The sequence below is a fragment of the Paraburkholderia strydomiana genome, assembly GCF_046030495.1.
GTDB lineage: Bacteria > Pseudomonadota > Gammaproteobacteria > Burkholderiales > Burkholderiaceae > Paraburkholderia > Paraburkholderia strydomiana_A.
In genome coordinates this window covers 342161-399831 of the sequence record NZ_JAQQCJ010000001.1, presented here as the reverse complement: position 1 = coordinate 399831, position 57671 = coordinate 342161, and the positions used below count along the sequence as shown (strand labels likewise).

Annotated in this window: 50 protein-coding genes, 1 tRNA gene and 1 pseudogene (1 of these 52 cut by a window edge); 24 read left to right on the top strand and 28 right to left on the bottom strand. The window is 59.2% G+C overall.

All coding sequences use genetic code 11. The features are described from left to right. The first annotated feature begins 105 nt into the window (after nucleotides 1–105). From dnaA to gyrB, 3 genes are all read left to right on the top strand, one after another. The gene (gene dnaA, locus PQQ53_RS01830) at nucleotides 106–1683 is read left to right on the top strand and encodes a chromosomal replication initiator protein DnaA (RefSeq protein ID WP_408139806.1); all 1578 of its coding nucleotides are present in this window, start codon (nucleotides 106–108) and stop codon (nucleotides 1681–1683) included. 220 nt (nucleotides 1684–1903) lie between these two features. Further along, entirely contained in the window at nucleotides 1904–3007 is a 1104-nt protein-coding gene (dnaN, locus tag PQQ53_RS01825; RefSeq protein WP_408139804.1) for a DNA polymerase III subunit beta, read from the top strand. 113 nt (nucleotides 3008–3120) lie between these two features. Continuing rightward, entirely contained in the window at nucleotides 3121–5592 is a 2472-nt protein-coding gene (gene gyrB, locus PQQ53_RS01820; protein ID WP_408139802.1) for a DNA topoisomerase (ATP-hydrolyzing) subunit B, read from the top strand. A gap of 536 nt (nucleotides 5593–6128) precedes the next feature. Here gyrB and PQQ53_RS01815 read toward each other — a convergent pair. Both PQQ53_RS01815 and PQQ53_RS01810 read right to left on the bottom strand, forming a co-directional pair. Then, nucleotides 6129–6512, bottom strand: coding sequence for a helix-turn-helix domain-containing protein (locus PQQ53_RS01815; protein ID WP_408323175.1), 384 nt, complete (start codon nucleotides 6510–6512; stop codon nucleotides 6129–6131). 490 nt (nucleotides 6513–7002) lie between these two features. Then, the gene (locus PQQ53_RS01810) at nucleotides 7003–7869 is read right to left on the bottom strand and encodes an AraC family transcriptional regulator (RefSeq protein WP_408323276.1); all 867 of its coding nucleotides are present in this window, start codon (nucleotides 7867–7869) and stop codon (nucleotides 7003–7005) included. A 270-nt stretch (nucleotides 7870–8139) separates the two neighbouring features. Between PQQ53_RS01810 and eat the strand changes: the two genes are divergently transcribed. From eat to eutC, 3 genes are read left to right on the top strand one after another with little or no spacing between them, the layout of a single operon-like run. Then, complete coding sequence (eat, locus tag PQQ53_RS01805; protein ID WP_408139798.1) at nucleotides 8140–9543, top strand: ethanolamine permease; 1404 nt, start codon at nucleotides 8140–8142, stop codon at nucleotides 9541–9543. A 48-nt stretch (nucleotides 9544–9591) separates the two neighbouring features. After that, nucleotides 9592–10986 (top strand): ethanolamine ammonia-lyase subunit EutB, encoded by a 1395-nt coding sequence (locus tag PQQ53_RS01800; protein ID WP_408155988.1) that lies wholly within the window; start codon nucleotides 9592–9594, stop codon nucleotides 10984–10986. Further along, a complete protein-coding gene (gene eutC, locus PQQ53_RS01795; RefSeq protein WP_408323174.1) occupies nucleotides 10983–11780 on the top strand; it encodes an ethanolamine ammonia-lyase subunit EutC in 798 nt (265 codons plus the stop codon). Before PQQ53_RS01800 ends, eutC begins: the two co-directional genes overlap by 4 nt. Before the next feature lie 30 nt (nucleotides 11781–11810). Here eutC and PQQ53_RS01790 read toward each other — a convergent pair whose 3' ends face one another. Then, complete coding sequence (locus PQQ53_RS01790) at nucleotides 11811–12206, bottom strand: DUF779 domain-containing protein (protein ID WP_408139792.1); 396 nt, start codon at nucleotides 12204–12206, stop codon at nucleotides 11811–11813. Between the two features lie 65 nt (nucleotides 12207–12271). Next, complete coding sequence (gene adh / locus PQQ53_RS01785; protein ID WP_408323173.1) at nucleotides 12272–13792, bottom strand: aldehyde dehydrogenase; 1521 nt, start codon at nucleotides 13790–13792, stop codon at nucleotides 12272–12274. A gap of 305 nt (nucleotides 13793–14097) precedes the next feature. On the opposite strand from adh, the gene PQQ53_RS01780 reads away from it, so the two are divergent. Beyond that, a complete protein-coding gene (locus tag PQQ53_RS01780; RefSeq protein WP_408323172.1) occupies nucleotides 14098–15144 on the top strand; it encodes a helix-turn-helix domain-containing protein in 1047 nt (348 codons plus the stop codon). A gap of 74 nt (nucleotides 15145–15218) precedes the next feature. Here PQQ53_RS01780 and PQQ53_RS01775 read toward each other — a convergent pair whose 3' ends face one another. Beyond that, nucleotides 15219–17333: a heavy metal translocating P-type ATPase gene (locus tag PQQ53_RS01775; RefSeq protein WP_408323171.1), complete on the bottom strand. Its 2115-nt coding sequence runs from the start codon at nucleotides 17331–17333 to the stop codon at nucleotides 15219–15221. 81 nt (nucleotides 17334–17414) lie between these two features. On the opposite strand from PQQ53_RS01775, the gene PQQ53_RS01770 reads away from it, so the two are divergent. The 7 genes from PQQ53_RS01770 to PQQ53_RS01740 all read left to right on the top strand — a co-directional run bounded on the left by PQQ53_RS01770 (nucleotide 17415) and on the right by PQQ53_RS01740 (nucleotide 23296). Continuing rightward, nucleotides 17415–17744, top strand: coding sequence for a hypothetical protein (locus tag PQQ53_RS01770; RefSeq protein ID WP_408323170.1), 330 nt, complete (start codon nucleotides 17415–17417; stop codon nucleotides 17742–17744). Continuing rightward, the gene (cadR, locus tag PQQ53_RS01765; RefSeq protein WP_042327268.1) at nucleotides 17741–18172 is read left to right on the top strand and encodes a Cd(II)/Pb(II)-responsive transcriptional regulator; all 432 of its coding nucleotides are present in this window, start codon (nucleotides 17741–17743) and stop codon (nucleotides 18170–18172) included. The genes PQQ53_RS01770 and cadR overlap by 4 nt, the downstream gene beginning before the upstream one ends. Nucleotides 18173–18275: 103 nt before the next feature. Then, nucleotides 18276–18476 (top strand): hypothetical protein, encoded by a 201-nt coding sequence (locus tag PQQ53_RS01760; RefSeq protein ID WP_121316200.1) that lies wholly within the window; start codon nucleotides 18276–18278, stop codon nucleotides 18474–18476. A 28-nt stretch (nucleotides 18477–18504) separates the two neighbouring features. Beyond that, complete coding sequence (gene dbpA / locus PQQ53_RS01755; RefSeq protein ID WP_408139783.1) at nucleotides 18505–19908, top strand: ATP-dependent RNA helicase DbpA; 1404 nt, start codon at nucleotides 18505–18507, stop codon at nucleotides 19906–19908. Between the two features lie 317 nt (nucleotides 19909–20225). Continuing rightward, nucleotides 20226–21380 carry a pyridoxal phosphate-dependent aminotransferase gene (locus PQQ53_RS01750; protein WP_408139781.1) on the top strand — a complete coding sequence of 385 codons (1155 nt, stop codon included), beginning with the start codon at nucleotides 20226–20228 and terminating at the stop codon, nucleotides 21378–21380. Nucleotides 21381–21518: 138 nt separating this feature from the next. Next, nucleotides 21519–22313 carry an ABC transporter substrate-binding protein gene (locus tag PQQ53_RS01745; protein WP_408139779.1) on the top strand — a complete coding sequence of 265 codons (795 nt, stop codon included), beginning with the start codon at nucleotides 21519–21521 and terminating at the stop codon, nucleotides 22311–22313. A 137-nt stretch (nucleotides 22314–22450) separates the two neighbouring features. Further along, nucleotides 22451–23296, top strand: coding sequence for an AraC family transcriptional regulator (locus PQQ53_RS01740; RefSeq protein WP_408323169.1), 846 nt, complete (start codon nucleotides 22451–22453; stop codon nucleotides 23294–23296). 59 nt (nucleotides 23297–23355) lie between these two features. On the opposite strand, the gene PQQ53_RS01735 is transcribed toward PQQ53_RS01740, so the two are convergent. After that, entirely contained in the window at nucleotides 23356–23943 is a 588-nt protein-coding gene (locus tag PQQ53_RS01735; protein ID WP_408323168.1) for a LysE family translocator, read from the bottom strand. A 372-nt stretch (nucleotides 23944–24315) separates the two neighbouring features. On the opposite strand from PQQ53_RS01735, the gene PQQ53_RS01730 reads away from it, so the two are divergent. The 3 genes from PQQ53_RS01730 to PQQ53_RS01720 all read left to right on the top strand — a co-directional run bounded on the left by PQQ53_RS01730 (nucleotide 24316) and on the right by PQQ53_RS01720 (nucleotide 28357). Beyond that, a complete protein-coding gene (locus PQQ53_RS01730) occupies nucleotides 24316–25662 on the top strand; it encodes a tyrosine-type recombinase/integrase (RefSeq protein ID WP_408323167.1) in 1347 nt (448 codons plus the stop codon). 102 nt (nucleotides 25663–25764) lie between these two features. Further along, on the top strand, nucleotides 25765–26529 hold the full coding sequence (locus tag PQQ53_RS01725; protein ID WP_408323166.1) for a hypothetical protein: 765 nt from the start codon (nucleotides 25765–25767) through the stop codon (nucleotides 26527–26529). A 100-nt stretch (nucleotides 26530–26629) separates the two neighbouring features. Then, on the top strand, nucleotides 26630–28357 hold the full coding sequence (locus PQQ53_RS01720) for a YfjI family protein (protein ID WP_408323165.1): 1728 nt from the start codon (nucleotides 26630–26632) through the stop codon (nucleotides 28355–28357). 217 nt (nucleotides 28358–28574) lie between these two features. Here the strand turns inward: PQQ53_RS01720 and PQQ53_RS01715 are convergent, their stop codons facing one another. Next, nucleotides 28575–29225 carry a hypothetical protein gene (locus PQQ53_RS01715; RefSeq protein ID WP_408323164.1) on the bottom strand — a complete coding sequence of 217 codons (651 nt, stop codon included), beginning with the start codon at nucleotides 29223–29225 and terminating at the stop codon, nucleotides 28575–28577. Nucleotides 29226–29691: 466 nt separating this feature from the next. Here PQQ53_RS01715 and PQQ53_RS01710 point away from each other — a divergent pair, with 466 nt between their 5' ends. Beyond that, nucleotides 29692–29952: a DUF2158 domain-containing protein gene (locus PQQ53_RS01710; protein ID WP_408323163.1), complete on the top strand. Its 261-nt coding sequence runs from the start codon at nucleotides 29692–29694 to the stop codon at nucleotides 29950–29952. A 13-nt stretch (nucleotides 29953–29965) separates the two neighbouring features. Next, a complete protein-coding gene (locus PQQ53_RS01705) occupies nucleotides 29966–30385 on the top strand; it encodes a hypothetical protein (protein ID WP_408323162.1) in 420 nt (139 codons plus the stop codon). A 431-nt stretch (nucleotides 30386–30816) separates the two neighbouring features. Here PQQ53_RS01705 and PQQ53_RS01700 read toward each other — a convergent pair whose 3' ends face one another. The 8 genes from PQQ53_RS01700 to PQQ53_RS01665 all read right to left on the bottom strand — a co-directional run bounded on the left by PQQ53_RS01700 (nucleotide 30817) and on the right by PQQ53_RS01665 (nucleotide 39539). After that, entirely contained in the window at nucleotides 30817–31950 is a 1134-nt protein-coding gene (locus PQQ53_RS01700; protein WP_408323161.1) for a nucleotidyltransferase family protein, read from the bottom strand. Beyond that, on the bottom strand, nucleotides 31950–32588 hold the full coding sequence (locus tag PQQ53_RS01695) for a Cap15 family cyclic dinucleotide receptor domain-containing protein (protein ID WP_408323160.1): 639 nt from the start codon (nucleotides 32586–32588) through the stop codon (nucleotides 31950–31952). The genes PQQ53_RS01700 and PQQ53_RS01695 overlap by 1 nt, the downstream gene beginning before the upstream one ends. A gap of 410 nt (nucleotides 32589–32998) precedes the next feature. Then, nucleotides 32999–35197, bottom strand: coding sequence for a S8 family peptidase (locus tag PQQ53_RS01690; protein WP_408323159.1), 2199 nt, complete (start codon nucleotides 35195–35197; stop codon nucleotides 32999–33001). Nucleotides 35198–35200: 3 nt separating this feature from the next. Further along, a complete protein-coding gene (locus PQQ53_RS01685; RefSeq protein WP_408323158.1) occupies nucleotides 35201–36277 on the bottom strand; it encodes an AAA family ATPase in 1077 nt (358 codons plus the stop codon). 416 nt (nucleotides 36278–36693) lie between these two features. Then, on the bottom strand, nucleotides 36694–36861 hold the full coding sequence (locus tag PQQ53_RS01680) for a hypothetical protein (RefSeq protein WP_408323157.1): 168 nt from the start codon (nucleotides 36859–36861) through the stop codon (nucleotides 36694–36696). Nucleotides 36862–36882: 21 nt separating this feature from the next. Continuing rightward, on the bottom strand, nucleotides 36883–37695 hold the full coding sequence (locus tag PQQ53_RS01675) for an HlyD family secretion protein (RefSeq protein WP_408323156.1): 813 nt from the start codon (nucleotides 37693–37695) through the stop codon (nucleotides 36883–36885). A 160-nt stretch (nucleotides 37696–37855) separates the two neighbouring features. Continuing rightward, the gene (locus PQQ53_RS01670; protein WP_408323155.1) at nucleotides 37856–39211 is read right to left on the bottom strand and encodes a hypothetical protein; all 1356 of its coding nucleotides are present in this window, start codon (nucleotides 39209–39211) and stop codon (nucleotides 37856–37858) included. Between the two features lie 49 nt (nucleotides 39212–39260). Then, nucleotides 39261–39539, bottom strand: coding sequence for a GntR family transcriptional regulator (locus tag PQQ53_RS01665; RefSeq protein WP_408323154.1), 279 nt, complete (start codon nucleotides 39537–39539; stop codon nucleotides 39261–39263). A gap of 191 nt (nucleotides 39540–39730) precedes the next feature. Here PQQ53_RS01665 and PQQ53_RS01660 point away from each other — a divergent pair, with 191 nt between their 5' ends. Then, nucleotides 39731–40072, top strand: a complete 342-nt coding sequence (locus PQQ53_RS01660) for a helix-turn-helix domain-containing protein (protein WP_408323275.1) — start codon at nucleotides 39731–39733, stop codon at nucleotides 40070–40072. On the opposite strand, the gene PQQ53_RS01655 is transcribed toward PQQ53_RS01660, so the two are convergent. The 8 genes from PQQ53_RS01655 to PQQ53_RS01620 all read right to left on the bottom strand — a co-directional run bounded on the left by PQQ53_RS01655 (nucleotide 40050) and on the right by PQQ53_RS01620 (nucleotide 45863). After that, nucleotides 40050–40688, bottom strand: coding sequence for a hypothetical protein (locus PQQ53_RS01655; RefSeq protein WP_408323153.1), 639 nt, complete (start codon nucleotides 40686–40688; stop codon nucleotides 40050–40052). The genes PQQ53_RS01660 and PQQ53_RS01655 overlap by 23 nt on opposite strands. Beyond that, entirely contained in the window at nucleotides 40688–40981 is a 294-nt protein-coding gene (locus PQQ53_RS01650; RefSeq protein WP_408323152.1) for a hypothetical protein, read from the bottom strand. The genes PQQ53_RS01655 and PQQ53_RS01650 overlap by 1 nt, the downstream gene beginning before the upstream one ends. Beyond that, a complete protein-coding gene (locus PQQ53_RS01645; protein WP_408323151.1) occupies nucleotides 40978–41361 on the bottom strand; it encodes a hypothetical protein in 384 nt (127 codons plus the stop codon). Before PQQ53_RS01645 ends, PQQ53_RS01650 begins: the two co-directional genes overlap by 4 nt. A gap of 96 nt (nucleotides 41362–41457) precedes the next feature. After that, the gene (locus PQQ53_RS01640; RefSeq protein WP_408323150.1) at nucleotides 41458–42297 is read right to left on the bottom strand and encodes a hypothetical protein; all 840 of its coding nucleotides are present in this window, start codon (nucleotides 42295–42297) and stop codon (nucleotides 41458–41460) included. Between the two features lie 104 nt (nucleotides 42298–42401). Further along, nucleotides 42402–43316 (bottom strand): recombination directionality factor, encoded by a 915-nt coding sequence (locus PQQ53_RS01635; protein ID WP_408323149.1) that lies wholly within the window; start codon nucleotides 43314–43316, stop codon nucleotides 42402–42404. A 53-nt stretch (nucleotides 43317–43369) separates the two neighbouring features. After that, on the bottom strand, nucleotides 43370–44368 hold the full coding sequence (locus tag PQQ53_RS01630) for a YqaJ viral recombinase family nuclease (protein ID WP_408323148.1): 999 nt from the start codon (nucleotides 44366–44368) through the stop codon (nucleotides 43370–43372). A gap of 72 nt (nucleotides 44369–44440) precedes the next feature. Further along, nucleotides 44441–45406, bottom strand: a complete 966-nt coding sequence (locus tag PQQ53_RS01625) for a DUF932 domain-containing protein (protein WP_408323147.1) — start codon at nucleotides 45404–45406, stop codon at nucleotides 44441–44443. Nucleotides 45407–45521: 115 nt separating this feature from the next. Then, entirely contained in the window at nucleotides 45522–45863 is a 342-nt protein-coding gene (locus PQQ53_RS01620) for a hypothetical protein (protein WP_408323146.1), read from the bottom strand. 98 nt (nucleotides 45864–45961) lie between these two features. On the opposite strand from PQQ53_RS01620, the pseudogene PQQ53_RS01615 reads away from it, so the two are divergent. After that, nucleotides 45962–46210: pseudogene (locus tag PQQ53_RS01615) on the top strand (phage portal protein); the annotation flags it as partial. Between the two features lie 43 nt (nucleotides 46211–46253). Here PQQ53_RS01615 and PQQ53_RS01610 read toward each other — a convergent pair. From PQQ53_RS01610 to PQQ53_RS01595, 4 genes are all read right to left on the bottom strand, one after another. Then, nucleotides 46254–49943, bottom strand: coding sequence for a type IIG restriction enzyme/methyltransferase (locus tag PQQ53_RS01610; RefSeq protein ID WP_408323145.1), 3690 nt, complete (start codon nucleotides 49941–49943; stop codon nucleotides 46254–46256). Between the two features lie 533 nt (nucleotides 49944–50476). Continuing rightward, entirely contained in the window at nucleotides 50477–51712 is a 1236-nt protein-coding gene (locus PQQ53_RS01605; RefSeq protein ID WP_408323144.1) for a hypothetical protein, read from the bottom strand. 35 nt (nucleotides 51713–51747) lie between these two features. Then, nucleotides 51748–52278, bottom strand: a complete 531-nt coding sequence (locus PQQ53_RS01600; RefSeq protein WP_408323143.1) for an ImmA/IrrE family metallo-endopeptidase — start codon at nucleotides 52276–52278, stop codon at nucleotides 51748–51750. A gap of 709 nt (nucleotides 52279–52987) precedes the next feature. Then, nucleotides 52988–53063 (bottom strand) — tRNA-Lys (locus tag PQQ53_RS01595). A 205-nt stretch (nucleotides 53064–53268) separates the two neighbouring features. Between PQQ53_RS01595 and PQQ53_RS01590 the strand changes: the two genes are divergently transcribed. Further along, nucleotides 53269–53673, top strand: coding sequence for a PaaI family thioesterase (locus tag PQQ53_RS01590; protein WP_408139774.1), 405 nt, complete (start codon nucleotides 53269–53271; stop codon nucleotides 53671–53673). Nucleotides 53674–53715: 42 nt separating this feature from the next. Beyond that, nucleotides 53716–54591 (top strand): patatin-like phospholipase family protein, encoded by an 876-nt coding sequence (locus PQQ53_RS01585; protein WP_408323142.1) that lies wholly within the window; start codon nucleotides 53716–53718, stop codon nucleotides 54589–54591. Between the two features lie 96 nt (nucleotides 54592–54687). Here the strand turns inward: PQQ53_RS01585 and PQQ53_RS01580 are convergent, their stop codons facing one another. Next, nucleotides 54688–55701: a D-2-hydroxyacid dehydrogenase family protein gene (locus tag PQQ53_RS01580; protein WP_408139771.1), complete on the bottom strand. Its 1014-nt coding sequence runs from the start codon at nucleotides 55699–55701 to the stop codon at nucleotides 54688–54690. Between the two features lie 378 nt (nucleotides 55702–56079). Between PQQ53_RS01580 and PQQ53_RS01575 the strand changes: the two genes are divergently transcribed. Beyond that, nucleotides 56080–57671 carry the 5' portion of a phosphoenolpyruvate carboxykinase (GTP) gene (locus PQQ53_RS01575; RefSeq protein ID WP_408323141.1) on the top strand. The gene runs 265 nt beyond the window's last position, so only the first 1592 of its 1857 coding nucleotides appear in the window; it begins with the start codon at nucleotides 56080–56082; the stop codon falls past the right edge of the window.

Below are 57671 nucleotides of genomic sequence, written 5' to 3'. Positions count from 1 at the left end.
GGCACAAGCGCCTGGAGCCGTTACGCCTGGCTGCTCAGGGCCTTGTTGCGCGCGCGCGACAAGGGCAGCGGCGACCGCCGTGCACACCATAACGACAGCAACTCGATGAACGATTTCTGGCAACACTGTTCCGCATTGCTGGAGCGTGAGCTTACGCCCCAGCAGTACGTGACGTGGATCAAACCGTTGGCCCCGGTCGCCTTCGACGCCGCTGCGAACACGCTTAGCATCGCCGCGCCGAACCGCTTCAAGCTCGACTGGGTCAAGAGCCAGTTCTCCGGCCGCATCGCGGATATGGCCCGCGATTTCTGGCAAGCCCCGGTCGACGTGCAATTCGTGCTGGATCCGAAAGCCGGCATGCGCGCCCTCGCGCCAGCGCCTGCGCCTACTCGACCGGCTTCGTCCGCGCCGATGGGCGGCGGCCATTCCGGCGGCGGCGCCGCAGTGGATGCGGCGGTCGGCGCCGTGCAGGCGGCGCAAATGGCCCGCGCCAACCATGCGATGGCCACACAAAACGCCAACGCCCGCGCGGCTGCCGAAGACGCCGCCGACCTCGATCTGCCGAGTCTCGACGCAAACGAAGCCGCTGCCGCACGCCGCACCTGGCGTCCGGGCCAGAGCGCTGGTTCGAGCAGCAGCGGCGAAAACGACTCGATGTACGAGCGCTCGAAGCTGAACCCGGTTCTGACCTTCGACAACTTCGTGACCGGCAAGGCCAACCAACTGGCGCGCGCCGCGGCGATTCAGGTTGCGGACAACCCCGGCATCTCGTACAACCCGCTGTTCCTGTATGGCGGCGTGGGTCTGGGCAAGACCCACCTGATCCACGCAATCGGCAACCAGCTTCTGATGGACAAGGCCGGCGCGCGGATTCGCTACATCCACGCGGAACAGTACGTGTCCGACGTGGTGAAGGCGTACCAGCGCAAGGCGTTCGACGATTTCAAGCGCTACTACCACTCGCTCGACCTGCTGCTGATCGACGATATTCAGTTCTTTTCCGGCAAGTCGCGCACGCAGGAAGAATTCTTCTACGCGTTCGAGGCGCTGGTCGCGAACAAGGCGCAGGTGATCATCACCAGCGACACGTATCCGAAGGAAATTTCGGGGATCGACGACCGCCTGATCTCGCGCTTCGACTCGGGCCTCACGGTCGCGATCGAGCCGCCCGAGCTGGAAATGCGCGTCGCGATTCTGATGCGCAAGGCGCAGTCGGAGTTCGTCAGCCTGAACGAGGACGTCGCGTTCTTCGTCGCCAAGCACTTGCGCTCGAACGTCCGCGAGCTCGAAGGCGCGCTGCGCAAGATCCTCGCGTACTCGAAGTTCCACGGCCGCGAAATCACGATCGAACTGACCAAAGAAGCGCTGAAAGACCTGCTGACGGTGCAGAACCGGCAGATTTCGGTGGAGAACATCCAGAAGACCGTGGCTGATTTCTACAGCATCAAGGTCGCTGACATGTATTCGAAAAAACGACCGGCGAACATCGCGCGGCCGCGGCAGATCGCGATGTACCTGGCGAAGGAGCTGACCCAGAAGAGCCTGCCGGAAATCGGCGAGTTGTTCGGCGGACGCGACCACACGACCGTGCTGCACGCGGTGCGCAAAATTGCCGACGAACGCAGCAAGGACGCCCAGCTGAACCACGAGCTGCACGTGCTGGAGCAAACGCTTAAGGGCTAAGCGGGCCGGACGGAAAAATCGACCTGTTTATTTCCAAACTCGCCCCCATTTTAGTGAGGCGGTTCCATTTTCAGGCACAATACAGGTTTAACCGCCCGGCGGCCGCGGGCGGATTTCACGCCGTGACGGGCGCTGCGTGGCGCCGGCGGGGAGCCACGGCTGCATGCTGCAAAGCTTACCTGGCAAGGCGCGCAGGCCGTTATATCAACGAAGGAACTCTATGCAACTGGTCAAGACCGAACGCGATAACCTCCTCAGGCCGCTGCAAACTGTGAGCGGCATCGTCGAACGCCGCCATACGTTGCCGATCCTCGCCAATTTGCTGATTACCAAGAACGGCCCTGATGTGTCGTTCCTGTCGACCGACCTCGAATTGCAGATCACCACGCGTGCCGATTTCGGCGTGGGCGGCGATTCGGTGGCGACCACGGTGGCAGCACGAAAGCTCCTCGACATTCTGCGCGCGATGCCCGACGGGCAAGTCACGCTCACTTTGAACGACAAGCGCCTGACCGTGCAATCCGGCAAGAGCCGCTTTGCGCTGCAAACGCTCGCCGCGGACGAATTCCCGACGGTCGCGCAAGCTAAAGACTACGGCGCGAACCTCGTGGTTCCCCAGAAGACGTTCCGCCAGTTGCTAGGCATGGTCCATTTTTCGATGGCCCAGCAGGACATCCGCTACTACCTGAACGGCATGCTGCTGGTGGTGGACGGCGACCAGCTGATGGCGGTCGCCACCGATGGCCACCGTCTGGCGTTCTCGTCGATGAAGATCGAAGGTTCGTTCACGCGCCAGGAAGTGATCATTCCGCGCAAGACGATTCTGGAACTGCAGCGTCTGCTGGAAGACATCGACGACACGCTGAAGATCGACATCGCGCAAACGCAGGTGAAGTTCACGTTTGGCCAGGTCGAACTGGTGTCGAAGCTGGTGGAAGGCAAGTTCCCCGACTTCCAGCGTGTGATCCCGAAGTCGCATAAGAACCAATTCCTGATTGGCCGCGAAGAGCTGCAACGTTCGCTGCAACGCGCGGCAATCTTGACGTCGGACAAATTCAAGGGCGTGCGCTGCATCATCGAGCCGGGCCAGTTGAAGATCATGTCCACCAACGCCGATCAGGAAGAGGCGCAGGAAGAACTGGAAATCGCGTACGACGGCGACAGCGTCGATATCGGGTTCAACGTCACGTATCTGCTCGACGTGCTCGCGAACCTGAAGGTCGACATGTTGCAAGTGAGCCTGGGCGACGCCAGCTCCAGCGCGTTGATCACGATTCCCGAGAACGACGAATTCAAATACGTGGTGATGCCGATGCGCATCTGACGCGTCCAACACCTAGAACACACCAAGGGGCGCAGCGCCCCTTTGGCGTTTTTATGGCGTTTTGAAAAGTCCCGAGCAGCAACCTTGCAGTAACGCAGAACCGGAAAAAATCCATGACTGAAACGAACAATACGCAACCCGACAACAGCTACGGCGCCTCGTCCATTCAGATCCTCGAAGGTCTGGAGGCTGTGCGCAAGCGGCCGGGGATGTACATCGGGGATACATCGGATGGCACCGGTTTGCACCACCTCGTGTTCGAGGTGCTCGACAACTCGATCGACGAGGCGTTGGCCGGGCACTGCAACGACATCCAGGTGATCATTCACGCGGACAACTCCATCTCGATCACCGACAACGGCCGCGGCGTGCCGACCGGTCTGAAGATGGACGACAAGCACGACCCGAAGCGTAGCGCCGCCGAAATCGTGATGACCGAACTGCACGCCGGCGGCAAGTTCGACCAGAACAGCTACAAGGTGTCTGGCGGTCTGCACGGCGTGGGCGTGTCGTGCGTGAACGCGCTCTCCGCGTGGCTGCGCCTGACCGTGCGCCGCGATGGCAAGAAGCACTTCATGGAATTCCACCGTGGCGTGCCGCAGAACCGCTTGATCGAAGAGATCGACGGCGTTGCCGTGTCGCCGATTCCGGTGGTAGGCGATACCGAGAACCGAGGTACTGAAGTGCACTTCATGGCCGACGAGACGATCTTCGGCAATGTCGAATATCACTACGACATTCTGGCCAAGCGGATTCGCGAACTGTCGTTCCTGAATAACGGCGTGCGCATTCGCCTGACGGATCAGCGCAGCGGCAAGGAAGAAGATTTCGCGTTCGTCGGCGGCGTGAAGGGTTTTGTCGAGTACATCAACAAGAACAAGGCCGTACTGCACCCGAACATTTTCCACATCAGTGGCGAGAAGGACGGCGTCGGCGTGGAAGTGGCGATGCAGTGGAACGACAGCTACAACGAAAACGTGCTGTGCTTCACGAACAACATTCCGCAGCGCGACGGCGGCACGCACCTGACCGGGTTGCGTGCGGCGATGACGCGCGTGTTGAACAAGTACATCAACGATCACGAAGTCGCGAAGAAGGCCAAGGTCGAAACCTCCGGCGACGACATGCGTGAAGGGCTCTCGTGCGTGCTTTCCGTGAAGGTGCCGGAGCCGAAGTTCAGCGCGCAGACGAAGGACAAGCTGGTGTCGTCGGAAGTGCGCGCGCCGGTGGAAGACGTGGTCGCGAAGGCGCTTGAGGAATTCCTGCTGGAAACGCCGAACGACGCGAAGATCATTTGCGGCAAGATCGTCGATGCGGCGCGCGCGCGCGATGCGGCTCGCAAGGCGCGCGAAATGACGCGTCGTAAGGGCGTGCTCGACGGCGTCGGTTTGCCAGGGAAGCTCGCGGATTGTCAGGAGAAGGATCCGGCGAAGTCCGAGATTTATATCGTCGAGGGCGACTCGGCAGGCGGCTCGGCGAAGCAGGGGCGTGACCGGAAGTTTCAGGCGATCTTGCCGCTGCGCGGCAAGGTGCTCAATGTGGAGAAGGCGCGCTATGACAAGCTGCTTTCTTCGGAGCAGATCGTGACGCTGATTACCGCGTTGGGTTGCGGGATTGGCAAGGACGATTACAACCTCGATAAGCTGCGTTATCACCGCATCATCATCATGACCGATGCTGACGTCGACGGTGCGCACATTCGGACACTGTTGCTGACGTTCTTCTATCGTCAGATGCCGGACATGATCGAGCGTGGGTATATCTACATCGCGCAACCGCCGCTTTTCAAGATCAAGGCGGGTAAGGACGAGCGGTATCTGAAGGATGAGGCCGAGGTCAATGCTCACATTCTGAAGCTCGCGCTGCAAGGGTCGGAGCTGGTGGCTTCGGAAGGCGCTACGCCTATTACCGGCGATGCATTGGGTGAATTGGCTCGGGCTTATCTGCTTGCTCAGGCCGTGGTGAATCGTTTGAGCCGGTTGTATGACGCCGGTGCGCTTGAGGCTGTGATGGATGGGGTGGTGGTCGACCTCACCAGTGAAGCGGCGGCCGAGGCTTCGGCCAAGGCACTCGAGGCCAAGCTGCGCGACGATGCACTGAAGCCCGAGGTGACGGTCACCACGATGTATGACCCGGTGCGTGAACTGCGCTCGCTGCGCGTCGCTCGTACTCACCACGGTAATCAGAAGATTTCCGTGTTCGATGAAGAGTTTCAGTTGACCGCGGATTATCAGCAGTTGATCAATACCGCCAATACGTTCAAGGGGTTGATTGGCGTTGGCGCGGTGATCAAGCGTGGTGAGCGGAGTATGGCGGTTAGCGACTTCAAGAGCGCGATGAAGTGGTTGCTGGCTGATGCTGAACGTAACGTTTCCAAGCAGCGCTATAAGGGTCTCGGTGAGATGAATCCTGAGCAGCTTTGGGAGACGACGATGGATCCGACCGTGCGTCGTTTGCTTCGTGTGCAGATTGAGGATGCTATTGCGGCTGATGGTATTTTCACGACGCTCATGGGGGATGATGTGGAGCCGCGGCGGGCTTTCATCGAGTCGAATGCGTTGAGGGCGGGGAATATTGATGTTTGAGGGGAATCTTCTCGCCTAGGGCGTCGGAGCAATTGCGACTGGCGCCATAGTTGCGGCTAGTACGACCCAATTAATACGACGTAGTCCGAGAACCCCGCAGCCATCAGGCTCGCGGGGTTTTTTATTGTCCGAGTAGTCCGAATCGAACCAGCGACATCCAGCGTATTCACGGATATCCACGGCCGGGACACGTGAGATCTTCTGAGAGATCGAATTACGGACCCTGAGCGGGCCCGGTAGCCACGCTGCAGACATCTATAAGGGACCGCACGAGCGGTCCTCTAGTTTTCAAACAGACGCGAACTGTATCAACTGCTCTTAGGTGTCCGGCGCTGCCGTATCTCTTTCGGCGCCATTTGCCTGCCAGCAATGGTGTAGTTGCTATCCGTCCTAATCGCGATTTGGCCTAACCTGTAATCAACCCGAAAGAGCACGGGTTGACCGGGCTGGAAGCTGCTCCAGTACAAAGAAATACTCTCGCTTTTTTCCCCGCATGCGCGACGCGGTTTAAGATTGGCATTAGCCATAGTCAACTCCTAGCGGTCTTCCTCGCGCGAATTGCGCACTGCCGTTCCATTGACTCCAACACGTGTCATAACGCCCTCTACCTGATTCTTAAGAATCAACGCATCGAGCAACTCACGCACGATCAGACGCTGCTGCTCTGTCATACGCGAGACTGTCTCAAATTGATATCGCAACGTTTCATCAGGCCCACGATCGTCCTGATCGAAGGCCAGTGCATCAGCACTAACGCCAAGCGCAATCGCCAGCCTGCGAATCACATCGATCGAAGGTTGCGAGACCCCACCCTCATAACGTCGAACCTGTAGCACTGTCAGGCCAACGGCATCGGACAGGGCTATGTGAGTGAGGCCGCGCGCCTTGCGCAACGCGGCCAAGCGCTCGCGAAATTCCATGTTTAAAACTTAGGAAAGCAAAGCATTGCAGTATCACCATGGGTATCGCAAAGATATCGATTTTGGCGCTCTTTGATCACGCGCTGTCAAAGGGCGACTTGAACCCGTCGGGCAACAATCTGAACAGTCTGAGAACGAGGACCTCCCACCAACGCCCCCAAACTTATCCACATCCCCCTCTGGACAACTTTTGTAAAAACCCCCTGGCACCTTGTGGGCGAAACTTTGATAAGCCTGCAGGTTAACCAGGCCGCACAAAAGTTTTCCCTGGCTTCGCCTTCCTGTCCGCCCTTATTCCGCAGGCTTATGGTTTACGCAGCCCTTTGATCCGTAAACGAAGTTTCAAGTTATCCACAGCCAGGTGCGATGCTTGTTAACTATTACTACGTATACATATACAAAGACTATAAAAACCAGAGAGGCAGGCAGGTAGCACGCTGCGTATACATGCATAAGCACGCACAAACGCTTTCCCCCACGCCGTAAACCCTCAAACCAACGGTAAACAGATTTCGGTAAGCAACTCCGCAGGCGCAGTCTCCTTCGGGCTATTCAAATACTCCTCGAACACCGGCGCATCCGCCGCTTCACGCCCCGACTGCACAAGCCACGTCCCATACAACCACTCATACGCCGCCCGCATATCGCTATACGGACCCTTATGCCGCAACACCGCGTATTCCCCGCCTTTAACATGCGCAACTGAAACCGGCGGACTCACCGTCACCGCCACTTGCAGCGGATGCGGCAACAACACCCCAGCCTTCGAGCGCAACGCGTTTTCATCGACCACCCCGGGATCATCGAAGTAAATCCCGATCATGCGCATCTCCGCCGCCAGCAAATTATGTTGAGCGAGCCACCCGAACAAAGCATCGAACGCTTTGCCGATCTGCATATACGGCCCCACATGATCCACCGACAAAACCTCAAGCGGCTCCACAGAACGAATCACCACTTCGCGCATTGTCATTTGACCGTCTCCTGAAAGCGCCGGACGAAACCGGCAATGCGTGCCTTGCTTGCGATACTGTGCTGGCGGCACGCCCAACACCGCACGAAACGTGCGCGAAAAAGACTGCAAACTGCTGTAGCCCGAGCGCTCGGCGATCTCCGCAATCGGCATCGAACCGTTCGCGAGATACCCCGCCGCGCGATGCAATCGCAAGCGGCGCACCGTTGTCGCGACCGTCTCGCCATACATCGCCTGATAAATCCGATGCCAGTGATACGGCGACAGACACGCAATGTCCGCCAAACGCCCGATATCGAGTGGTTCATCGAGATGGTCGTAAATATGGTCGAGCACGCGCGCGAGCCGCGTTTCGTATCGAACCCGATTGCCTGATTCATTCATGAATGACCCGGCCGACAAAAAGCACCACAAATGGAAAAACAAAAGTATCACGCCCCCGTTTACCAAATCCTGCGAACTTCACACGAGGCAGGTAAACACAGTTAAGCGCCCGCTAACACGCAAACGCGCCCACAACTTTGCCGAATTTCGATAACACCCTCGAATAATGGCTCCCTACCATCGGCTGAAGCCTGTCGGCCCACGCACCGCAAAGCCTTGCGGCGTCGAGCAAACCGCGTCAACCCGCAAACGCGAACTCAGGAGCATCCGATGAAGCCAGCGTCCAATCATCAGTCGATCGGTCAGGCCATGCATCACGAGCTGAAGCAGACGCTCGGCACATGGCAGCTATGGGGCATTGCCGTCGGCCTCGTCATTTCCGGCGAATATTTCGGCTGGAGCTACGGCTGGGCGAGCGCCGGCACGCTCGGCTTCGTCATCACGGCGATTTTCGTCGCCGCGATGTATACGACCTTCATCTTCAGTTTCACCGAACTCACGACCTCGATTCCGCACGCGGGCGGCCCCTTCGCCTACGCGCGCCAGGCGTTCGGTCCGACCGGTGGCTATCTTGCGGGCGCCGCAACGCTCGTTGAATTCGTATTCGCGCCACCGGCCATCGCTCTAGCCATCGGCGCTTACCTGCATGTGCAGTTTCCCGGCCTCGAACCGAAACACGCTGCAATGGGCGCATATCTCGTGTTCATGGCGTTGAACATCGTCGGCGTGCAAATCGCCGCGGCCTTCGAGTTGTGCGTGACACTGCTTGCAATCTTCGAACTGCTGGTCTTCATGGGCGTCGTGTCGCCGGGTTTCCGCTGGTCGAACTTCACGACGGGCGGCTGGGCCGGCGCGAACACCTTCAGCATGGGCTCGTTTCACGGCATGTTCGCGGCGATTCCGTTCGCGATCTGGTTTTTCCTCGCGATCGAAGGCGTCGCGATGGCGGCCGAAGAAGCGAAAAACCCTAAGCGTTCGATTCCGATCGCCTACGTCACCGGCATTCTGACGCTGGTCGTGCTCGCGATCGGCGTGATGGTGTTTGCCGGCGCGGCCGGTGACTGGACCAAACTGTCGAACATCAACGACCCGCTGCCGCAAGCGATGAAATTCATCGTCGGCGAACACAGCGGCTGGATGCATATGCTGGTGTGGCTTGGCCTGTTCGGTCTGGTCGCGTCGTTTCACGGCATCATCCTCGGCTACTCGCGGCAGATCTTCGCGCTGGCTCGCGCGGGCTATCTGCCGGACTGGCTTTCGAAGGTGCATCCGCGCTTCAAGACACCCCATCGCGCGATTCTCGCGGGCGGCGTGGTCGGCATCGCCGCGATCTACAGCGACGAGCTGATCCAGTTCGGCGGCCAGACGCTGACGGCAAACATCGTGACGATGTCGGTGTTTGGGGCTATCGTGATGTATATCATCAGCATGCTGGCGTTGTTCAAGCTGCGCCGCAGCGCGCCGAACATGGAGCGTCCGTTTCGTGCGCCGCTGTTTCCGTTCTTTCCGGCATTTGCGTTGGTGGCGGCGGTGATCTGTCTGGCGACGATGGTCTACTTCAATTTTCTGGTGGCGATCGTGTTCGCGATCTTCCTCGCGCTGGGCTACGTTTACTTCCTGTTGACGCGCCATCAACGCGAGGCGGCGCCCGCGGACGCCTTGCTCGAAGAATGACGTGACGAATCGAGCCGCTGCGCGATCAGCGGCGATGGAGTCGTAAACATGAGCTACACCGAGTCGATCGGCAGCCGCACGTATCGCTTCGCCGATCTGAAAACGTTGATGGCGAAGGCCAGCCCGCAGCGTTCCGGCGATCAACTCGCAGGCGTTGCGGCGGCGAGCGAAGAAGAACGCGTCGCTGCCAAAATGGCGCTCGCGCAGGTGCCGTTGCGCACCTTCCTTAACGAAGCGCTGGTCCCGTACGAAAGCGACGAGGTCACGCGTCTCGTGATCGACGATCACTCGCCGCAAGCGTTCGCCGAGATCGCGCATCTGACGGTCGGCGATTTCCGCGACTGGCTGCTGAGCAGCACGACCGATGCGGACACGCTCACGCGTATCGCCGCCGGCCTCACGCCGGAGATGGTTGCCGCGGTCTCGAAGCTGATGCGCAACCAGGATCTGATCCTGGCGGCGCGCAAACGTCCGGTGATTACGCGCTTTCGCAACACGGTTGGCTTACCGGGCCACATGTCGGTGCGTCTGCAGCCGAATCATCCGACCGACGACGTCAAAGGCATCGCCGCCTCGATGCTCGATGGCCTGATGTACGGTTGCGGTGACGCGATGATCGGCATCAACCCGGCGAGCGACAATCTCGCCGCGATCACGAAGCTGTTGCTGATGATCGACGAGTTCCGGCAGCGCTATCAGGTGCCCACGCAATCGTGCGTGCTGACGCACGTCACCAACACGATTGCCGCGATAGAAAAAGGCGCGCCGGTCGATCTGGTGTTTCAATCGATCGCGGGCACGGAGAAAGCGAACGCGGGCTTCGGCATTTCGCTCGCGCTGCTGCGGGAAGCGTATGAAGCGGGGCTGTCGCTGCAACGGGGCACGGTCGGCAACAATCTGATGTACTTCGAAACCGGGCAGGGCAGCGCGTTGTCGGCTGACGCGCATTTCGGCGTCGATCAACAGACCTGCGAAGTGCGCGCGTATGCGGTGGCGCGCAAGTTCAATCCGTTCCTCGTGAACACCGTGGTGGGCTTCATCGGACCGGAGTATCTGTACGACGGCAAGCAGATCACGCGCGCCGGTCTCGAAGACCACTTCTGCGGCAAGCTGCTCGGCGTGCCGATGGGTTGTGACATCTGCTACACGAACCACGCCGAAGCCGATCAGGACGACATGGACAACCTGCTGACGCTGCTCGGCGTTGCGGGCATCAATTTCATCATGGGCATTCCGGGCGCGGACGATGTGATGCTCAACTATCAGAGCACGTCGTTCCACGACGCGCTGTATGTGCGCGACGTGCTCGGTTTGCGCCGCGCGCCGGAATTCGAGGAGTGGCTGGAGTCGATGCAGATCACCGACGCACGCGGTGCGTTGTTGAGCGCATCGCCGCAACAACCGCTGCTCGAAGGCGCGCGCGACTGGATGGGTATCGCATGAGCGACTTCCTCGAAAAGAACCCGTGGAACGCGCTGCGCGAGTTTACCAACGCGCGCATCGCATTGGGTCGCGCGGGCAGCAGTTTGCCGACTGCGCCGTTGCTCGCGTTCAACCTGTCGCATGCGCAGGCGCGCGACGCGGTGCATCATCCGCTCGATGCCGATGTGTTGCACGAGCAGTTGCGCACGCAAGGCTTCACGACGTTGGATGCGCATAGCGCGGCGCCCGATCGTGAGCATTATTTGCGGCGTCCTGATCTGGGAAGGCGGTTATCGGAGGAGAGTCGCGCGATGCTCGCGCAGATGCAGGCCGCGCCGAGCGATGTGGTGTTCGTGATCGGCGACGGGCTTTCCGCGTTCGCCGCATCGAAGCAATCAGTCCCGCTGCTCCAAGCCGTTTGCCCGAGGCTCTCGGATTGGTCGATCGGCCCGGTGGTGGTGGCACGGCAGGCACGCGTCGCGCTCGGCGACGAGATCGGCGAGTTGCTCAACGCGAAGATCGTGGTGATGCTGATCGGCGAGCGGCCCGGTTTGAGTTCGCCCGACAGTCTCGGCATCTACCTGACGTATGCGCCGAAAGTAGGGTGCAGCGACGCGCAACGCAACTGCATTTCGAACGTGCGCCCGGAAGGACTCGATTACCCGCTGGCCGCGCACAAGTTGCATTACCTGCTGACGCACGCCCGTCGCCTGGGACTCACCGGCGTCGGCCTGAAAGACGATAGTGATGCGCTGCTGCCAAGCAGCCCAGCAACACCCGCTATCGGCGATAATTCAAACAAGGCCGCGACGTAATCCACGGCGTAAGCGACCCAACATCCGCCATCACGCATCCGCCCGTTCCACCGGATGGATTTCCAGCCACGCGTTCTCGTCGTCTTCGAAAAGCCGTGAGCGCGTGAGAAACCGCATGCCGCTCGGGCGCTCCAAAGAAAACATCCCGCCATTGCCGGGCACAACGTCGATGATTAATTGCGTGTGCTGCCAGTATTCGAATTGCGATTCGCTCATGTAGAACGGCACGTCGGCGATCGTTCCGAGTTTCACATCGGACCCGCCGACCATGAACTCGTGGCGCGGAAACATCATCGGCGCGCTGCCGTCGCAGCATCCGCCGGATTGGTGGAACAGCACCTCCCCATGTTCGGCACGCAGCTTGTCGATCAACTCGACAGCGGCAGGCGTCGCGATCACGCGGGCGACTTCTTTTTCATCGGCCATCACATGCCCTCGCTGAAAAAGAGCGAGCCGCGCAACGTGGCCCGCCCTGGTCGGACCGCTAACGCTTAGAAGAACCCGAGCGGCTTCTCGCTATAGCTCACGAGCAGGTTCTTGGTCTGCTGGTAGTGGTCGAGCATCATCTTGTGATTCTCGCGGCCGATACCCGATTGCTTGTAGCCGCCGAACGCCGCATGCGCCGGATACGCGTGATAGCAATTGGTCCACACGCGGCCCGCCTGGATTTGCCGGCCGAAGCGATAGGCGCGGGTGCCGTCGCGTGTCCAGACGCCGGCGCCCAGACCGTAGAGCGTATCGTTGGCGATTTCCAGCGCTTCCTCTTCGGTCTTGAAGGTCGTGACCGACACCACCGGTCCGAAGATTTCCTCCTGGAAGATGCGCATCTTGTTGTGGCCGCGGAACACGGTCGGCTTCATGTAATAGCCCTTGCTCAGTTCACCGCCGAGTGTGTTGCGCTCACCGCCGATCAGACATTCGGCGCCTTCCTGTTTGCCGAGATCGACATACGAGAGGATCTTTTCGAGCTGCTCCTGCGAGGCTTGCGCGCCGATCATCGTCTTGCTGTCGAGCGGATGCCCTTGTGCAATCGCGGCGACGCGCTTCAACGCCCGTTCCATGAAGCGGTCGTAAATCTTTTCATCGATTAGCACGCGCGACGGACACGTACACACTTCGCCCTGATTCAGCGCGAACATCGTGAAGCCTTCGAGCGCTTTGTCGAAGTAGCTGTCGTCCGCGTTCATCACGTCGGCGAAGAAGATGTTCGGGCTCTTGCCGCCCAGTTCGAGCGTCACCGGAATGATGTTCTGGCTCGCGTACTGCATGATCAGACGGCCAGTCGTGGTCTCGCCGGTAAACGCGATCTTCGCGATGCGCTTGTTCGACGCGAGCGGCTTGCCGGCTTCGAGACCAAAGCCGTTCACCACGTTCAGCACCCCTGCGGGCAGCAGGTCATGGATCAGTTCGACCAGCACGAGGATCGAAGCAGGCGTTTGCTCGGCGGGCTTCAGCACCACGCAGTTGCCGGCGGCCAGCGCGGGCGCGAGCTTCCACACCGCCATCAGGATCGGGAAATTCCACGGGATGATCTGACCGACCACGCCGAGCGGTTCATGAAAGTGATAAGCGACGGTGTCGTCGTCGATCTCGGAGATCGAGCCTTCCTGCGCGCGCACCGCGCCGGCGAAATAGCGGAAGTGATCGATCGCGAGCGGAATGTCGGCAGCCATGGTTTCGCGCAGCGGCTTGCCGTTGTCGATCGTCTCGGCGACCGCGAGGCGTTGCAGATTCGCTTCCATCCGGTCGGCGATGCGGTTCAGGATGTTCGCGCGATCCGCCGTGGAGGTTTTACCCCATGCGACTTTCGCACGATGTGCGGCGTCGAGCGCGAGTTCGATATCGGCTTCGCGTGAACGCGGGATTGACGTGAAGGGCTCGCCGGTGATCGGCGACACGTTGTCGAAGTACTCGCCGCCCACGGGCTTCACCCATTCCCCGCCGATAAAATTCGCATACTGCTTCTTGTACGGGAATTCGGTGGTCAGAAATTGCATCTCCGCATGATTCATCTGTGTACTCCTCACATGTTTGAATGGGCTATATTCGGCGCGATATATCGCTCGGCCGTGACAGCCTAGAGCCAGAAGTGTGCCAATGCACCGCGCCGGTGATCCGTGCACGCGCAGCAAGCATCGGCGCACGGCATCGGGCGCGGCGCTGTTCAGGCCAGGGCGCTAGAGCGTTTCGTTTCTGACCAGTGTGTGCTGCGCTGTTCATGAATTGAACATGGGGCGCGGGCGAGAGCGCGATAAGTGTGTTCGGCATGGGACTTGCCTTGCTATTCTCTTCACCCTTCCGTTTGCGCAGGTCCGGTATGACGACCGATACCCGAGACGACAGCCTCACCAGTCCGACGCTCGCGCCGCAGCCGAGCTTCCGCGTGCAGACGCGCGTCGCTCACGATGCCGACGAACAGGCGGGCAATCTGCACGGCTGGAACCAGACCTACGACCAGTTGACCGCGGGCTGCTTCGTCGGCGAACTGACGGAGTTGTGCGTCGACCACATGCAGGTGTTCGTCGAGACGACGAGCCACACGTTGCGGCAAACCTGCGAGGTGCAGAAGGACGCGTACTGGTTCGGCATTCCGACTTGCCCGGCGGGTTCGGGCCGCATCGACGCGCAGGTGATCACGGGCGACGCGCTCGCGTTTCGCCCCGGCGGCGTGGAATTCGAACTGCTGACCTCGGCGGGCTACGAGATTTTTGGCGTGGTGGTGAAGGGCGACGTGCTGCGCCGCTATGCGGCGGACGTGGAGCGCGTCGGTCTCGCCGATCATGTGCCGCACACCGAAGTCGTGCCGATCGGCGTGGCGCGCAAGGCGCGCTTGTGTGCATCGCTGCGTCAATTGCTCGACGACGGCGCGGCGAGCGGCGCACCGCTGTCTGCGTTCGCGCGCAACAATCTGCAGGCGTCGGTGCTGGCGTCGCTGTTCGACGTCGGCGCGTGGCCGGCTGCGGAACCGGTTGCGATGCCGGCGCGTCCGCGTCGGCAGTCGATCGTGTCGGAAGCGCGCGAGTACGTGCTGGCTCATCGCGAGCGCGCGGTGAGCGTGCCGGAGTTGTGCGAGCGGTTGCATGTGAGCCGGCGCACGCTGCAGTACTGCTTTCAGGACGTGCTCGGCATGGCGCCCGCCACCTATCTGCGCGCGATTCGCCTGAATGGCGCGCGGCGCGATCTGTCGAATGCATCGCGCGAATCGCGTTCGGTGCAGGATGTTGCGGCGGCGTGGGGCTTCTGGCATCTGAGCCAGTTCGCGACCGATTACCGGAAGCTATTCGGCATGCGCCCGTCGGAGACGTTGAAGGCGGCGGTGAGCGTTCGTCACGGCATGGCGGAAGCAGGGTTGCTCACTCACTAGGCGAGCGGGCGGCGGACATGTAATGATCCCGCGGCCCTGGCCCCGGCAACACGCGCCTCGCATCCGCACGTAACTCACTTGCGCAACAGACGCAGCCCGTTGCCCACCACCAGCAAACTTGCACCGACATCGGCGAACACCGCCATCCACATCGTGCCGAGGCCCATCAACGTCAGCACGAGAAACACGCTCTTGATGCCGAGTGCCAACGCGATGTTCTGCACCAGCACCGCATGCGTCGCCTTCGACAGGCGGATGAACTGCGGAATCTTGCGCAGGTCGTCGTCCATCAGCGCGACGTCGGCGGTTTCGATCGCGGTGTCGGTGCCCATCGCGCCCATTGCGAAGCCGATGTCGGCGCGTGCCAGCGCGGGCGCATCGTTGATGCCGTCACCGACCATGCCGACCGTTGCCCCGTCAGCCGACCATTGAGCGACCGCGTTCAACTTGTCTTGCGGCAACTGGTCGCCGCGCGCTTCGTCGATACCGACCTGCTGAGCGATCGCAGAGGCGGTGTGCCGGTTGTCGCCGGTGAGCATCGCCGTGGCGACGCCGAGCCGCCGCAATTCGGCGACGGCGGCGCGGCTCGTCTCCTTCACCGTATCCGCGACGGCGTAGAGCGCGAGCACGCGCTGCGCGTCCACCAGCATCACGACGGTTTTGCCTTCGCCTTCGAGCGTGTCGAGGCGCGCTTCGAGCGACGCCGAACAGCGGCCGAGTTCTTCGACCAGCCGATGATTGCCGAGCCAATACGGCGCGCCGTCGATAACGCCGCGCACGCCGCGACCCGCCAGCGCTTCGAATGCATCGACCGTGAGGTGTTCGATGCCGCCGGTTTGCGCCGCCGCCGCCGCGATCGCGATCGATACCGGATGGTCGGAGCGCCCGGCGAGACTCGCCGCGAGCGCCCGGTAGCGTAGGGCGTCTGCAATGCTGTCAGCGCCGTGTAGCTGTTCGAACTCGGTCTGCGCCGGTTTGCCATGCGTGATCGTGCCGGTCTTGTCGAGCGCGAGCCGGGTGAGCTTGCGGCCCTGTTCGAGGTAGGCGCCGCCTTTGATCAGGATGCCCTTGCGCGCGGCGGCTGCGAGCCCGCTGACGATGGTCACCGGCGTCGAGATCACGAGCGCGCACGGACAGGCGATCACCAGCATCACCAACGCCTTGTAGACCCACTCGTGCCACGCTGCGCCGAACAGCAGCGGCGGCACGACCGCGACGGCGAGCGCGATCGCGAACACGATCGGCGTATACACCCGCGCGAACTGGTCGACGAAACGTTGGGTCGGCGCTTTGGTGCCTTGCGCTTCCTCCACCGCGTGGATGATCCGCGCGAGCGTCGTGTTGCTGGACGCGGCCGTGACGCGATAGTCGAGTGAGCCCGCCTGGTTGATCGTGCCGGCAAACACGGCGTCGCCGGTGGTTTTGTCGACGGGCAGGCTCTCGCCCGTGATCGGCGCCTGATCCACGCTGGAACGGCCCGCGACGACCTCGCCGTCGAGCGCGATCCGCTCGCCCGGCTTCACGCGCACCACCGCGCCGAGCGGGATCGCTTCGAGCCTCGTGAGTTGCCAGCCGCCGTTGGGCTGCCGCACGCTCGCCTGCTCCGGCGTGAGTTGCATCAAGCCCTGGATCGCATGGCGGGCGCGATCGAGCGACTTCGCCTCGATCAATTCGGCGATCGTGAAGAGCACCATCACCATCGCGGCTTCCGGCCACTGGCCGAGGATCAGCGCGCCGCTCACCGCAATGCTCATCAACGCGTTGATGTTCAGGTTGCCGTTGCGGATCGCGAGCCAGCCCTTGCGGTACGTTGTGAGGCCGCAGGAGACGATCGCGAGGAGCGCCAGAGCCGCAGCCAGCCAGGCCGGTGCGCCGAGCCAGCCAGCGGCCTCTGAGCCCGCCGCAGCCGCCCCGGCGAGCGCGAGCGGCCACCACGGCCTGGGCGGCGTGGGGGAAACGCCGGAGGGCGCTGTGTCGGGGGCGGCGTCGGCGAGTTCGGGCGTGAAGTCGAGCGAGCGGAGCACAGCGAGGATCGCATCGAGCGCATGCGGCGCGTGGACGACCGTCAGCACACGCTGCATCAGGTTGAAGTCCATGCTGCGCACGTCGGCCATGCGGCTGAATTTCTTGCGGATCAGCGCTTCCTCGGTCGGGCAATCCATTTGCATGATGCGGATCGCGGTGCGCATGTCGTCGCCGATGGCTTCGGATCGCGGCAGCGGGATGGCGGCGGAGACCGCGGTTGCGGGTGTGCAGCAGGCGGCGGCAGCGTGGGTGTGATGGGCGCGCCGATCCGCATGCACGTGGCCGTGATCGTGGCAATGGCCGTCGCCGTGCTCATGCCCATGCTCATGCCCATGCCCATGCTCATGCTCATGCTCATGCTCATGCTCATGCCCGCAGCCCCCGTCCTGCCCGTGCGTGTCCCCATGCTCATGAGCATGCCCCTCAAGCCCATGAGCACAGGCTTTTCCCTCTTCATGACGGTCTGCTTCGGATTCGCTGACGTGACGCATTGGTGGCTTCCTGGTTCGATTTGTGGTCTAGTAAACACCTTGAAGCCACTACAAGGTCAAGGCCGCTATCCGGAGGGTCCATGAAAATCGGCGAATTGGCGAAAATCGCCCATTGCACGACCGAAACCATCCGTTTCTATGAGAAAGAGGGCCTGTTGCCCGAAGCGGATCGCACCGAGGCCAATTACCGCAGTTACACGGCGAAGCACGTCGAGCGCTTGCGCTTTATCCGCAATTGCCGCGCGCTCGACATGACCCACGACGAAATCCGCGCGTTGCTGCTGTTGACCGACGCACCGGCAAACGGCTGCGGCGGCATCAATACGCTGATCGACGAGCACATCGCGCACGTCGACACGCGCATCGACGAGCTGAAGCAACTGAAACTGCAATTGACCACGTTGCGCGAGCAATGCCACGGCGAACAGGCCGTGGAAGACTGCGGCATCGTGCACGGCCTGAGCGAAATGGATGTGAGCGCGCCGCGTGCGCGCCATACGCATCTGGGCTGAAGCGTTCCGGCCGCGTCGCGTGATAGAGCGCGGCGACCCCTTCATGGCCGGGCCGTTCGTGCGGCCCGCCCAATAAACCACCGAATCCAGTTGGAGAATCAACGTGTTTACCTGTAGAAATCAGTCCTGCGACGCGCAGTGGGAACTGTCGGACGTCGTCATCAAGAACGAAGGGCAGGGGCTGCTGTTCCGTTGCCCGATGTGCGGCGCGCGCAATTACGTCGAGCGTTTCGACGGCGAAGACGGCTCGGTGCTGTACGAACAGATCGAAGGCCGTCCCGCTCCTGGCCCCATGGCCGACTAGTCTCCAGCCAATAGCGAACCCTCCCCCTATGAACAGTCCCACCACCGCCGGCGCGCCGTTCAGCGAACTGCCGCTGCCGGACGCGACCCTCGCGAACCTGACGCAGCTGGGCTACGTCGAGATGACGCCGATTCAGGCCGCGAGCCTGCCGATCGCGCTCGCCGGCCACGATCTGATCGCCCAGGCGAAAACGGGCAGCGGCAAGACCGCGGCGTTTTCGCTGGCGCTGCTCGCGCGCCTCGACGTGCGCAACTTCGCCGTGCAGGCGATGGTGCTTTGTCCGACGCGCGAACTCGCCGATCAGGTCACGCAGGAAATCCGCCGCCTCGCGCGCGCGGAAGAAAACATCAAGGTGCTGACGCTGTGCGGCGGCACGCCGATGCGTCCGCAAACGGCCAGCCTCGAACACGGCGCGCACATCGTGGTCGGCACGCCGGGCCGCATCATGGATCACCTCGAACGCGGCAGCCTGCCGTTGCAGGCGCTGAACACGCTGGTGCTCGACGAAGCCGACCGCATGCTCGACATGGGTTTCTTCGACGACATCGCGACCGTCGTGAAGCAATGCCCGAAAGAGCGGCAAACGCTGCTGTTCTCGGCGACATACCCCGAGGGCATCGTCAAGCTGAGCCAGCAGTTTCTGCGCAATCCGAAGGAAGTGAAGCTCGCCGAGCGGCACGACAACACCAAGATTCGCCAGCGCTTCTATGAAGTGACCGAAGACGGGCGGCTGCATGCCGTCGGTCTCCTGCTGAATCACTATCGGCCGGTCAGCACGCTCGCGTTCTGTAATACCAAGCAGCAGTGCCGCGATCTGCTCGACGTGCTGCGCGCGCAAGGTTTTCATGCGCTCGCGCTGCACGGTGAACTCGATCAGCGCGAACGCGATCAGGTGTTGATCCAGTTCGCGAACCGCAGCTGCTCGGTGCTGGTCGCCACCGACGTCGCCGCGCGCGGCCTCGACATCGCGCAGCTCGAAGCGGTGATCAACGTCGACGTGACGCCGGACCCGGAAGTGCACGTGCACCGTATCGGCCGCACGGGCCGCGCCGATCAGGAAGGCTGGGCACTGAGTCTCGCGAGCATGAACGAGATGGGCCGTGTCGGCAGTCTCGAACAGGCGCAAAAGCGCGAAGTCGAATGGCACAAGCTGTCCGAACTCACGGCGGCGAGCAATGAGCGACTGTTGCCGCCGATGGAAACGCTGCAGATTCTCGGCGGCCGCAAGGAAAAGATCCGCCCCGGCGACGTGCTCGGCGCGCTGACCGGCGAGGCGGGTTTCGCCGGCTCGCAGATCGGCAAGATCAACGTGACCGAAATGTCGACCTACGTGGCGGTGGAGCGCAGCATCGCGCGCGACGCGCTGCGCAAGCTCAGCGCCGGCAAGGTGAAGGGCAAGAAGGTCAAGGTCCGCCTGATGGACGACGCCTGATAGCGCCCGCTCTCAGGGCAAGACAAGGGACGGCGGCATTCGCGGCCGGCTCCCTTCGCGCATCACATTACGTCATACCTGCGCTTTATCCCGGGTGCTTTCCACGGCCCGGTTTCCTCCCCCAAGGCTTTGATCCGATTGGCTTCACCGGGCGCGGTGCGCTTTCGCGCGCGTCATGACGTAAACGCATGCCGCGCATGACAAAGTTTCGATTGTGACGGTTCTTTGGCTGATGCCTAATCACCAGACCGGAAAGACCGCCGCACTGTCGGTGCGTCCTTGAATCCGCGGCTGGATGAAGAAAGGGAGAAAGCCTTATGCAGAGCGCCATGCAAGCCCGCTCGAAACTGCCTGACGTAGGCACGACGATTTTTACCGTGATCGGCCAGCTGGCCGCTCAATACGATGCGCTGAACCTGTCGCAAGGCGCACCGAATTTCGCGCCGGACGCGAAACTGGTCGACGGTGTGGCGCAAGCAATGCGCGCCGGCCACAACCAGTACGCGCCGATGGCCGGCATTGCCGCGTTGCGCGAAGCGCTCGCCGACAAGGTCGAAACGCTGTATGGCGTGCGCTACGACCCAGTCAGCGAAGTGACCGTGATCGCGAGCGCGAGCGAAGGGCTGTATTCGACGATCAGCGCACTGGTGCATCCCGGCGACGAAGTGATCTACTTCGAGCCGTCGTTCGACAGCTACGGTCCGATCGTCCGGCTGCAAGGCGCGACGCCGGTGGCGATCAAACTCTCGTTGAGCGACTTCCGGGTGGACTGGGACGAGGTCGCCGCCGCGATCACGCCGAAGACCCGCATGATCATCATCAACACGCCGCACAACCCGACCGCGACCGTGTTCAGCGAGACCGACGTCGCGCGGTTGAAGGCGCTCACGCGCAACACCGATATCGTGATTCTCGCCGACGAGGTCTACGAACACGTGGTGTTCGACGGCGCGAAGCATCAGAGCATGGCGTGCGATGCCGAGCTCGCGGAGCGCAGCGTGATCGTCTCGTCGTTCGGCAAGTCGTATCACGTCACCGGCTGGCGCGTCGGATATTGCCTCGCACCCGCCGCGCTGATGGACGAGATTCGCAAGGTCCATCAATTTATGGTCTTTTCCGCCGATACCCCCATGCAGTACGCGTTCGCCGATGCGTTGGCCAATCGCGAAAGTTATCTCGGCCTGTCCGCGTTCTATCAGAAGAAGCGCGATCTGCTCGCGCACGCGCTGCACGAGTCGCGCTTCGAATTGTTGCCGAGCGAAGGCAGCTTCTTCATGCTCGCGCGTTTTCGCGGCTTCTCCGATGAAAGCGACAGCGATTTCGTGCTGCGCCTGATTCGCGATGCGCGCGTCGCCACGATTCCGTTGTCCGCGTTTTACACTGACGGCACGGATTCCGGTTTGATCCGGCTCAGCTTCTCGAAGGACGACGCGACGCTGCTCGAAGGCGCGCGGCGTTTGTGCGAGATCTGAGCACGCTGACGAATGTGGCCGCGTGCGCTGGCTGGTTTTTTGAACGCAGTATGATCATCGCGCCTCGTTGCGCCGCCGTGCATCGGCATGCCGCGGCGCGGGCGATACGATGAAATCGAAAGAAGAAAGGGATTCGCTATGAAGTTGCTCAAGCCTCTATTGGTGCTGGCCTGCGCGTTCGCGTCGCTCGCGGCATCGTCCGCCGCGAGTGCCGCCGACACTGCGACGCTGCGTTTCGGCGTCGAAGCACAGTATCCGCCGTTCGAATCGAAAGGCCCGAACGGTGAGTTGCAGGGGCTCGATATCGACGTGGGCAATGCTGTTTGCGCCGCCGCGCACATGACGTGCAAGTGGGTCGAGACCTCGTTCGACGGATTGATTCCCGCGCTGCAGGGCCGCAAGTTCGACGCGATCAATTCGGCGATGAACGCGACCGAGCAGCGCCGTCAGGCGATCGATTTCACCACGGTCGTGTATCGCGTGCCGACGCAATTGATCGCGCGGCGCGACAGCAGCTTGCTGCCGACGCCCGAGTCGTTGAAGGGCAAGCGGGTCGGCGTGTTGCAGGCGTCGATTCAGGAGACCTTCGCGAAGACGCATTGGGAACCGGCGGGAGTGACCGTCGTGCCGTACCAGGATCAGAATCAGGTCTACACGGATATGGTGGCCGGTCGCCTCGACGCGACGCTCGTGCTCGCGCCCGCGGGTCAAACGGGTTTTCTGTCGAAGCCTAACGGCAAGGACTACGCGTTCGTCGGCCAGCCGGTGCGTGACGACAAGATTCTCGGCAGCGGCATCGCTTACGGGATTCGCAAGGGCGATACGGCGCTGCGTGATCAGTTGAACGCGGCAATCGCGAAGGTGCAGGCCGACGGGACGGTGAAGACGCTGGCGACGAAGTATCTCGGCAACATCGATGTGAGTGCGAAGTAAGTCATTGCTGCATCCGCATCCGCACGCGCGGTGATGTTGAAGCTTTCCCGGTGTTTGCTTGTTGATGGCGTGTTTGGCGGCTACGATACGTAGGCCTCGCTGCGGCGAGGTCTATGCACGCATCGGAGAGCACGCGGATGAGCGGGGTCACAGAGGCAGCAAGCCACGTTAAGAGCGCTTCTGCGCCGAAGTTCTGGCGCAGCGACGCGCTGCCGTTCATCGAAGCGCGTTCGATCGACGACGGCCGGGAGGTCTGCTACGCCAAACACTCGCACGAGACGTTTTCGATCGGCGCCGTGACCGGCGGCCGCAGCGTGTATCTGAACCGCCATGCGCGTGAGTGGATCGGCGCCGGCGCGGTCGTGATGATGAACCCGGACGACGTGCATGCGTGCAACCCGGTCGCCGACGAACGCTGGTCGTATCGCATGCTGCATGTCGATGTCGAATGGCTCACGGGGCTGCAACACGAACTGGGCTTTAGCGCGAACCGCGCGTTTTGCGCGTTCTCGCAGACCATGACGCTGGATGCGGCGTTGTTCGATGGCTTGAACCGGCTGTGCGCGATTCTGGTCGACGGCGACGCCGACACGCTGCGCAAGGAAAGCGCGGCGATCACCTTCTTCTCCGAAGTCCAACAAAAGCTGAATCCGGCGTCCTTGCCGGACTGCGACGCGAGCCAGCAACTGGCGCGGGCTGCGGAATTCATCGCTGAAAACTGCACGCATTCGCTGACACTCGAAGACATGTGCGAGGTGGCGGAGTTGTCCGCGTCGCATCTGATTCGCGCGTTCAAACAGCGCTATGGGATGACGCCGCACGCTTATTTGATCAACCGGCGCATTCAATACAGCCGCGCGCAACTCAGGCGCGGGCGCCTGATCGCGGATGTCGCGCTGGATGCGGGTTTCGCCGACCAGGCGCATTTGCAACGGACGTTCAAGCGACTGGTCGCGGCGACGCCGGGGCAGTATCGCAGTTGAACTTGACTTTGACCTGGCGAGTGCGCTGAGCTGTGCAGCCGGCGCGTCGCGTCACGTGATCACTCCATCAGCAGATATAGCGCGCTGGCCGCAAGCAGCGCCGCCATCACGCGATTGAACAGCCTGACCCGCGCCGGTTCCTGCAAGTATTTGCGCAGGAACGTGCCTGCGTACGCCCAACTCGCAATCGACACGTAGCAGATTACGAAGTACAACGCGGTGAATTGCCAAACGAGGCCGCCGTCGCCGTTGGCCGCATAGGCGCCCATGCCGGCCAGCGACGCGAGCCAGGCTTTCGGATTGAGCCATTGCATCGCTGCCCCGTGGGCGAAGGACGGGCCGCGAGACGGTTTGTCCGCGCCGAGACGGCCGTCGTCGATGGTGAGCGTGTACGCCATGTAAAGCAGGAAGGCGATGCCGGCCCACTTGACGATGTCGATGAGGTTGGGGAAATGGGTGAGCAACTCATGCAGACCCAGGCCGATGAGCAGAAGCAGCGCGGTGAAGCCGACGGTCGCACCGCTCACGTGCCGCATGCTCGCGGCGAGTCCGTGCCGGGCGTCCGCGCTGAGCGCGACGACGTTCACCGGGCCGGGGGAAATGGAACTGGCGAGCGCGAAGGCGGCCATGGAGAGTAAGACGGTCATCAGGTGCCTCGATACGTGAGTGCGTTGCGCAGGAATGGCGACGGTCAACGGTATCGGGCTAGAGGCGGGATGTATTGAAGGAAATTGCTTTGCAGGGGAGCGCTTGAAGGGCGCTAGAAAAACAAAAAGCCCGGTCGCAAGGACCGGGCTTTTTGTTTTGAAAACTTTGGTGGGGCGTGAGTGACTCGAACACTCGACCTACGGATTAAGAGTCCGAGCGACGTCTCATTCCCTCATGTGGATTGATATCCGTGTAGGCACGTAAGATCCTTTGTATATAAGGGCTTTGGCCGAATTCTACGGATTTTCTTGTTGACTCATGCAGACTGATTTCCCTAGTATTTGCCTACATGATGCCTACACGGGAAAAGAGTGAGCAAACAGAACTTCACGGCGGCTCGAGTCGATAGCTTCGAATGTGAGCCCTGCAAGCTGCAAACAATATACTGGGATGCAAAGACGCCGGGATTCGGGCTGCGCGTTACGGCTGCGGGGGCGAGGGCGTACATCTTCGAGTCCCGCCTTTTCGGCAAGACGATCCGGATGACAATTGGGGATGTCCGGGCATGGGATCTTGGGCGGGCACGTACCGAGGCTGCCCGTCTGAAAACGCTAATCGATGACGGCAAAGATCCGCGCGAGGTCCGCGCGGAGCAACAGGCCGCCCATGAGGCGCGTCGTGCCGAAGCCCGGCGGCAAGATGCTACGTTTGGTGTTGTGTGGAAGGAATACCTGGAGAGTCGCAAGCCGTTCTGGGGGGAGCGCCACTACCGCGATCACCAACAGCACGCGGACGAAGGAGGCCAGCCAAAGAAGCGCGGCAAGGGTGTAACGCAACCCGGTCCTTTGGCGGTGCTTCGCCCCCTGAAGCTGTCCGAGTTGACCAGTGAACGGATCGCCGGATGGCTCGCGGCCGAATCGCGGGAGCGGCCGACGATGTCTGCGCTGTCGTTTCGCTTGCTTAGAGGATTTATCCGCTGGGTGGACGACACGCCAGCTTTCAAGGGCATCGTTCCGGCCGACGCCTACAAGACCCGGGATGTTCGCGACGTTATCCCTCGCGTCAAGGCGAAGGACGGCGACTCGTTGCAGCGGGAGCAACTTCCGGTGTGGTATCGCGAAGTTCGCCAGATTGCCAATCCAGTTCATAGCGCTTACCTGCAAGGGTTGCTGATCACCGGGGCGCGCCGGGAAGAGTGGGCGGGGCTCCGCTGGGAAGACGTCGATTTCCGCTGGCGGAGTCTCGTGCTGGACGACAAGGTGGAGGGAACCGGAGGGCGGACCATTCCGCTGACTCCATACCTCGCGACCCTGCTGATGAACCTGAAACGGCTGAACGAGACTCCGCCGGAGCGCCGGCAACTTGCACGCCTCAAGGAGAGGGGCGAGGAGTGGATGCCATCGGAATGGGTCTTCCCCAGTAAGACTTCGGAGGACGGCAAGATTGCCGAGCCGCGCATCGGGCACAACAAGGCGTTGGCAGCTGCCGGCCTTCCGCACCTCACGTTGCACGGCCTGCGGCGTTCGTTTGGGACGTTATCGGAATGGGTCGAGGTGCCGGTTGGCGTTGTGGCGCAGATACAGGGACACAAACCGTCCGCAATTGCCGAGAAGCATTACCGACGTCGTCCGCTCGACTTGCTGCGAATGTGGCACGACAAGATCGAATCATGGATGCTGGAACAAGCTGGTATTCCGTTTAAGGTCGACGCGACGTGATCCTCAAGTAATTGGCCGATAGGCCCTTATGTGGCGATCCGCGTGAGATCGGCTGTCGGCTAGAATGCTCGTCATTAACTACTCGAACGAAATAACGGGGCTATGGCGGATCACCAATCACCGCAAGAGCGCGTCGCTGCCGCAAAGCGACTTTATGCTGTGTTGAAGGAATGTCTTGCTCGTGCGACATGGACGCCGGTCGAAGGAGCACTCATCATGTCGGGCATTCTTGCGCCGACGGGTTGCAAGGAGATTCCGGATGGCGGAGTGGGGCTAGATGGAGCACCGCTCCCCAATGCCAGCCATGCCCGTTTCCATGACGCCCGCCGAATCATGCGCGGCTGGGACGAACGGTGCCGCGATGATGAAGAAAGCGGCGAGACTACGCCAACGAAGGTCACGCCTCACCAGTTCATTGACTGGTTTGAGGGCGAAGAGATCGACACGGATTGGCTACCGCTCTTCATTGATATCATCGTCGGCAAGCCTGCGCCGGGACAGGTCGACTTTATTCCGTTACAGATTGTTGAACACGCCGCACAGTCGATGGCGATAGTCGATTCGATGCGGGCGGTGTTAGCCGGGGCAACGCCGGTCGCCGTGCCCACACCTGCATCTGAAATTCCGGCCAGTCCCCGGAAGTTGGCAGCGCGCGTACCGATGCCGATTCCCGAAAATCGCGACTTCCTCTCTACGGACGAGTTTGCGGCGGTGATGGCTGTTGATCCTCAATCCATTCGGAAACGGTATTCCAGCGAGGGAAGCTACCACGGAGTTCGCCCAACGAAACTGCCGAACCGCCGAGTGCTTTGGCCGGTTGAGGAGGTGCGGCAGTTGCGCAGCGGTGACATCGTCGGCAAGGAATAGGTTGCCGGGGGGCAACAAAACTCACGCCAGCCGGTACTTTGGCAGCAGCCCATGCGCCGCTTTCCATGCTGGCGCAACAAAAACCGCAGAAGGATGGTGAATGACCGACGACGACAAATCCGCCGTAGACCTGGCGGAACCCGTTGCCGGGGATAACGACAAACCTGTTTTCCCCGATTTTTATCCTGAAGACGAAAGCTACCCGTGGGAAGCCTTGCCCCAGACCTTAAAGGGGGCAGTTATCGAAATTTGCAAGAACGACGGTCTGTCTGTGCCGATCGCGGCGCAGGCGGTGTTGTCTGCTGTTTCGCTCGCATGCCAGGACCTGATCTGGGTGGATCGCGGCATAGCCGACGACCATAAATCGGTATGTTCGCTTTTCCTCCTGACGGTAGCAGATACGGGGTCGCGTAAATCGCGTGCAGACCAACTGGTTGTCAAGCCGATTGAGGCATACGACCTTGCCAGACGCGCGGTGTTCGAGGCGGACATCACTGCCTATGAACTCGACCAGGCAGCAGCGCGACGAAAAGTCCGTGAACTGGAAAAGGCCGAAGGGCAATTACTTCGCAAATCCAGAATGCTGTCCATAAGTGAAGATTCCGAGGCAAAGAAACTCGCGCAGAAAGCGGGCGACGAGGCGGAGGCGATAACGCGGGAGCTTGCCCAACTCAACCGGCAAGCCATCGATCATCGCCCGCCACGATTACAACGGGTCTTGTATTCGAAAATCCCGATACGCCAGCTTGAGCAGAGTCTGGCGCAGAATTGGCCCGCAGCCGGACTGTTCTCGGATGAAGCCGCTGGAATTCTCAATTCCAAAGGCGAATCCGACATGGCATGCCTCGATCACCTGTGGGAAGGTGGCTCGATTGATGTAGTTGGCCGCGCGAAACAGGAGAGTTTTTTCGTCCACGATCCGCGACTGACTTTATCGCTCATGGTTCAGCCGATCGTATTTGAGCGCTTCGTGGAACGAAAAGGGGAGCTCGCCAAAGGCATTGGACTAATGTCCCGAGTGCTTTTGTCGAGGCCTGATACACCGTATGGGAAACGTATTTTCAAAAGACCAGAAGACCGTTCGACCGTGTGGATCGACCGCCTTAATAAACGGGTTCAAGAGCTGCTTTCACACTCGCACGCGAATATCGAAAATCGGGAGTCTACCAGAAGGACTTTGCACTTCGAGCCCGAAGCTCAAAAATACTGGGAGGAGATGTACAACGCAGTTGAGCGGAGCATGGCAAAAAAAGGTGAGCTTGAAAATGAACGGGAATTTGCCAATCGTTTTGCCGAGCATGTAGCAAGACTATCGGCGCTCTTTCATTTTTTCGAGCGTGGCGAGATAGATAGCCAAACGGCTAATGACGTAGCAATTCCGAAATCAACGGTTAAGGATGCCAATCATATCGTGAAGTGGTATCTCAACGAGTTCAAGCGAGTATTCAATCAGGAAGCCCGGATGCGCGAGATGGCTGAATATGTCCTGTCGAAACTCAAGGGCATGCTGGAGCGCTTGAATGGCGGTTCTTTGGAGAATTTGCCGAGAGACTATGCACCGGTCCGTAGCGTATCCGTGCAGACCCTTCGCACCAACTGTTCGAAATATGGGCTGAAGACGGCTGAGAATTTCAGACCCGTGCTCGATTGGCTGCATGCCAAGGGGAACGTTGTCATCCGAGAGGCAGAGCGACGTAGCGCGAAGGACCTGCCGAATCGGAGCAGGTTGCCAGGAGAGTCCGTCGAAATATGCGGCCGTGCAGGCAGCGACAGGTACGAGTTCTTCTTCGACCTCGATAACCCGTGGCTCAGGCCTCGCTCCCGCTAGCCGGATGATGATCTTATTTTTTTGAGTAGCGAATAAGAAAAAATCGCCTTTTTCGCCTTTCTAGGGTGAGAAAGGCGATTTTTCATTGTGCGTAGGATAAATGTTTTCAAGAATGGTCAGAGATGGCTCTCCTGCCGGACTGTCGGATGACCCGCTACCCGATCGCAGGATGACCGCATGACTGCCGCGCGTGACCGCCGGAGACCGGGTTCAGTCGCTAGAAGCGTCTCGTACCGAACAGCTTGTCGTCTTCGTCTCGATCCAGCGGTGTCTGGCTTACCTTCGCCATGTACAGGCCGATGACCTTGCGTAACGCCTCACGCTTTTCTTCGTCATTACGGTGTAAGTAACCCGTGGCGACCCCCCATTTGTTCCGGTACGAATGGGCGTACCGGTTCCCGTTATGAAAGTCACCCCACCCCGTAATACGTTGCCAGACCATCCCCAATTCCTCACAGGCCGTCACGTGATCGCGTCTGCTGACTGATACGAAGACGATCAAATGGACGTGGTGCGAGCCACCGTCCTCACCGTATTCCTGTCGCCATATCAGTCCGTAAATGTCATGCAGAATGGTTCGATTCTTTTCTTTGATTCGATGGCTGCGGGCATAATCCCTCGCATCCTTAATACGCCGAAATAGCCTGCGTCGATAATTCTGCATGGTGGGGAAATTAACGTCGTCGCGGAATAACTCCTTGACTTTTGCCGTGAGGAAAAGTATCTGATAGCTATCACGCTCATCGAGCATTTCGCCTTTAAAGTCTAGGCCGGTTATCTGACTCCTGGTGAAGCATTGCTTCTTCCGTCTCCGCGTATCGTAATCGTCATTCTTATCGAACCAGTATTTCTTGCTACTATCGAACATGATTAACCTCGTTGGGTGTTATGTCAACGGATCAAGTCATGCAATAGAAAATTATTTATTTATTATTTATTATTTATTTGAGTAAGTGGTATCCAATGCGGTATTGGTGTATGACGTATGGTTGATTGAATTATTTTTTGGATTGTTTAATTTTCCTTGTAAGGGATATTGCTTGTGGAGTCAGTTGTTTGTAAATATTGTTGCTTTTAAAACCTATTACATAGGGTCTGCAATTTATGATGCTGCACGGTATGGAGAAAGGAGTGAATATTTTCAGTGAATCGTGTGCTCGACATTGAGGGATCGTGCTATCTATGCCGCTTTTTTCTTCCTCCAAATATGCAACGGATCACACTATGAAAATGGCGCAGATTTCTCGGTCCGCGAACATTCCCTTCCTGGCACTTGAAGTGTTCCTTCGCGCCCTCATATTTCTGCTTCGTCTGTCAATAATAAGGGGTGGGGCATGCCGATCGTTGATCGCAATCAAAACTCGGCGGCAGCGCAATACGATGTTTTGCGCCGACGCTATAAGGGGAAGACAGTTCGACTCAGGTCGGGCGGACCTTTGATGACTGTGGACGAGATCGTTCCGACACCGACCGGGCCCGCGCTGCTTTGTTGTTGGTTTGATCCGCCGGGATCGACCAAGCTCGAAAGGGCACCCTTGCATGAGACCTCGATCGAGCTTGACGACGGCCGTCTGCCTTCAGGCGTGACCATTTGATTGGAGCGGTGAGATGAACGTTTCCGAGAAAATGGCCCGCGAGTGGGTAGGTAAGGTGGTGCGATACCGCAAGGGCATCGTCACCGCGACTTCCCATATGAACCCGCAAGAGGACATGACTGTGCTCGATGTCATCCACGACAGCAGGAAAGTGCCGAGGTTGATGTGTGTTTACTTTTCTTCGCGCCCGCAGGTTCTGCTGACGTGCCAAACTGACAGTCCAGAGTTGACTCTGGAGTTTGTCGAAACGAGTTCCGATGTTCCTTTTGCCCCGGAATTCAAGAAGGGTGATATCGCTCAGTTGAAGTCAGGTAGCGCAAATCTGCGCGTGCTTGACGTGCGAAGCGGCATTGTTTTTTGCCGTTTGGATCATGATCCAAGGCAGCTTCAATGGTCAGAACTGTGGCCTCATGCACTGAAGAAGATCGGGTAGTTCGTTGTATCGCCGCAGATCAACCGCGTCGTCGCCTTAACCGGTCCGGAGAAGACTGGTCGCTTGACGTGGCACACGCTGTGGTTATTCAAGAGAACTAGCTGATATGCGGTAGCGATTGGCGAAGCCACGAATGCGTTGATTGCTGGAGCTATCGTTAATTAGCGAGGCCGTATCGTACTGTTCTGGGAGGGAATCACATCGAATGGCGTCGGATTGGCGGTTTCCCGTTTGGGATGGGGCGAGTTTGCATTGCTCGCCGAGAAATATCAAAAATTCCTTACCGTGTAGATCGAGCTGCTGTCGATGTCCAAATTCATTCACTAGAGCGCAATTGTCGCTCGAAATGGCCCGGAATCAGAGACGCTACATCACTTGCCACGATGATTCAAACCGTGATTCACGACGCCTGTTCATCGTGAACTACATGACTACACTTGCAAGGCCTTGACCAGGTCGCGCTGCACGCCTTGCGACAAGCCTGACGGCAGCAGGCTGGGGAAGTTCTCCTCATAGACGTTTTTCAGAAGCTCATCTATCTCAACGGAAAGCCGAAGCAGCCAGTCGCGCTTCTCAGCTGTGTCGAAGATCACGCGGCTTCCATCGGGAACCCATAGCCTGCCGGCGGCGACCGGATCGCGATACAGAGCGTCGAGATGACGCTGCGTCTCCGAGAGGACTGCAAGGTCGCTATACTGGCCTAGGCGCAACGCGCTCATGTCCGCGTGGTACATGATGGCGGCTATGTCGTAGCTGGAGAGTTGGATGTCGCGGTCGGAGTCAGCCTTGACGCTCTTGCAAAGGCGAATTGCCTTGCGCAGGCCGCCGTTGATACCGTCGCATCGGCTGCCTACGCGCTCGATGTGAAGGAATGGCAAGTTGTCGATTGTCTCGCCGGTCTTCTTGTTGTAAATCGTCACCGCTCGATCGGCCTGTCGGCCACTGGCCTGATAATCCTTGGTGTCGTACCAGTGAGCGGGCACCACGTCGACGGACCGCTGGAGCGACCCGCCCGACACCTTGACCGCCTTCGCGCCGGTTTTGTCGACCTTTGCCACTGGAAACGCGTCATCGAGATCCGACTCAGCCTGCTGCCGAAGGCTGCTCAGGACGCCACTTGAAGTCCGTTGAGAAGGGTTCGTGTACCCACCCCGCACAGCCTGCACGCCCGTGATGTTGTACGTGTAGAAGTCCTTTGTGATGGCCAGCACGTCCACGTCGCTGACCCGCTTGATGTGGACGTCCAGAGGCACGGAACCCTGCAGCCTGAATTCGGCATCGATGCCGGCTTTAGCGAACCTGTCTCGCAACTGACTGGCTACCCGCTCACCAGTCTGTTCGCTGACCTCGGTGTACTTCTTCCCCACAGCCTGCATGACGCCAATGGTGTACCGGGTCCAGCGCTGGCTTGAGCTGCCGCGCCTTTCCCAGTCCTCGACTTCCGCAGCATCCATGGCAAAGGACCTGTTGGAGGCTGATGCAGACTCGAAAAGAGCGACCACCGAGGATTCGCCCTTGCGGCGTGCCCGGAGTTGAGAGAGGCGAGCGTTGATATCGGAAGCCATTAATTCCTCTTCGTCCAATCCATCGTGCCGAAGGTCATCCGGCCACGGCCATTGAAGTAGTCGCCAGTCGCCGACTTGAGATCCTTGGCGATGGTCATGACGGAGCAGCCCGTGTGCGACGCTAAGCCAGCAGCGCCGGCCTTGGGGTCGTTTCGGTAGTGATAGAGCAGCGCGAATCCGTCAACGCTGTCATGGGCAAGTGCGGCAGAGATGCTGCTGGACCCCGACGTCTTTGTGACGAGGCGGATACGCAGCTTGTCCCAGGACTGGACGATAGTGACTTCGGCTTGCCATTCGTACTTGGTGGAACCGTCGCCGTCGAGTGTCTTGCCGGCGCAGTCCCATATGCCCGAGATGTCGGGGACCTTCAGCGCTAGGCCGATGCCCGGCCACTTCCACGCCCACTTGTTCAACACCCAATAGAGGAGCCCGAAAACTGTGCCGGCACCGAGCAACGACATCAAAGTCGGTGGTGCATTGACGTTCCACCCGAATTTTTTTGCTAGATCGACAGCGGTCAGGAGCGTGAACACCAGTGCTCCCGAGATAGCACTCGCGGCCAAGCTCAAGAGCCGACCGACGTTTGCCCGATTGGCTCCGCCCATCACCGAATATTCGTGTTCTTGTGGGGCGATCATTAGCTTGAAATATGATGATTCATTGAAGTGACGTAAATGGCGGAGGTCATCGCGAAATCAAGAATCGCTTAAGGAAATCAGGGTTTATCCTGGTCTTGGATGCTGTATCCTGAACCCGATTCGCTGACTGCGATTCGAATACCGGCTCGACTTAAAAATTCTCGGTCGAAGCGGCCTTCCCGCATTGCTGCGTTGAATGGCTGGTTCGGCGTTGCGAGAAGACGGCTGCCTTCTTGATTGACGACACTCCATGACGGCGGCGACCTGACGAACAAATATTGCGGCCATGTAAAGCCTCGACAGCTGACATTACGCAAACCTACGAATGCGCGTACTGTTTTGAGACAAGATCGGCTCCCCGCCCTGCGTTCGAAACAGAAATAAAAAAGTCAGGCATCTTTCTTCACTGATCAAGTGTCGATGACAACATCGGCACGGAGTTCAACCGGCTGCAGCACCGGATACTTCTGCCTGATGAGATCGTACAAGTTGGCCACGCCCGGAGCCCGCACTGTCACGACGAGCGCAAACGACACATCAGGAGCGGATGCCGGTGGAACCGAGCGGCTGACCTCGCGCGCGTGATACTCCACGTCGAAGACCGGTGATGACAGCGACGTGCCGTCGGTGAAGTCTCTGCTGCGGTGAAGCACTGTCTCCCACTTGTGACCGGCGTCTCGCATCTCACGCTCTGCGGCCTTGTACTGTGACTTGATGCCGAAGAATTCGGTAGAAGTGTCGTCGCCGACGCCCAACAAAGGCCTGAATGTGACTCCCATTCCGGAGCGCGTGTAGTTGATAGCGTGCTCCGGGTCTGTGTGCGCGCAAATGCAAAATGTCGCCTTGACCGTCACCTTCCCGGGGATCAAGACGTCAGGGAAAGGAATAGGGCAGCGTCGAAACTCTCCTTTCGCCAGTGCCGCCCGGAATATAACTGTCGCAGAATCGGGTCCACATTCCAATAGAGCCATGGAGTCCTCACGAAATCGGCCCCATCCTACCTCGGCACGAGGAAGTCGGGCAGAGTGCTCGGAATGATGGATCAAGAGCGCTTTGAGGGCAATGGACGAAAGATCATAGCTCGTTGTTGCCGCGACTCCGGCGGCTGTGCGGAGCGTTAACGGTGAGGAGTAGCTTGTTCCAGACACACCGACCACGCTTCCGAGAAGCGGATTAAAAACCTCGAACAATTCGCCAGCGCTGCCTCCGAACGCAAGGCCGTCTGGCTTGACATAACCGGGACTGCGCCCTGGGCCAATGCAACTGTATGGAGCCCGTTTCCATTTTGCGCCTGCAGAGTTGGACGCGCCAACGGCAATGGCGTTCACCATATCCCCTGGCGGCTGGATGCGATCGGCACCCGTTGCTTCTCCGTCGTTGCCAACCGCAACAGTCAACAAAATGTCGTAGTTGGCGCACAGCTGATCGAGCGTCGCGGTCCAAACGTGCACCTCGTCGTCGTAGACCGGCATGCGAGGGCCTAGGCTGAGGTTCGCGAACCTATGCCGGCCAGCTTCGAGAACACCTTTGATCCGAAGCAGTACGTCGAACAGGTCGGGATCTCGGCCCGATGTTGGCGCCAGCACGCGAAAGTGATCGACTCCCATGAATGGTCGTTTGATCTGTACTCCATCCTTGGGTCGACCGAACAGGAAAGTTGATGTCACCTCGCTGCCGTGCATCAGTAGCGCGCCGGATGTATCGGATGTCTCCGGAAATGTGTACTCAGTAGCCCAAGCCGACAGGTCAGCGGTCCCTAGCCCACCGTCGAAGATGGCGACCCGCTCGCGTGGGTGAAGTGGACCGCCGATGGGAAGTGCGAAGGGGATCGTGTTCATGGTCTGGCGCACCATGTTCGGCACAGCGATTCGCAGTGCTGGCATTGTGCGTGCGACCCGCAGAAAGGTGAACTGTGAAAGCGCGAGTAGTTGAGACGATGTCGCAATGACTGGAACGAAGGTGAGGCCGCCGACCCTGATCCTCCGTTTCAGGTCGACATCAGCACCCAACTGCATTGCAAACCTCTGAAAGCCGATGACGATGTCATCCTCGTTGGCTCCGGCATGCAATGCAACTTCGAATGAGTGACGGGCGTCGTCCGCTGGAAGCTCTCCACGCACTTTGTCTTCCGAGTCAAGCCATTTGATCGACTCGATTTCGGCGAGTTGCTGGCCGATGTAGTCCGGCACGCTCGCGGCAGTGAGAAACGAAGCAAGCCGGTTAATGCCGTCTTCCCTTCCGGCCACAAGAATCGACGCCGTTGCGTGGGGCTTGCCTTCGAGCCGGTCCTCCGTAGCTTTCCTGGGAGTGATCGTCTTTTCTTTGCTGCCAACGTCACGGAGACCAGTGGCGGCCAGCAGTTTTGCAGGGTAGTAGCTTCGCGCAAGGAATGAGGGGTGCAGCGTCATCTCAAACACCCCTTCCCCTCGCGGCTTCGCGCTAGCGGGAACGCCGCGCAAAGCGGCGGCAATGCCGTTAACGGGCTCAAGAAGTTCTGCACGTACCTCGTCAAGCGTGTACGGTCTTTTCTTCGGGCCGCCGCCACGGACGATGGTTGCGCGGCCCGCAAGTTTTTCTCCCCCTCCCAACAGCAGATTTTTGGTCGCCATGGTTTAATTCCCCGTTCCCTTTTTGAGGGCTCTGCCCACCGTTGGGTGTGATATGCCGAGTTGCTGCGCAATGTCCCTGTGCGACACGCCCTCGGCGGCGAGCCGCCTGATTTTAATGTCGCGGAGGAATGTCGAGCCTTGAGAATCGGCGGCTGCAGTCAATCCTTCTTCAGCCAGGACTTCTTCAAAGGGTCGGTCAGCGAGGACCGCCACCTTCTTGGCACTTTGCACAGAGCGGCGGAGGTCTGCGTACGACGATCCGACGTATATAGCCGCAAGTTCCTTTGCAGCTATAGCTGAAACATCCTCGGCCTGCAGGAACTGAGTGATTGCCAGTTCAGACGGAATGTCGAAGTCGAGTTGAAGATCGAATCGCCGCCAGACCGCTGGGTCGAGAAGTTCCGGATGATTGGTTGCCGCCACCAGTAAAGACGTCGATGGCCATTCATCGATGGCCTGCAGCAGCACTGTGACCAAGCGCTTGAGCTCTCCCACGTCGCGGTCGTCGTCCCGGCGCTTGGCGATCGAATCAAACTCATCCAGCAGAAGAACACACGGAAATTCCCGCCCGTAGTCGATAACCGCTCGCACGTTCGTGCCGGTCTTGCCGAGCAGGCTACTCATGACCGTAGCCAAGTCCAGCGTCAAGAGTGGCAGGCCGAGTTCGCGCGCGAGCCATTGACAGGCCATTGTCTTGCCAACGCCGGGCGGCCCCTTGAACAGCAGCGCCTTCATGGGCTCAAGGTTAGATAGGCGCAGCTTCGTCGCAAGCTTACGCTCGTCGATCACGCGGGCGAGCTTCGACGCAATCTCAGGTGCCCAGATTGGTTCGTACTCGAGAACGACAGAAGTCTCTTCCTTGAGCAAGCCGCGGCGACTGTCGGCATCCACTGGCTGGGTCACTGATCGCGTGGCCGAAGGCATCGAGGAGAGGGTTTCAGCGAGGACGATGGCGGCCTCAGGGTCGCTCTTCTTCAATCGGCTGACCAGTCGTCTCGCGAGCAAGACGAAGCTGGAGGCGTTTCCTCGCACACCTTGCTGGAACAGCAATGAAAGTTCGGTTTCGTCAATTTGAACCATGAAAATCCGTTTTTAATATGAAGACGGTACACAATGTTATTTCAGTGTACCAACATTTGTACCATTGTGCCAACGGTTTTAGAGCGAACTTTTTTGTTCCGGCTGGAGAGAACACTGCAAGGTGAGAAGTCTCGACTGCTGGGGTGTGGATGCGGCATGGAACGCACTGGAACCTTTATCCCTAAGGCGTTTTCCCGCGCCCCGCACGCGGAGCCGCAGCAACAAGCGCGTGGGCCGAGCATGCGACTGATTTGAGATGAAACGGACGTCTCATGCCAAGGTGGAAGCGACATTCGAGCGTTCGTGTGAACGCATTGTCCAACGTTCGTAGATGCCCGATGGATGGCGCACTCGGGCCGCAAAAAAAAAGCCGCCCGTAAAGGCGGCACCATGTTTCGACCGACCAGATAACTGGCTTAAGCCGACGGCAACCCACACTGACTACGCCATTCGTTCATCATGTCGTTGCTGACGGACGCTTCTTCCCCCATGCCATTGCGGAAGTCCTTCAGCTTCGCGTCGTGGCAGGGCTGACCTTGATTGTTCGACGCCCCTCTGGCATCGGCGGCCTGTGTCGTTGCCACTGCCGATTCGGAGGGCGAAGGCTACTGGCCGAGGACGATATTGTCCGGGATGTTGAGCACGGCATGAACGTGATCATCGCCCCGGTGGTTAAGCAAATCCCCCATCGTCTGCTGCCAGCCACGGTCCTCGCGCACGGAGCTGCCGTCCTGTTTCGTCAACTCGACGCCAGACCAGGCAGGCACTACCTCATCATCTCGTACGTACCATTGGAAGACTTCTGTTGCCTTGGTGACGCCGTCGTATGTCTTGTCGATCTGCACGAGTGCATCCTTCTCCTGCTGCTCGAAACGCGCGCGCTCCTGCTGTACGCCCGCCAGGCCATTCTTCGCATCATCCAGCTCCCGTTGTGCCCGCTCGACGGCGGATTGAGCCGCTTCCATCGCCCCTTCGCGATTGACGATGCCCTGTTTCAGCGCCTCCGGCGTTTCCGCCGACGGCGCGCCATGGGCCTGCAACTGCGCAAGCTGGTTCTGGGCGTCGGCGAGCTGCTTCTCCAACTGCTCGGGGTTCTGGATGTTCCCGGCAGTTTGATCGAGGCCGTTGGAATAGCCTTGGAAATCGTGCTGCGTATCGGCGATCTTCTGCTGACGGAACGCCGCAAGAAGCGCCGCGCCGTTCTTGAGATCGCAACGATATTCCACGATTGTTCGGTTCGTGTCGTCCTTGAACGTGCGCCAGCTATCCTTCTCGCATGAATCTCGATTCGAGAGAGCCGTTTCGTAGGTATGGGTCGAGTCTTGCGGAACGATTGCAGCCTTGACTGTATCGATTTCAGAATGGCCGCAGCCGGCCAGTGTCGCGCTCAGGAACGCTGCCAAGGCAAGCCTGGTCAATTTCGTTTTCATCGGTAAAAAGTGAATGGATGGCTGGCGCGACTCATGGAATCGCTCTCGCCAGATAAAGAAAGCGCAGCCGACTCGAACAGGCAGCCGCAGCGCCAGGAAGGTGCCGCAGCCCCCGGTTTAAACATCCGGGTACGGCCACGCCGAAGACTTACTGCGACAGGCCGATCGTGATGTACTTGGTATCGATGTCGAACAGGAGCGGATCTTCGTTCGTGCTTGGCGTGGTCGTGCTGTTCACGGTGATGTAGACGTACTTCGTGATGCCGTTGGCCGTGTATTTGTATGCCTTGGCGTGCTCGACGGAATGGTTTTTCGTATCCGCGAGACCATCAGCTGTGAATGCCTGTGCGATGTTGCTGATCGGCGTGTCCTGGCTGCCGTCCTTGTCCGTGAACGTCGCCGCTCCATTCGCGAACACCGACGTACCCGACTGCGTACAATCTTCATACTCGTAAAATTTCTGGCCGTTCAGTTCGTTCGGATCGATCACTTCCGTCAGGTCGCTCGACACGTAGGCGTACTGTCCCGGTTGGCCTGCGGCGACACCACCCACGCCATTGGCCGTGCAGAGCTGGCCGACGCGATTCCCGAGCAATGACACGACGGCCGTGAATTTCCCGGCATCGGTAAACGAAGTCACATTGCCGTCCGCGTCGATTTTGGCCTTGGCCGTGTACTGGCCGCGATTCGGATCGGCGATGGCGATGCCGAAGGTGCCGTCCAGGTTAACGGACGAACCGATCTGGATCGACACGGGGTCCTGTTGATAGCTGAGGCCCGTCGTGTAGGCCGTCGCGGCATAAGCCTGCTGCGTCAACGCCGTGCCACTGGCCGTTTTCAGGGCCGCGTCCGACTGCGACAGCCCCGCAGCGGTCAACGCCGCGCCGTAGCTTTCGAGCAGGTTGTCACCCGTATCGCCCTTTTCGGCCTTGAAACTGCTGGTGAGCGGATTGAAGTTGTCGGGTAGCGACGGCTTACCCGGCAGAGTCGAAAGCGAGGTCTGGAGCTTGGTCAGTGCATCGGCTAGATTGCCGCTCGTGATCGCGCCCGCGAGATCGCCGTTCTTCGCGCCGTTGAACCACGTTTCCGGGTCGCCCTTGCCGAGCACGCCGACTTCGAGATCGGTCAGCGGCGTGATATTGGTCGTCCCCGAAGCGATGGCGACCGAATGCAGCGGCGAGGCCAGAGCCGTCCCGTTCGCCTGTCCATCCGCCACGCGAACAGCACAAGGGTAGTCCGTGCTCTTGAGCGAAACGGTCCAGCTACCGTCCGAACCCGTTGTGGCCGAAGCGGTTGCGCCCGACGCGCATTTGAGCGAAACGGCCCCGCCGACAATTGGCGCGCCAATCGCGGCCGTGCCGCTCGTGGTCACGGTCGGAGTGTTGTCTGCCGGGTTGCTGGCCGACGAATTGTTGCTGCCACCGCCACCGCAGGCAGCGAGAGCCGCGCACATCGACGCGCCGAGCGCGAGTCTGGTGATCCCCGTATTGAGCTTGTTCTTCACTGACTGTTTCCTTTGTGGTTGAGGTAATCGATACAGCGATGCCTGCTGGTTACGACGGCGGCAAAGTGTTGTCTGATGGGGTGCGACGAGCGATGACGGTGGTGCCGCTGCCGACGCGCGCATGGATCAGCCCGCGCCGCGCGGCTTCCTGCATGGCCCGGTTGAGCGTGTTCACGTGCACGCCCATCAGGTCGGCGATCAGACGCTGGCCCGGAAGCCGTTCGCCGTGGCACAACAGGCCGGTACGGATCGCTGTTTCCAGTCCGGCGAGAATGGCCTCCCAGCGTGGGTAACGGTGCCGGTCAACGGTATAAATCCAGGGGTGCATAGGTTTCGGGGCATCCGCCAGGCGGTACTGGTGGTCTCGATATGTCGTGTATACACGTCAATTGAAAATGCAATGCCGGCCGGTAACCGGCTGGCCTCATTTCCTATAACGGCAGGAAATTTCTAAAATGAAGAGTAAACACTACGTTAATTGTAGAGTTTATAGCGTCGTTAATCAGTCGTCAGCCGGGCATCCTGCCTGGCATGACTGCCCGACGCCCCGAACCCGCTACCCGCTCGTCCGCACCGATTACGGTGGCGCTGGGTAAGCGCATCAAGCAACGCCGGCACGAAGTGGACAAGTCGCAGGAGACGCTGGCCTTCGAGGCGCACGTTGACCGGACGTACATTTCGGCGATCGAGCGCGGCATTGCCAATCCCTCGGTCGAGACGCTGGCGAACATCTGCCATGCGCTGGACATCACGCTGGCCGGACTGTTCGCGCCGCTCGACGGGGTATCGCTCGCACCGACCGGCGAGCGCCGGGCCAATGCGGCGACCCCGCCCGAAATCAAGCGCAGCCGGCTCCGGTAGCACTGGTTTCCTGTGGGCGGATCGATACCGCGCCGTACACGGCAACCTGCACACTCCCGCTGGCCGTGACATACGAGGCATGAGGTTCCCCGAATTCCAGCCGCGCATTGCACGCTGTCAGCACGGGCTCGGCTCCGGCCGGATCGAGCAGCAATAGTGCCTTCGGGATTGCGTTGCGCTCCTCGATCCCCACGACCAGCGCGGCATGCCGCTCATCGGTTCGACAGTTGACGATCCAGACGATCACCGGCCCCCCTGCGGCCTGTTCCCCAGAGCAAAAGTGCGCGAGTTCGTGGGCGGTGCCTTCAGCCTGAACGGGCTGCACATCACAACCGAGTTCCCAGACGAAAGCGGCCAGTTCTGAAGGCGTCAGGCCGTGCAGGTAGTGCGGCCAGGCCCGGTCCCAGAAATGCGCGACGGGGCCGCTCGCATAGCCGCGCACATCGACCGGATCGGACAACCTGCCGAGCATTGAGAGCGCCATCGCCGCGCAATGCAGGGCGCTGCCGGCATCCCAATCGCCCTGCTGGCTGAAAACCGGCCGCCGAGTATGGTCCAGCATCAGCCGCGCTCCCGGATACAGTGCCGGGTGCAGCTTCTGGCTCAGGGCGGGCATCAGTAGTCCTCCGGCAACAGGACGGTCGTGACCGAGCGGTCAGCTTCAGTGATGATCCAGACCTTGCCGCCGCCCGGTATCACGTAGCTCGACAGCAGGCGTTTGCCGGTCAGCAGCGCCAGTTCGTTTTCGGCGATGTCGTCAGCTCCAAGCTCGCCCCAGTCTCCACTGCAATGCCGATCCAGTAAGGCGACCGGCGAAAGCCCGACCTGTTCCAGCATGGACAGTGCGGTGGGTGTGATGAGCGTCCTGCCCATCGGAAACCGGGGGCGATTGTGCGTCTGTTGGCTCATGCTGCGATCCTCGCCTGGTAGGTCACATCGGGCCACGCCGGATAGCTGCGACGGACAGTCGGTTGCGGGTGGGAAATTCCGCTCGGTGCGGCTTCCTCAAGCAACTCGATGGCGGTCTGAGAGCGATCCCACTCGGTGACGACGAGGATGCGAGCGCCGTCCGGCAGTGGATAGATCGACAGCAGGCGCAGGCCGGCTGCGATCGATAGGTCGTTTTGCGCCCGGTCTTCGTCGCACACGCAGCCCCAGTCGCCAGCGATATGTCGCAGCATGACGCTGATAACGGGAATCTGGCTGGTTTGCAGTTTTGCGTGCGCCTCGGGCGTGATCAATAGCCGGCCCGGATGGAACAGCGGTTTGAGACGGGTGATATTGTTCATGAATGCCTCCAGAAACAGGACGAGCACGGGCCTCAGGCAGAGCCGGATAACGTGATCGCAGGATGAATGGGAAAGCTGGCGCAGGACGCGCCCGGATTACGCCGTGAGGTCGGTGAGCTGCCGGCGCAGTGTCGTCGCTCTGGCCTGCGAGCACCGCAGATGCAGGCGGATGCCGGTAACGGTGGGCTTGACGATGCCAGCCTGAACGTCGCGAACGAGCTTCATGAGGTCGGTTTCAGGTTCGGTCGTCGCCACAGCGAACAGTGATTCGGACGAAACGGCAGGCGTGACTGCTGAAGCCGGGTTCAGTCGTTCCGGCGTGACCGGAGCGACGGCCTCGTGACGGGTTGCCGTCCCGGTAGTCGTGCGTGGCAGTAATGCGAGCCACCAGAGCAGACAGGCCATGCTTTCGAGGATGGCGGCGAACGCCAGTCCGGCCAGTAGATCGAGTTTCGTGACCGTCAACCCACAAAGCGTTGCGAGCCGGAGCGTGACCGGATCGGCACGAACCACATCGCGGCGTGTTTCGGCTCGATCCTCGACGGCCTGCGCCCGCCGGACTTCGCGGGCCTCAGCGTCCAGTGCATCGAGTCGAGCGGCTAGTCCAGCACGGCGCCCACGCAGTAACGGACAGTCACCGACACAACGGTGCGCATGGGCCTGAGCCAGTTGCATCGTCACCGATGCGCGATCCGACATGACTGCGGTGAGACTGCGATGCGCGGGCGTATTGGCGTCCCCCAATGCCGATACCCGAGCATCGCCCGCGTGCGACTGCGACAGCAGGAAGAACGTCGCGTGGCCGAATGAAGCTGCCGCCATGCAGCCGAGCCACAGCAGCGTACCGACACCGCGCACGGCAAGCGGGGCCGATCGGCACAACGCGGGGAGCAGATGCGCGCCAGCAACCAGCACGACACCCACCGCGACCCACACGAGCCGTTCCGACAGCCACCCGCCGCGCTGCCAGCCGGCCAGTACCGACATACAGATGGCAGTGCCCGTTGCCACGACTGCCGGAACGATTGCCACGCGACGGATCATGCTGCCTTCCCGCCAAGCAGTGCGGCACGCTGATCCAGCCGGTCTTTCAGGTTACTGGGAGGCGTTGCGCGGGTAGTGTCGTGACCGTCGTGACTACTGCCACCATTGGGCTCTGCCGGATAAAACTCTTCGGCGACCGCCGCGCTTTCCTCAATACTGTCCTCGAACGCACCATTGGCAAACCCGGCGCGCGCGGCAGCATCGAGCGCTATCTGATCGAACCCGGCCGATTTGCGTCGGGTGTCTAGCTCGCGAGCCTCAGTGATCACCGCTTCGAGCGTGCTGCCCGGGCGTACGCTGAGATCGACGTAGTAAATCGCCGAGCGATAGCTCTGCGTGGTGGACTTGCCGCGCAGCTTCAGTTCCAGAGGCAGGCAGGCGAGAAGATTGCCCGATACGGCACTGAAGTAATGCAGGCGCGCAGCCAACGTGCGGATCGAGTTAAAACTTGTGGTTCTGAACACGAACGAGCCCATTTCGTCTTCATCGCCGATCAGCACGTTCAACCGACCATAGGGTTTGCAGACACCGCCCTGGCCGAATGCGCAGCCGTCCGGTGTCGGACACGGCAGTTCCTCGATACCAGCGTCACTCGCACGCCGACAGGTCTCACCATTGCCGACACACACTGGCCGTCCCGTCTCGCGATCGAAACACGAATATTCAGCGCGCAGATTGAGATCGGGATCGTTGAACAGAAAGCGTACGGGGATCGTGCGCAGCTTGCCGGTGGTGGCTTTGCGCAGTTCCTCGTTGAGCGGATGGAGTAGCCACTCCCCACGCTGCTGTACTTGGGTGGTCAGGGTGAATTGGTCGTCTTTTTCGGGGAGGCGTTTGCCGTTCTTCTCGACGACTCTCCCGATGGAGATCCTTCCTACAGTTGGGGGCGTAATAGCCAAGCCTTTGAGCATGTCCGGTTCCTATATGTAAACAGTGGGGAAAGCGCAGGGGATGGAAAAACGGATCAGGCCGAGATCAAAAAACGACGCGAACCCGGCTTCGTGATGGCGTACTGCGTGGCCAGCTCGGGGTGATCAGCCAGCAGGCGTTTCAGGTCGATGCCAGAGCCGTCCTTGCTGCGTTTGAACGACACGGAACCCGTCTCGAATTCGGCCCGATCAGCTTCTCGCATGGCCTGCGCTATGGTTTGCTTGAGCTGGGCTTCGATGGCTTGCCGCGTTTCGATATCGGCTCGCACGGCGATCAGATCGGCGAACGCCGACGACAAACGCCGGTCATCTGTGAAATCGACCGTGCCACCCGTTCCTGGATACAGGCAGCGCAGCGCGCGATCCGCCGACTCGGAACCATCCGCCGGGGGCGGCGTATCGGTTTCGACGTAACGCCAGAACGCGGCTTCCAGTTCCATCAGTCGGGCGATCAGCGCATCATCACGCTCGATGCGATGCACGTCGAGCTTCTGACCGCAGAGCAGCACGGCCACATCGGCTGCCTGCTTGCCTGTCACGGCAAGCTGGTGCTGAACTTGAAGCGTTACGTATTCAGGCACGCCATCGCGCCAGAGCCGTGCTCCGAACTCGCCAGCCGTCTTGCATTCGAGAATATGCACGCCGGGCACACCTACCACCTCACGGTCGAGATTGGCCAGCATCCACGGAATCGCTGGGTGTTGAAGAACCGCGTTGACCCTCCGTACCCGGTTGCCGGTTTGTTTCGTATACGACGCGGCTACGATGGGTTCCAACAAGTTTCCCCAGTACACGGGTTCCGTTGTGTCGTCCGCATTCGGCTTCGGCAGGTTGGTATCGCGGCCCGTTTTCTCAAGCCACAATTCGAGGCAGGATTTGTACGGGTTGAGTCCCACGGCAGCAGCGGCGTCACTCCCGCCTATCCCGGATTTCCGCACCTCCAGCCAATCATTGCGCGGCATGTCCTTTGTCTCGACGAGACGCAATGCCGTGCGGATACGCTGATGCCCTCCTGCTGGTTCAGGTAACGACATATCGACCTCCACAAATGAAAATGCCCGGCGGGAGCGATCCCGACCGGGCATGACGTGAGTGATGAATGAGACTCATGCGATCAACCGGATGGCTTCGTCCCATGCCTTTTGCTTGATCGTGGCCCCCGTACCAAACCACGCGGCATCGCGCCGATGATCGTCGCTACGCGCACGGCGCTGGTGATCGACGAATTCCGTGATCGAATTGACCAGCCCCCAGGCTGTCCCGGATGCTGAGGCGAGTGTCGAGCCCATGCCCTTGCCGGCATACAGCGACTGCACAGCCTTGATTGCCGAATCATTGGTAGCCGGCACCGGCTGGCCCGAGCCGACCGGATAGGTCAGCACGCGACGGAAGAAGGTTTCGGCTGCCGTATCGTTGACCTTGCATTCGGACAGGGCTTTCATACGAGCCATAAAGCCATCCCAACTCGAAATCGCGATGCCGAGCTGACGCTTTACGGCGGCTGCATCGAACTGCGAACGGTGCGGCACCTTCACTGCTCCCGCCGAATCGCCGAGCGCGATTTGCAGGGTGTTGTTGCACACGACTCGGACCGAGGTGAACTGGGCAGTGGTCGCCAAGGTGCCATCGCACGAAGTCGAGAGCAGCAGATAGCCATTCACGCGATCGCGGCCCTTGAGCGTGGCGCTCTGTCCGGTCTTGGCGAGTGCCCACAGCTTTTTGCCGTCCTTGAGCACTCCTGCAGTTTCCAGCTCGAAGCCGCCGACCTCAACCAGATCGCGGTAGAACTCGATCAGCGAAAGGGGCTGCACGACGTTGTACCGAGACGAGACGACTGACAGCGGTGCCTTGGTGTCCGAGCGGTACAGCACCTTCTGTTCGGGAAAAGCATGGATCGAGCCGAGCGTAGAGCCGGCCATGCCGGAGACGAAGCGCACTTCGGCTTCTTCGATGCGCCAGTCCATGCCGGCCTGTTTCGCCCAGACTTCGATGGGCTGTCTTGGGGAAAGTTGATTGCCAAGGCCGTGCCACGGGGTATCGCCTGCGTAGGCCATGGATTGAACGAGATGCACGATTGATGCTCCTAATAGAAAGTGACAAATAGACCGCACAAATGCCTACAGCCCCGAAGGGCTGTAGGCATAGCGTCGAATAAGGGAAATGGGAAAACGAACGAGCGGGAGAACGTCAGGACGAGTGCTGCTTGCCGAAGACGTGGCCGCACGCGGAGCATGCGTAGTTGTCAAGCACATGGGTGTCGATCTGTTCGCCGACGGCGCTACCGGCTGCACAACCAGCCGCACCGCCGAATAAAGCACCCAGCAAACCTCCGGCTAATCCGCCGAAGATCGAACCGACCGGCCCGGCAATCAGACCAAGGGCCGCGCCGGCTTCGGCGCCGCCGAGTGCAGCAGCGGCACTACCGGCAGCGCCAGCCGCAGCGCCGACGGCACCACCGGCCTTGCGACCGTAATCCCGTGTCGTAATGCGGGTGGAGTTGCAGCGAGGGCAGGAAAGAGAAGTGTTCATATCAATCTCACGAGGTTCAGGGCAGCCTAGCGCGGCCCAGACATACCGACGGGTATGTTCAATGAGGTGATATATGTGCGAGATTTTCTGCAGTTTGGGTCAAGAATGTGACGCGCGACGATTTGCTCGCGGCGCATCGCGTTTCCCCCCAGCTTATCGATATCGTGCCGAGCAACACTGGCGGATTCGGCGCGGCTAACACCGCCGCTAACACCGCCGCAGAGGTCTTCGGTGCGAATGAAATCGTGCCCCTGCAACTGCGCTTTGAACAGCTTAACGAATGGGTCGGCGACGAGGTGGTGCGCTTTAACCCGTATGCGATCAACCGACCGGAACCATTCGCCTAGTTCCAATGTAACTGCTGAACGAATGTAAGGGCGGCAATCGCCACTACTTGCCATAAAACAGAACGAGTTCCTTTTGTTCTTCTGTCAGCCCGTAACAGTCGCACACCAATCGGTCCATCCTTGCTTCGAGTGCTGAGAGGTCGACCAGTGAGTCATGACGCCTCCTTTCAGCCATTTCGCGAGCCAGCTTTGCAATCGCCGGGATTTCACCGCGCCGCACACCCGGCAAAGGAAATGTATTGACATCGGTAATCAGAATTTTCGGGAACGCCCCTTTCGTCGCTTTCGGGGAGGAGTTGAAATGGTAGAACTTCGCGAGGCGGGAATTCATAATTCCCATGACTGCGTCCAACGGAAATGGACTCGCTGGGTTATCCAATACGATCAACAAGGAGGGATCATTGTAGCTCTCGTCTTCAGTAATGGCGGAAAAAATGCTTGGATTCGTGATTTCCCTTATTAGCAGGCGGCGACCGACAAAAAACTTTGGATCGCGCGGATTTGCTACTCCCTCGCTATAGCTAAAATAGTCCTCGCCTCCCCATGAACAGGAATATGGCCGGACGTCCTCGCCACGCAACCAGATTTTGTCGTGCAATGCACTTGGCTTTTTTGAGTGATAAATACGATTGGCTATTGTGTGCTCAGTTTGCCCCTGATATTTATCGTAAGCGATTAAGCCTTGACTCGTCTCGGGGAAGTATTCGCTTAAAGGGGTCGATTTGCTCCTGATCGCGCCAATGATCTTGACCATTTTCTCTGGCAATTTCATGGCAAGCGACCAGTTTGTATTAAAGTTGATCAGATCGGCCTTCGTTTTTATTTCGATCGGAGCGTCCAAAACATCTTTAAGAGATTTTGCAGTGGTTACATCGCGATATGGAACGTTTTCGCTATCGCCACTTTTTGCAAGGGACAGAATAACGTTTCGCACGGTGGCATCCGAAAAGACAGGATAATCTGTGCAATCTGCAATTTCGAGCACATCCCAATCGGAGAGCAGAGAAACGCGGAAGTCCCGAGCGTATACGTTGAACATAATCGTATTCGGAATGATATATGAAAGCTCGCCGCCTTCTTTCAGCAAGGCACGGCCAAGCAATAGGAACCAGTAGTAAATTTCTTTGTCCGGAACCTTCCCAAAAGATTTGTTCAAACGTTCACAAGTCTTGCCCGCAAGCTTCACGCCATAAGGCGGATTGCCTACCACAGCATCGAAACCTTTGAAGTGCGCATTTTCATCCAGCACGTCTGGGAATTCAAAACGCCACTCAAACGCATGCTGATAAATTTCCGCCTTTTCTAGTTCTTCCAGCTTTTTCTCAAACCTACCTATTTCACTATCCAGTCTTTCAATTTTCTTTTGTTTGGCCACTTCCTCGGCCGCAGTTCCAGCAAACAACGCAGATTGATTGAGCAATGTCCTCAATTCTTCCCGCTTGCTGCCGAGCGCAATGTAATCTTTGTCGTTTGTTTTAATCTCTTCCCTGAAATTTTCTTTTACTTTTGCGATGAAATCACCGAGCGCCTTCTTTGCTTCCTTGCTGTGTGCATTCGTATATTCATGTACAGCTTTGCGGTAGGCAGCCACGGAGAAATTTGCAGCACTTGCCGTTTTCCGCTTGATCGTAGTCTTCAAATCAGCTGCAAGCTGGAACCTACTTATTAAAGAGTTTCCGGTTTTAATGTTGATGTCAATGTTAGGAAGAGTCTCCAAATCGACCAAGGCACCCCCGACTTTGTAGTACGAGGATTTAAGCAGCTCGATCCACAAGCGCAAGCGGCAAATGTGCGCCGAGGTCGGATTAAGGTCGACCCCAAAGAGACAGTTCTCAATTAGAAGGCGCTTTTGTGAAAACAAAAGCTCCTGCAGTCGCTGACTATTAGGCAGCCGACGATCATATTCAAATACCTCGCCGTTTTCATCCAGTACGATGAGTTCGTCCCCTTCCGCCGTAATTTGACCTTTAAAGATCTTACCATCGGGAAAGCGCAAGAGCCCAAGTTCGTGCTTGACGCACAAGAGTTCGTTTAATGCCGCAACCAAGAAGTGGCCCGAACCAACGGCCGGATCACAAATACGGGTCGTAGAGACGATGCGATCCACGTCCTCATAACTGGCACTCGTGACGTTGTTATAGACATCGATCAGATTGTTGCACTTCCAACCCAATATTTCATTTACTCGCCGGACAACGGTTCTGCGAACGGTGTTCCGGCAGATATATGAGGTCACTGACGCGGGGGTGAAGAAGGCGCCATCTTGATAATTATTTATTTTTTCAAAAATAAGACCCAAGACAGCGGCATTTATAATGGGCTTGTTCTCATCAAGAACAAATTGTGGCGATACTGCGGAGAAATCATAGGACTCAAGAAATTCAATAAGGTAACGAGCAAGCTCTAATTCTCCGGTCAGCTTCGTACCTTTCTCGTTTCTGAGAATGGTCCCTTTAAACAGAGGGACGCGTACGTTGTTCTTCAATCCGCTAATCTGAATTGTTTGCTTTTCCAGTTCCGTTGGCTCGAAAAGAGAGCTATTTAGGTAAGGCACTGTCGGGTACTTTTTCAACACCTCGTCAGAACGGCGATTAACTTCGACGGCCAAAACGTCGAAAAAAAGCTCTTCAAGATCGCGGTAGTTTTTTATTTTATCGATCGAAAGAAAGGGCTGAAACTTCCCTTCCTTGTCGTACTTTACCAGTTGGCCTTCAAGCAACTTAATAAATAAAACTCGATTTAACCATGTCGTGCAAAGCTGCAGGCCGATAGAAAGTAACTGTTCATTAAGCGTTTCGCCATACTGTAAAAGATCCTTTACATTAGCGAGCAGGCCGCGTCCGAGAATAATCTGCAGCGCGTTTTCTAGCATAGAGCCCGGCAGGCGCTCGCTCTCTGGTTTGCGTTGAATTATTCTCTTTTGCTTAGTTTTTGCTTCTTCCAAGCCGAGTATATGAAGCAATTCCGAATAAAAGTCTTCATTCAGCGAGTTACCGATATTTTCGAAAGGAAGGCGAAGCAGGTTTTCGGGCGATAAGAATTTGCAAACTGCGTTCAATTCCTTGCTAGCCTTAACCTTTCCTTTTTCGACATACTCGGAAAGATTGAAATAAGTGTACTCTAATTCATCAATGTGGCGATCTATCGCCGGCTTCGCTATCTCCGCATAAAACGCTTCGGTTCGCGTCGCGGAGAGAGAGCCACGTTCAAAGTTTGCAAATGCCTTGGTAAGAGCCGCGTCTTGCATGAATGAATTTTCAAAGACCCTAGAATCAAAAACAAACCAGTTATCAATATCGGTGATAACGATGTTTTTGATATTGAGGTTTGGCTCGCGCTCCATTACCTTCCCGACGCGCTCCCGAAGGTAATACAGCAAGGCCTCCTGCAAAGCCTTCTTGTTTAGGTCTTTGATTCGACATAATTCCGCGTTACCACGCTTTTTCGTTTCAAAGATAACGGAAACGCGTGCGTCAGCCGCGATCGACTCGAATATTGCGAGATCTATCCGATCCGAAACGTTAATAGAATACTTTGTGCCGTATCCGATCTCATTCAGGAAATCGCGCAAGAGCGTCTTGTGATATTCCTCTGTCTGCTGCTTTTGATTCGTGCTGTTGTCCACTAGCTTTTGCAGCGCTGCAGCGAAGGTGCTGTAGGTGGCATGTGCCAGCGGTCGATTAAGAAAGGTCTTGTTGATCGACTCGGACGGTGTAGCAACGGTGGTCGGCATTCTCTCGTTTATCCAGTGGCGTGGCTATTGGCCGCGTTATCTTACACGCCCGGCAACGATTGAACGGCGGGACTTAGACCGACGAGAGAGACTCGGCTGGCAAAGAATCGTTGGCTCGCAGGACAGCGGAACGCACGGCCTCTCTCAAGTTGCGGCGTCGACCATCACGGCACGTGACACGAGCGGCGAAAAGAGTCGGCTCTCGCAAGGGGTAGGCGCAGTTTCGAGGCATACAGCGGCCCGCTGCTTTTCGCCCGGGGCGCGAATCCCGCAAGCCGACGGTCGATTGTCGGCTTTCGAGATGATGCGACCGCGACCTCAAAATCGCAGTCCCCTCCGCGCCTGCGAGCTTCGCTTAAGGATCTACTTTTGATGCACTCACCGATCGGCCGGTAAGTCGCGAGCAGCGAGCGGAGAGCGGGAATTTTGGTGCATCAATAAGATTCGTTTTGATGCGCGCGGTCGAGTTTTAATGCGCGACCGGCGCCTGCTTAGAAACGAGGAAAGTCTTCTAATTTTGGTAACTAGTTCCGTTACGCCTCGGATGCCTGGGGCGCAGGAGGCGATGTGTTTTCTAATACAAGCTGTGAAGAAAGTGCATCAAGGTCACTTGCAGTTGCGGCTGGTTCGTTAGGCGCCGCAGTGCCTTCTGGTTCGAGTTGGGCATTCTGCTCTGCCTCACGGCGAGCACTCTCTTGTTTCCAGTAGCTCGCGAGTTTCGTCAATTTCTCGCTGTGTCGGTGGGGAATTCGCTTGAAGAGGCCATCAGAATCACCGAAGATAAACGGCTTCATTACGTGCGTATCTTTGTTCTTTTCAAGGTATCGCTCGCAGAAAGTCTTGACCTCACTTGCAGCGGTCGGTTCGCGCTTCTCGATCCTATCTTCGATCTCCATCAGTGGGTCTGGGAGGACGGCATTGACCCAAAATATCGGATATGGAGTTCCGTTTGTAACACCCTTCAGGTCCCTTCGACCCTCATAGTAGAAGACGAGCTTTTCGAGTGTCCATGACGTAGTGAGATTTCCCGCAACATGTGACAGGATGAAAGCGAGGTCGGCTGCGAGAACAAATTTGCGCGGCGAAGCAACGGATGCGACCCGGAAGCCCGTGTCGATAGACGGCCCTATGAAGTCGCGAATGCCCGTGATGTTGCGTTCCGAGTCTGGACCGGCAGGCGGCTGGCTCCCATTCGTTGAACAGAGGCGGGCCAGATTGCCAAAGATATAGTCGCCGTCATCGGAACTTGCCAGCCGACCCGAAGGCTCATGGTCTAGAACAACCTCGGCATTGTTGACCGGAAACCCTGCTATCCACGCTGCACATTTCAAGTCGAGTCCGGCACTGTGCCGCTTAATACGTTGGCGATACTCTTGAATCGTGCGGAGCCAGGCGAGCACAGAGAGGTACGCCTGACGATGATCCGTAAGGATTTTGGTGAAAATAAGTTCGTCGCCGACAGCTTTCCACACGCTTGGCCGATCACCAACAGGCCACTCGTGCGGTTCCTCCTGAGCGTGCTTTGCGACCGCTTTCCATTGGTCGTCGAAAACAGCCGAGATTTGCTCATAAAACTCGAGAATAGGCGATAGCCACGGCTCAGAGGGCACGCCTTCTTCGCTCTCTTCCTTGTGCGCTGTTCCGCCTTTGTGCGGCGAGTGTGAAAGGATTTGTTTGAACTGCGTTGACCCCGTGATATCAACGCTCATGAAAAGACGGAGCTTCGGCTTCAAGAAATCCGGAAGCTCCGCCAGGGTATCGGTTGTCATGACGGACGTGGCGGATGACCGCCTGAATTATTGTTTTACAGACCGAGGGATTTTGCGCGAACGCCCGCGGCAGAAGTGGAAACGCCAAATTGCGACGCCAAGGCCACGAGGTCGCCGCCGGTTGCTTCGAATGCTTCTTTGAACTTTGCTTCGGGCATCAAGAAGGAGGCAGCAAACCAGTTGGCCTCAACCTCTACCAAGTCTCCGCCGTAGCGCGCTGCTCGCACAGGACCAACATCTTTCCCCTTTACTCGGGGAAGACGATAGTGCAAAAAATAGTGGCCAAGCTCGTGAGCGATCGTGAATCGATCACGTGCGCGGCTCGTATGCGCGGCGAGCGTGATAACGAACTTCTTGTCCCCGTGAATCTCGATAGAGCCAGATTCGCTGGAATCCAGTTCCCAGATATCTTGATAGCGAATTTCGCCACCCAGACCGGTAACGAGAGACTCAAGGTCCGAGCCGACCTCATATTGGACGTGGCGCGCAAGATTCTCTGCCAAGGCGCCAACGCCCCTTTTCCCAAGGTTGCACGGCTCTGGCGATGCAAAGACGAGCGAGTTCATGTGAGCCCCAAAGGTTCTATTTTCTGTTGACCGGGAATTATAGCGAAGCCCCTTGACAAAGGGAAATACTTTGTGATTCCTGTATGTTTATACAGTATTCGAGCGTTCGACGCAATGCAACAGGGAGGCATGTTGTTGCGACGCATTATCGTTAACGCTTCCTCCGAAGCCTGACAAAGCATGCAGCTAAATTGCACCTAGACTGACATGGATCGGCCTATGTTCACCTTGGTTCGCCTTGGGTTTGCGGTTTGCGAGTTGCGTAAGGCGTGGATTTATAAAGGGTCGTAACGCGTCGGCAAGACTCCGAAGGCAGAGGTCGTCGGTGTTCCATTTTTTCGCAAAGGTCGATCGCGATTTTGGGAGCGCCTTCTGAGCCATGCTCCTGACGCGGGCGACCGTAACGCAAGATCACGGGCGGTCGATATTAACTGTCGCGCTACGAGACCGGACTCCCACAACCGTGGCGCATATGTAGCGCGAGGCTGGCCAATAAGCCGAGATCGCAATCCTTCGACGGGTTTGGGGATCGCTCTAGCTATTGGGCATGTGGAGAAGGGGCAGGCAATAAATCGCTGACGTCAAAACGCGCTGACGCGTGGCGGTTGACATGGATTGATGTTGACCCAAAATGCCTACATGGTGCCTACATGAATTCCAGAAAGCAAAAAGCCCAGTCGCGATGACTGGGCTAAGTGCTTGAATTCCTTGGTGGGGCGTGACAGATTCGAACTGTCGACCTACGGATTAAGAGTCCGCTGCTCTACCAACTGAGCTAACGCCCCCAACAGAAGCGAAATTATGCAGTAACTTTTCGAGCTTGCCAACCCCCCCTTTAGTAAATTTCTTAAAAATAATCGCGCCGGCAGAGTCGAGCCATTCCTCGACGGCGCCGCGAGCGTGAAAAAGGCGCGGGGTTGATCGTCCCGGTATCATGTCGCGGACATCTCGCCGCGCGAAGCGTCGCGCGGCTTCCGACCGGGGATTGCCATGGATGAGAAAGAAATTATCGAGTTGCTCGACCGCATCCTCGCGCCATGGGTCCGTGCGCTCACGCTGACCCCGGTCAAGGTCGATGAAGAAAGCGCCACGCTGCGCCTGCCGTTTTCCGGCGGCCTGCGCCATGCGGGCGGGGTGATCTGCGGCCAGGTGTTCATGGCGGCCGCCGACACGGCGATGGTCGTCGCCATTTCGGCCGCGCTCGGCGGCTTCAAGCCGATGAGCACGGTGTCGCTGAACATCAACTTCATGCGCGTGGTCCGCAAGGGCGACGTGCTGATCACCGCGCGCGTGCTGCGCATGGGCCGCAATCTGGTGTTCGGCGAAGTCGAACTGTTCGATGAAACCGGCAACATGGCCGTCCACGCCACCACCACCTACGCGCTGCTCGACTGAGACAGAAACAGCGCGGCAAGCCGCCCGAGAGGAAAAACCAGGATGTTCGATCAGGTCGTATTCGCTGGCGGCGGCAACCGCTGCTGGTGGCAGGCGGGTTTCTGGGACGTGGTGCAGCCGGAGCTACAGATCCGGCCGCGCGTCATTACCGGCATTTCGGCCGGCGCCGCGACCGCGTGCATGCTCTACACGCGCGACTCCGACTGGGTAATGCGCTATTACCAGGACGCGCTGCGCCATAACACGCGCAACGCTTACTGGGGCAACCTGCTGCGCGGCGAGTCGGTGTTTCCGCACTACCGGATCTACCGGAAGGCGCTGCTCGACATCTACGGCGAGAAGTTTTCGACGCTCGCCGACGCGCCGGAAATCCGCATCGGCGTGTCACATCTGCCGCGCTGGCTGGGCGCGCGTAGCGCGGTCGCCGCGGGCCTGATCGCGTACAACATCGAAAAATACGTGCGCAAGACGTTGCATCCGACCTTGGGTCAGACGCTCGGCTTTCACCCGGAATTCGTGCGTGCGCAGGATTGCGCGAGCGTCGAGGATCTGGCGGATCTGATCCTGCAATCGTCGAGTACGCCGCCTTTTACGCCAGTTCTGCGGCGCAACGGCCGGCCGGTGCTGGACGGCGGCATGGTCGACAACGTGCCGGTCGGCGCACTCGACGCCGACGTCCCCGGTAACGTGCTGGTGATGGTCACGCGTCTCTACCCGCGACCGCAGATGTTCGTCGTGCCGCACGGCGAGCAGCAACGGTTTTACGTGCAGCCGTCGCGCAAGGTGCCGATTTCGAGCTGGGATTACACCAGCCCTTCGCAGATGACGCATGCATACAACCTAGGCCGCGCCGATGGCGAGACCTTCCTCGAACGCGTGCCCGATCTGCTGGAGGCTGGCGCGCACGAAGCGCGCTGAGTCGAGCGGCGTCGCGAGGACAGGTTGCGTGAGACCGCGCACAGGCCGGCTACCCGCCACCGGCAATCGTCGCCGGCAGCCAGTCAACGCCCGACCTTACCGCCGCCGCCCGCCCTGCAATGCTTCCGGATTCGCGACGCTGGCGGTATCGCCGGCGTCGAACGCCAGAATGTTGTTGAACGCCGCGGTGAAATACTGCTCGTAGCTCTCGCGCTCTACATAGCCGATGTGCGGCGTGCAGATCACGTTTTCCATTCGCAGCAGGCTGTAGCCCTGCAGGATCGGCTCGCTTTCGTAGACATCGATGGCGACCATCCCCGGCCGGTTGTGCGACAGCGCACTCACCAGCGCGTTTTCGTCGAGCAGTTCGGCCCGGCTCGTGTTCACGAGCAATGCGGTCGGCTTCATGCGCATCAGGTCTTCCTGCTTGACGATGCCGCGCGTGTCGTCGTGCAGACGCAAGTGCAAGGACAGCACGTCGCTCTGCTCGAACAGCGCTTCGCGGCTCTCGGCGACGCCATAACCGTCGGCGCGAGCGGCTTCACGCGAATGCTCGCGGCCCCAGATCAGCACGTTCATGCCAAACGCCTTGCCGTAGCCGGCGACCAGACGGCCGATCTTGCCGTAACCCCAAATCCCCAGCGTTTGACCGCGCAGCACCTGACCCAGGCCGAAATTCGGCGGCAGCGCCGATGTCTTCAAGCCGGATTGCTGCCAGGCGCCTTGCTTAAGGTTAGCTACGTATTGCGGAATGCGGCGCTGCGCCGCCATGATGAGAGCCCACGTCAGCTCGGCCGGCGCGAACGGCGAGCCGGTGCCCTCCAGCACGGCGACACCGCGCTCCGTGCAGGCCGCGAGATCGATGTGGCCGGCCACTTTGCCGGTCTGACTGATCATGCGCAAACGCGGCAATTTGTCGAGCAGTTGCGAGTTGATGCGGGTACGTTCGCGAATCAGGACGAGCGCGTCGACTTCGGCGAGACGGCTTGCCAGTTGGCCGAGTCCGCGGACGGTATTGTTGAATACTTTGACTTCGTGATCGGCCAGCAATTGAAAGCAGTCGAGCTTGCGAACAGCGTCCTGGTAATCGTCGAGGATGGCAATCTTCATGGTATGTGTCTTGCGGCGCACCATGACGGTGCGGAACCGAGTGTTATGCTCACTGTCCCTCCATGTGACTTAGGTCACATGCCGGTGTGGCAGGATGCCTTACCGTAGATGCTGCTGCAAAGTACAACAGCACCACGTTAAGGGCAAATTGAAATCGTTTTTAACAGTTTGTTGCGTGTTGAGGCAAGCCGCTTTACAGACGGTTGCAGAAGCCCCGTCAATAGGGCGCCTCCGCCCGACAGGCTGTTGGCCCAGGATGACCTGCGCCATTGCGCGTCGGCGTAGTCGACACCGCGCGTGATGAATTGAATGCCTCTCGCATGCAGCGTCGCCGGGCCGGTACCGTTTTTCTATTGCTTTCAAAACGGAGACAGGTCGATGAATCATCCCTCATTCGAAGGACAGCCCACTATCGAGGCGCCCGCGTGGGTCAAGAACCGCAAACTGATCGACTGGGTCCAGCGGGTTGCCGCGATGACCAAGCCGGCCAGGATCGTCTGGTGCGACGGCTCGCAGGAGGAGTACGACCGCCTTTGCGCGCAGATGGTCGAAGCGGGCACCCTCAAGAAACTCAATCCGGCGAAACGTCCCAATTCTTACCTGGCATGGTCCGATCCTTCCGACGTCGCGCGCGTCGAAGATCGTACCTTCATTTGCTCGCAGCGTGAGGAAGACGCCGGTCCCACCAATAACTGGATCGCCCCGGACGACATGCGCGCCACGCTCGACGGCCTGTTCGACGGCGCGATGCGCGGCCGCACGATGTACGTGGTGCCGTTTTCGATGGGTCCGCTCGGCTCGCCGATCGCACACATCGGCGTCGAGTTGAGCGACAGCCCGTACGTCGTGACCAACATGCGCATCATGACGCGCATGGGCCGCCAGGTGCACGACATTCTGGGCGAAGACGGCAAGTTCGTGCCGTGCGTTCATTCGGTCGGCGCGCCGCTCGCGGCGGGCGAGAAAGACGTGTCCTGGCCGTGCAACGAGACCAAATACATCGTCCATTTTCCCGAATCGCGCGAAATCTGGAGCTACGGCTCGGGCTATGGCGGCAATGCGCTGCTCGGCAAGAAGTGTTTTGCGCTGCGCATCGCGTCGACGATGGGCCGCGCCGAAGGCTGGCTCGCCGAACACATGCTGATTCTTGGCGTGACGTCGCCCGAAGGGCGCAAGCATCACGTCGCGGCGGCGTTTCCGTCGGCGTGCGGCAAGACCAACTTTGCGATGCTGATCCCGCCGGAAGGCCTGAACGGCTGGAAAATCTCCACGATCGGCGACGATATCGCCTGGATCAAACCGGGTAAGGATGGCCGTCTGTACGCGATCAACCCCGAAGCGGGTTATTTCGGCGTCGCGCCGGGCACGAGCGAAAAGACCAACTTCAACGCGATGGCTACCCTGACGGAAAACGTCATCTTCACGAACGTCGCGCTGACCGACGACGGCGACGTCTGGTGGGAAGGCATGACCGACGAGGCGCCCGCACACCTGATCGACTGGCAGGGCAAAGACTGGACGCCGGCCAGCGCGAAGGAGAGCGGACGCAAGGCGGCGCATCCGAACGCACGCTTCACGGCGCCGGCCTCGCAATGCCCGTCGATCGACGCGGACTGGGAAAATCCGGCGGGCGTCCCGATCGACGCGTTCATCTTCGGCGGCCGCCGTTCGACCACCGTGCCGCTCGTCACCGAAGCGCGCAACTGGGTCGAAGGTGTCTACATGGCGGCGACCATGGGGTCCGAGACGACCGCCGCCGCCGCCGGTCAGCAGGGCGTGGTGCGCCGCGATCCGTTCGCGATGCTGCCGTTCTGCGGCTACAACATGAGCGACTACTTCGGTCACTGGCTGAAAACCGGCGAGCGTCTTGAAAAACTAAACGCGAAGTTGCCGAAAATCTTCTGCGTCAACTGGTTCCGCAAAGGCACGGACGGCAAGTTCGTCTGGCCGGGCTTTGGCGAGAACATGCG

What these genes read in the sequence shown, in the direction of transcription:
- PQQ53_RS01610 (WP_408323145.1), bottom strand. Translation starts at nt 49,943, where the DNA reads ATGCCGACCACCGTTGCTACACCGTCCGAGTCGATCAACAAGACCTTT.
- gyrB (WP_408139802.1), top strand. Translation starts at nt 3,121, where the DNA reads ATGACTGAAACGAACAATACGCAACCCGACAACAGCTACGGCGCCTCG.
- PQQ53_RS01580 (WP_408139771.1), bottom strand. Translation starts at nt 55,701, where the DNA reads ATGAAGATTGCCATCCTCGACGATTACCAGGACGCTGTTCGCAAGCTC.
- PQQ53_RS01645 (WP_408323151.1), bottom strand. Translation starts at nt 41,361, where the DNA reads ATGAACAATATCACCCGTCTCAAACCGCTGTTCCATCCGGGCCGGCTA.
- PQQ53_RS01705 (WP_408323162.1), top strand. Translation starts at nt 29,966, where the DNA reads ATGAACGTTTCCGAGAAAATGGCCCGCGAGTGGGTAGGTAAGGTGGTG.
- PQQ53_RS01690 (WP_408323159.1), bottom strand. Translation starts at nt 35,197, where the DNA reads ATGGCGACCAAAAATCTGCTGTTGGGAGGGGGAGAAAAACTTGCGGGC.
- PQQ53_RS01605 (WP_408323144.1), bottom strand. Translation starts at nt 51,712, where the DNA reads ATGACAACCGATACCCTGGCGGAGCTTCCGGATTTCTTGAAGCCGAAG.
- PQQ53_RS01710 (WP_408323163.1), top strand. Translation starts at nt 29,692, where the DNA reads ATGCCGATCGTTGATCGCAATCAAAACTCGGCGGCAGCGCAATACGAT.
- PQQ53_RS01620 (WP_408323146.1), bottom strand. Translation starts at nt 45,863, where the DNA reads ATGAACACTTCTCTTTCCTGCCCTCGCTGCAACTCCACCCGCATTACG.
- PQQ53_RS01735 (WP_408323168.1), bottom strand. Translation starts at nt 23,943, where the DNA reads ATGACCGTCTTACTCTCCATGGCCGCCTTCGCGCTCGCCAGTTCCATT.
- PQQ53_RS01800 (WP_408155988.1), top strand. Translation starts at nt 9,592, where the DNA reads ATGAGCTACACCGAGTCGATCGGCAGCCGCACGTATCGCTTCGCCGAT.
- PQQ53_RS01775 (WP_408323171.1), bottom strand. Translation starts at nt 17,333, where the DNA reads ATGCGCACCGCGATCCGCATCATGCAAATGGATTGCCCGACCGAGGAA.
- PQQ53_RS01650 (WP_408323152.1), bottom strand. Translation starts at nt 40,981, where the DNA reads ATGAGCCAACAGACGCACAATCGCCCCCGGTTTCCGATGGGCAGGACG.
- adh (WP_408323173.1), bottom strand. Translation starts at nt 13,792, where the DNA reads ATGAATCATGCGGAGATGCAATTTCTGACCACCGAATTCCCGTACAAG.
- PQQ53_RS01630 (WP_408323148.1), bottom strand. Translation starts at nt 44,368, where the DNA reads ATGTCGTTACCTGAACCAGCAGGAGGGCATCAGCGTATCCGCACGGCA.
- PQQ53_RS01585 (WP_408323142.1), top strand. Translation starts at nt 53,716, where the DNA reads ATGTTCGATCAGGTCGTATTCGCTGGCGGCGGCAACCGCTGCTGGTGG.
- PQQ53_RS01600 (WP_408323143.1), bottom strand. Translation starts at nt 52,278, where the DNA reads ATGAACTCGCTCGTCTTTGCATCGCCAGAGCCGTGCAACCTTGGGAAA.
- PQQ53_RS01780 (WP_408323172.1), top strand. Translation starts at nt 14,098, where the DNA reads ATGACGACCGATACCCGAGACGACAGCCTCACCAGTCCGACGCTCGCG.
- dnaN (WP_408139804.1), top strand. Translation starts at nt 1,904, where the DNA reads ATGCAACTGGTCAAGACCGAACGCGATAACCTCCTCAGGCCGCTGCAA.
- PQQ53_RS01635 (WP_408323149.1), bottom strand. Translation starts at nt 43,316, where the DNA reads ATGCTCAAAGGCTTGGCTATTACGCCCCCAACTGTAGGAAGGATCTCC.
- PQQ53_RS01715 (WP_408323164.1), bottom strand. Translation starts at nt 29,225, where the DNA reads ATGTTCGATAGTAGCAAGAAATACTGGTTCGATAAGAATGACGATTAC.
- PQQ53_RS01790 (WP_408139792.1), bottom strand. Translation starts at nt 12,206, where the DNA reads ATGGCCGATGAAAAAGAAGTCGCCCGCGTGATCGCGACGCCTGCCGCT.
- PQQ53_RS01695 (WP_408323160.1), bottom strand. Translation starts at nt 32,588, where the DNA reads ATGATCGCCCCACAAGAACACGAATATTCGGTGATGGGCGGAGCCAAT.
- PQQ53_RS01720 (WP_408323165.1), top strand. Translation starts at nt 26,630, where the DNA reads ATGACCGACGACGACAAATCCGCCGTAGACCTGGCGGAACCCGTTGCC.
- PQQ53_RS01700 (WP_408323161.1), bottom strand. Translation starts at nt 31,950, where the DNA reads ATGGCTTCCGATATCAACGCTCGCCTCTCTCAACTCCGGGCACGCCGC.
- PQQ53_RS01665 (WP_408323154.1), bottom strand. Translation starts at nt 39,539, where the DNA reads ATGCACCCCTGGATTTATACCGTTGACCGGCACCGTTACCCACGCTGG.
- PQQ53_RS01590 (WP_408139774.1), top strand. Translation starts at nt 53,269, where the DNA reads ATGGATGAGAAAGAAATTATCGAGTTGCTCGACCGCATCCTCGCGCCA.
- cadR (WP_042327268.1), top strand. Translation starts at nt 17,741, where the DNA reads ATGAAAATCGGCGAATTGGCGAAAATCGCCCATTGCACGACCGAAACC.
- dnaA (WP_408139806.1), top strand. Translation starts at nt 106, where the DNA reads ATGAACGATTTCTGGCAACACTGTTCCGCATTGCTGGAGCGTGAGCTT.
- eat (WP_408139798.1), top strand. Translation starts at nt 8,140, where the DNA reads ATGAAGCCAGCGTCCAATCATCAGTCGATCGGTCAGGCCATGCATCAC.
- dbpA (WP_408139783.1), top strand. Translation starts at nt 18,505, where the DNA reads ATGAACAGTCCCACCACCGCCGGCGCGCCGTTCAGCGAACTGCCGCTG.
- PQQ53_RS01810 (WP_408323276.1), bottom strand. Translation starts at nt 7,869, where the DNA reads ATGAATGAATCAGGCAATCGGGTTCGATACGAAACGCGGCTCGCGCGC.
- PQQ53_RS01725 (WP_408323166.1), top strand. Translation starts at nt 25,765, where the DNA reads ATGGCGGATCACCAATCACCGCAAGAGCGCGTCGCTGCCGCAAAGCGA.
- PQQ53_RS01815 (WP_408323175.1), bottom strand. Translation starts at nt 6,512, where the DNA reads ATGGAATTTCGCGAGCGCTTGGCCGCGTTGCGCAAGGCGCGCGGCCTC.
- eutC (WP_408323174.1), top strand. Translation starts at nt 10,983, where the DNA reads ATGAGCGACTTCCTCGAAAAGAACCCGTGGAACGCGCTGCGCGAGTTT.
- PQQ53_RS01745 (WP_408139779.1), top strand. Translation starts at nt 21,519, where the DNA reads ATGAAGTTGCTCAAGCCTCTATTGGTGCTGGCCTGCGCGTTCGCGTCG.
- PQQ53_RS01685 (WP_408323158.1), bottom strand. Translation starts at nt 36,277, where the DNA reads ATGGTTCAAATTGACGAAACCGAACTTTCATTGCTGTTCCAGCAAGGT.
- PQQ53_RS01740 (WP_408323169.1), top strand. Translation starts at nt 22,451, where the DNA reads ATGAGCGGGGTCACAGAGGCAGCAAGCCACGTTAAGAGCGCTTCTGCG.
- PQQ53_RS01750 (WP_408139781.1), top strand. Translation starts at nt 20,226, where the DNA reads ATGCAGAGCGCCATGCAAGCCCGCTCGAAACTGCCTGACGTAGGCACG.
- PQQ53_RS01655 (WP_408323153.1), bottom strand. Translation starts at nt 40,688, where the DNA reads ATGCCCGCCCTGAGCCAGAAGCTGCACCCGGCACTGTATCCGGGAGCG.